General features: G+C 69.7%; 54 protein-coding genes, 2 tRNA genes and 1 pseudogene (2 of these 57 running past the window's edge). 17 read left to right on the top strand and 40 right to left on the bottom strand.

Annotated features, from left to right (window positions below; all coding sequences use genetic code 11):
- The 3 genes in view from AC5Y2S_RS05750 to AC5Y2S_RS05740 are tightly spaced (at most 2 nt apart) and all read right to left on the bottom strand, a layout consistent with a single transcriptional unit that may run on beyond the window.
- On the bottom strand, positions 1–25 hold the 5' end (the start) of the coding sequence (locus AC5Y2S_RS05750) for an HNH endonuclease family protein (RefSeq protein ID WP_499954550.1). 686 nt of this gene lie to the left of the window's left edge; the window shows 25 of its 711 coding nt (coding positions 1–25); its start codon is at positions 23–25; its stop codon lies beyond the left edge, outside the window.
- Positions 22–2244 carry an ATP-dependent DNA helicase RecG gene (gene recG / locus AC5Y2S_RS05745; protein ID WP_499954549.1) on the bottom strand — a complete coding sequence of 741 codons (2223 nt, stop codon included), beginning with the start codon at positions 2242–2244 and terminating at the stop codon, positions 22–24. The genes AC5Y2S_RS05750 and recG overlap by 4 nt, the downstream gene beginning before the upstream one ends.
- 2 nt (positions 2245–2246) lie before the next feature.
- Positions 2247–3926 carry a DAK2 domain-containing protein gene (locus tag AC5Y2S_RS05740; RefSeq protein WP_499901039.1) on the bottom strand — a complete coding sequence of 560 codons (1680 nt, stop codon included), beginning with the start codon at positions 3924–3926 and terminating at the stop codon, positions 2247–2249.
- A 248-nt stretch (positions 3927–4174) separates the two neighbouring features.
- Between AC5Y2S_RS05740 and rpmB the strand changes: the two genes are divergently transcribed.
- Positions 4175–4369: a 50S ribosomal protein L28 gene (gene rpmB / locus AC5Y2S_RS05735; RefSeq protein ID WP_066930307.1), complete on the top strand. Its 195-nt coding sequence runs from the start codon at positions 4175–4177 to the stop codon at positions 4367–4369.
- On the opposite strand, the gene AC5Y2S_RS05730 is transcribed toward rpmB, so the two are convergent.
- The 4 genes from AC5Y2S_RS05730 to AC5Y2S_RS05715 are packed head-to-tail and all read right to left on the bottom strand — an operon-like array spanning position 4366 to position 7246.
- Complete coding sequence (locus tag AC5Y2S_RS05730; RefSeq protein WP_499901811.1) at positions 4366–5298, bottom strand: NADP-dependent oxidoreductase; 933 nt, start codon at positions 5296–5298, stop codon at positions 4366–4368. The two genes, rpmB and AC5Y2S_RS05730, sit on opposite strands and share 4 nt — an antisense overlap.
- 5 nt (positions 5299–5303) lie before the next feature.
- On the bottom strand, positions 5304–5987 hold the full coding sequence (locus tag AC5Y2S_RS05725) for a uracil-DNA glycosylase (RefSeq protein WP_499901040.1): 684 nt from the start codon (positions 5985–5987) through the stop codon (positions 5304–5306).
- Positions 5984–6274 carry a DUF1330 domain-containing protein gene (locus tag AC5Y2S_RS05720; RefSeq protein ID WP_499954547.1) on the bottom strand — a complete coding sequence of 97 codons (291 nt, stop codon included), beginning with the start codon at positions 6272–6274 and terminating at the stop codon, positions 5984–5986. Before AC5Y2S_RS05720 ends, AC5Y2S_RS05725 begins: the two co-directional genes overlap by 4 nt.
- A 9-nt stretch (positions 6275–6283) precedes the next feature.
- On the bottom strand, positions 6284–7246 hold the full coding sequence (locus AC5Y2S_RS05715) for a thiamine-phosphate kinase (protein ID WP_499954545.1): 963 nt from the start codon (positions 7244–7246) through the stop codon (positions 6284–6286).
- 151 nt (positions 7247–7397) lie between these two features.
- Here AC5Y2S_RS05715 and AC5Y2S_RS05710 point away from each other — a divergent pair, with 151 nt between their 5' ends.
- Positions 7398–7913, top strand: coding sequence for a DUF3515 domain-containing protein (locus AC5Y2S_RS05710; RefSeq protein WP_499955654.1), 516 nt, complete (start codon positions 7398–7400; stop codon positions 7911–7913).
- Here AC5Y2S_RS05710 and AC5Y2S_RS05705 read toward each other — a convergent pair whose 3' ends face one another.
- Together AC5Y2S_RS05705 and AC5Y2S_RS05700 are read right to left on the bottom strand one after the other, a co-directional pair.
- Positions 7914–9023: a D-alanine--D-alanine ligase family protein gene (locus AC5Y2S_RS05705; RefSeq protein WP_499954544.1), complete on the bottom strand. Its 1110-nt coding sequence runs from the start codon at positions 9021–9023 to the stop codon at positions 7914–7916. It lies immediately after the preceding gene.
- 79 nt (positions 9024–9102) lie between these two features.
- Positions 9103–10134, bottom strand: coding sequence for an NAD(P)H-dependent glycerol-3-phosphate dehydrogenase (locus AC5Y2S_RS05700; protein WP_499954543.1), 1032 nt, complete (start codon positions 10132–10134; stop codon positions 9103–9105).
- An 84-nt stretch (positions 10135–10218) separates the two neighbouring features.
- Here AC5Y2S_RS05700 and cofC point away from each other — a divergent pair, with 84 nt between their 5' ends.
- The 3 genes from cofC (at position 10219) to mutT1 (ending at position 14185) form a co-directional block, all read left to right on the top strand.
- Positions 10219–10875: a 2-phospho-L-lactate guanylyltransferase gene (cofC, locus tag AC5Y2S_RS05695; protein ID WP_499954541.1), complete on the top strand. Its 657-nt coding sequence runs from the start codon at positions 10219–10221 to the stop codon at positions 10873–10875.
- Positions 10876–10980: 105 nt separating this feature from the next.
- Positions 10981–13170, top strand: a complete 2190-nt coding sequence (locus AC5Y2S_RS05690) for an RNA degradosome polyphosphate kinase (protein WP_499954540.1) — start codon at positions 10981–10983, stop codon at positions 13168–13170.
- Positions 13171–13234: 64 nt separating this feature from the next.
- Positions 13235–14185, top strand: a complete 951-nt coding sequence (gene mutT1 / locus AC5Y2S_RS05685; protein WP_499954538.1) for an 8-oxo-(d)GTP phosphatase MutT1 — start codon at positions 13235–13237, stop codon at positions 14183–14185.
- Positions 14186–14246: 61 nt separating this feature from the next.
- Here mutT1 and AC5Y2S_RS05680 read toward each other — a convergent pair whose 3' ends face one another.
- The 3 genes from AC5Y2S_RS05680 to leuC all read right to left on the bottom strand — a co-directional run bounded on the left by AC5Y2S_RS05680 (position 14247) and on the right by leuC (position 17151).
- Positions 14247–14885, bottom strand: a complete 639-nt coding sequence (locus AC5Y2S_RS05680) for an HU family DNA-binding protein (protein WP_499954536.1) — start codon at positions 14883–14885, stop codon at positions 14247–14249.
- Positions 14886–15099: 214 nt separating this feature from the next.
- Positions 15100–15696, bottom strand: a complete 597-nt coding sequence (leuD, locus tag AC5Y2S_RS05675; RefSeq protein WP_499954535.1) for a 3-isopropylmalate dehydratase small subunit — start codon at positions 15694–15696, stop codon at positions 15100–15102.
- Positions 15697–15714: 18 nt separating this feature from the next.
- Positions 15715–17151, bottom strand: a complete 1437-nt coding sequence (leuC, locus tag AC5Y2S_RS05670; RefSeq protein WP_499954534.1) for a 3-isopropylmalate dehydratase large subunit — start codon at positions 17149–17151, stop codon at positions 15715–15717.
- A 66-nt stretch (positions 17152–17217) separates the two neighbouring features.
- Between leuC and AC5Y2S_RS05665 the strand changes: the two genes are divergently transcribed.
- Together AC5Y2S_RS05665 and AC5Y2S_RS05660 are read left to right on the top strand one after the other, a co-directional pair.
- The gene (locus AC5Y2S_RS05665; protein ID WP_499954532.1) at positions 17218–17919 is read left to right on the top strand and encodes an IclR family transcriptional regulator; all 702 of its coding nucleotides are present in this window, start codon (positions 17218–17220) and stop codon (positions 17917–17919) included.
- A gap of 175 nt (positions 17920–18094) precedes the next feature.
- On the top strand, positions 18095–18607 hold the full coding sequence (locus AC5Y2S_RS05660) for a pyridoxamine 5'-phosphate oxidase family protein (protein WP_499954531.1): 513 nt from the start codon (positions 18095–18097) through the stop codon (positions 18605–18607).
- Between the two features lie 7 nt (positions 18608–18614).
- On the opposite strand, the gene AC5Y2S_RS05655 is transcribed toward AC5Y2S_RS05660, so the two are convergent.
- The 4 genes from AC5Y2S_RS05655 to AC5Y2S_RS05640 form a co-directional block, all read right to left on the bottom strand.
- Positions 18615–18687: transfer RNA gene (locus AC5Y2S_RS05655), tRNA-Glu, on the bottom strand.
- A 72-nt stretch (positions 18688–18759) separates the two neighbouring features.
- A tRNA-Gln gene (locus AC5Y2S_RS05650) sits at positions 18760–18831 on the bottom strand.
- Between the two features lie 104 nt (positions 18832–18935).
- On the bottom strand, positions 18936–20390 hold the full coding sequence (gene gltX / locus AC5Y2S_RS05645) for a glutamate--tRNA ligase (RefSeq protein ID WP_499954530.1): 1455 nt from the start codon (positions 20388–20390) through the stop codon (positions 18936–18938).
- Positions 20387–21187, bottom strand: a complete 801-nt coding sequence (locus AC5Y2S_RS05640; RefSeq protein ID WP_499954529.1) for a fumarylacetoacetate hydrolase family protein — start codon at positions 21185–21187, stop codon at positions 20387–20389. The genes gltX and AC5Y2S_RS05640 overlap by 4 nt, the downstream gene beginning before the upstream one ends.
- Before the next feature lie 69 nt (positions 21188–21256).
- On the opposite strand from AC5Y2S_RS05640, the pseudogene AC5Y2S_RS05635 reads away from it, so the two are divergent.
- Positions 21257–22321: pseudogene (locus tag AC5Y2S_RS05635) on the top strand (MFS transporter); the annotation flags it as partial.
- 133 nt (positions 22322–22454) lie between these two features.
- Here AC5Y2S_RS05635 and AC5Y2S_RS05630 read toward each other — a convergent pair.
- On the bottom strand, positions 22455–23465 hold the full coding sequence (locus AC5Y2S_RS05630) for a 3-isopropylmalate dehydrogenase (protein ID WP_499954527.1): 1011 nt from the start codon (positions 23463–23465) through the stop codon (positions 22455–22457).
- A gap of 53 nt (positions 23466–23518) precedes the next feature.
- On the opposite strand from AC5Y2S_RS05630, the gene AC5Y2S_RS05625 reads away from it, so the two are divergent.
- Positions 23519–24688 (top strand): RNA-guided endonuclease InsQ/TnpB family protein, encoded by a 1170-nt coding sequence (locus tag AC5Y2S_RS05625; RefSeq protein ID WP_499954526.1) that lies wholly within the window; start codon positions 23519–23521, stop codon positions 24686–24688.
- 13 nt (positions 24689–24701) lie between these two features.
- Here AC5Y2S_RS05625 and serA read toward each other — a convergent pair whose 3' ends face one another.
- Positions 24702–26288 (bottom strand): phosphoglycerate dehydrogenase, encoded by a 1587-nt coding sequence (gene serA / locus AC5Y2S_RS05620; protein WP_499954524.1) that lies wholly within the window; start codon positions 26286–26288, stop codon positions 24702–24704.
- 29 nt (positions 26289–26317) lie between these two features.
- Here serA and AC5Y2S_RS05615 point away from each other — a divergent pair, with 29 nt between their 5' ends.
- Together AC5Y2S_RS05615 and wrbA are read left to right on the top strand one after the other, a co-directional pair.
- Complete coding sequence (locus AC5Y2S_RS05615) at positions 26318–27748, top strand: phytoene desaturase family protein (RefSeq protein ID WP_499954523.1); 1431 nt, start codon at positions 26318–26320, stop codon at positions 27746–27748.
- Complete coding sequence (wrbA, locus tag AC5Y2S_RS05610; RefSeq protein ID WP_499954522.1) at positions 27745–28344, top strand: NAD(P)H:quinone oxidoreductase; 600 nt, start codon at positions 27745–27747, stop codon at positions 28342–28344. Before AC5Y2S_RS05615 ends, wrbA begins: the two co-directional genes overlap by 4 nt.
- A 68-nt stretch (positions 28345–28412) precedes the next feature.
- Here wrbA and ilvC read toward each other — a convergent pair whose 3' ends face one another.
- Genes ilvC through AC5Y2S_RS05595 form a run of 3 tightly spaced genes read right to left on the bottom strand, consistent with a single transcriptional unit; the run spans position 28413 to position 31816 of the window.
- Positions 28413–29414, bottom strand: coding sequence for a ketol-acid reductoisomerase (gene ilvC / locus AC5Y2S_RS05605; protein ID WP_499901813.1), 1002 nt, complete (start codon positions 29412–29414; stop codon positions 28413–28415).
- A gap of 33 nt (positions 29415–29447) precedes the next feature.
- A complete protein-coding gene (gene ilvN, locus AC5Y2S_RS05600; RefSeq protein WP_067009364.1) occupies positions 29448–29948 on the bottom strand; it encodes an acetolactate synthase small subunit in 501 nt (166 codons plus the stop codon).
- Positions 29948–31816 (bottom strand): acetolactate synthase large subunit, encoded by a 1869-nt coding sequence (locus AC5Y2S_RS05595; protein ID WP_499954521.1) that lies wholly within the window; start codon positions 31814–31816, stop codon positions 29948–29950. The genes ilvN and AC5Y2S_RS05595 overlap by 1 nt, the downstream gene beginning before the upstream one ends.
- 309 nt (positions 31817–32125) lie before the next feature.
- On the opposite strand from AC5Y2S_RS05595, the gene AC5Y2S_RS05590 reads away from it, so the two are divergent.
- On the top strand, positions 32126–32464 hold the full coding sequence (locus AC5Y2S_RS05590) for a PH domain-containing protein (RefSeq protein WP_499955652.1): 339 nt from the start codon (positions 32126–32128) through the stop codon (positions 32462–32464).
- A 3-nt stretch (positions 32465–32467) separates the two neighbouring features.
- Here the strand turns inward: AC5Y2S_RS05590 and AC5Y2S_RS05585 are convergent, their stop codons facing one another.
- A complete protein-coding gene (locus AC5Y2S_RS05585) occupies positions 32468–33325 on the bottom strand; it encodes a DoxX family protein (protein ID WP_499954520.1) in 858 nt (285 codons plus the stop codon).
- A 218-nt stretch (positions 33326–33543) separates the two neighbouring features.
- Between AC5Y2S_RS05585 and AC5Y2S_RS05580 the strand changes: the two genes are divergently transcribed.
- The gene (locus AC5Y2S_RS05580) at positions 33544–34665 is read left to right on the top strand and encodes a PQQ-dependent sugar dehydrogenase (protein ID WP_499954519.1); all 1122 of its coding nucleotides are present in this window, start codon (positions 33544–33546) and stop codon (positions 34663–34665) included.
- Here AC5Y2S_RS05580 and AC5Y2S_RS05575 read toward each other — a convergent pair.
- The 6 genes from AC5Y2S_RS05575 to gatC form a co-directional block, all read right to left on the bottom strand.
- A complete protein-coding gene (locus AC5Y2S_RS05575; RefSeq protein ID WP_499955650.1) occupies positions 34662–35201 on the bottom strand; it encodes a flavin reductase family protein in 540 nt (179 codons plus the stop codon). The genes AC5Y2S_RS05580 and AC5Y2S_RS05575 overlap by 4 nt on opposite strands.
- Before the next feature lie 32 nt (positions 35202–35233).
- The gene (gatB, locus tag AC5Y2S_RS05570; protein ID WP_499954518.1) at positions 35234–36745 is read right to left on the bottom strand and encodes an Asp-tRNA(Asn)/Glu-tRNA(Gln) amidotransferase subunit GatB; all 1512 of its coding nucleotides are present in this window, start codon (positions 36743–36745) and stop codon (positions 35234–35236) included.
- Positions 36746–36772: 27 nt separating this feature from the next.
- Positions 36773–37921 carry a MinD/ParA family ATP-binding protein gene (locus AC5Y2S_RS05565; RefSeq protein WP_499954517.1) on the bottom strand — a complete coding sequence of 383 codons (1149 nt, stop codon included), beginning with the start codon at positions 37919–37921 and terminating at the stop codon, positions 36773–36775.
- A 128-nt stretch (positions 37922–38049) separates the two neighbouring features.
- Positions 38050–39081: an ATP-dependent 6-phosphofructokinase gene (locus tag AC5Y2S_RS05560; protein WP_499901062.1), complete on the bottom strand. Its 1032-nt coding sequence runs from the start codon at positions 39079–39081 to the stop codon at positions 38050–38052.
- A 56-nt stretch (positions 39082–39137) separates the two neighbouring features.
- On the bottom strand, positions 39138–40625 hold the full coding sequence (gene gatA, locus AC5Y2S_RS05555; protein ID WP_499954515.1) for an Asp-tRNA(Asn)/Glu-tRNA(Gln) amidotransferase subunit GatA: 1488 nt from the start codon (positions 40623–40625) through the stop codon (positions 39138–39140).
- Complete coding sequence (gene gatC, locus AC5Y2S_RS05550) at positions 40622–40921, bottom strand: Asp-tRNA(Asn)/Glu-tRNA(Gln) amidotransferase subunit GatC (RefSeq protein ID WP_499901064.1); 300 nt, start codon at positions 40919–40921, stop codon at positions 40622–40624. The genes gatA and gatC overlap by 4 nt, the downstream gene beginning before the upstream one ends.
- Positions 40922–41012: 91 nt before the next feature.
- On the opposite strand from gatC, the gene AC5Y2S_RS05545 reads away from it, so the two are divergent.
- Complete coding sequence (locus AC5Y2S_RS05545; RefSeq protein ID WP_499954513.1) at positions 41013–41669, top strand: ACT domain-containing protein; 657 nt, start codon at positions 41013–41015, stop codon at positions 41667–41669.
- A gap of 10 nt (positions 41670–41679) precedes the next feature.
- Here AC5Y2S_RS05545 and AC5Y2S_RS05540 read toward each other — a convergent pair whose 3' ends face one another.
- The 5 genes from AC5Y2S_RS05540 to AC5Y2S_RS05520 all read right to left on the bottom strand — a co-directional run bounded on the left by AC5Y2S_RS05540 (position 41680) and on the right by AC5Y2S_RS05520 (position 46951).
- Positions 41680–42789, bottom strand: a complete 1110-nt coding sequence (locus AC5Y2S_RS05540; protein ID WP_499954512.1) for a cystathionine gamma-lyase — start codon at positions 42787–42789, stop codon at positions 41680–41682.
- Positions 42786–44864 carry an NAD-dependent DNA ligase LigA gene (gene ligA, locus AC5Y2S_RS05535; protein WP_499954510.1) on the bottom strand — a complete coding sequence of 693 codons (2079 nt, stop codon included), beginning with the start codon at positions 44862–44864 and terminating at the stop codon, positions 42786–42788. The genes AC5Y2S_RS05540 and ligA overlap by 4 nt, the downstream gene beginning before the upstream one ends.
- Before the next feature lie 194 nt (positions 44865–45058).
- Complete coding sequence (locus tag AC5Y2S_RS05530; protein WP_499954509.1) at positions 45059–45376, bottom strand: ArsR/SmtB family transcription factor; 318 nt, start codon at positions 45374–45376, stop codon at positions 45059–45061.
- Positions 45373–45858 (bottom strand): SRPBCC family protein, encoded by a 486-nt coding sequence (locus AC5Y2S_RS05525; RefSeq protein ID WP_499954507.1) that lies wholly within the window; start codon positions 45856–45858, stop codon positions 45373–45375. The genes AC5Y2S_RS05530 and AC5Y2S_RS05525 overlap by 4 nt, the downstream gene beginning before the upstream one ends.
- Before the next feature lie 67 nt (positions 45859–45925).
- Complete coding sequence (locus tag AC5Y2S_RS05520; RefSeq protein WP_499954505.1) at positions 45926–46951, bottom strand: uroporphyrinogen decarboxylase/cobalamine-independent methonine synthase family protein; 1026 nt, start codon at positions 46949–46951, stop codon at positions 45926–45928.
- A gap of 106 nt (positions 46952–47057) precedes the next feature.
- On the opposite strand from AC5Y2S_RS05520, the gene AC5Y2S_RS05515 reads away from it, so the two are divergent.
- Positions 47058–47690: a sensor domain-containing protein gene (locus AC5Y2S_RS05515; RefSeq protein WP_499955648.1), complete on the top strand. Its 633-nt coding sequence runs from the start codon at positions 47058–47060 to the stop codon at positions 47688–47690.
- A 5-nt stretch (positions 47691–47695) separates the two neighbouring features.
- Here AC5Y2S_RS05515 and AC5Y2S_RS05510 read toward each other — a convergent pair whose 3' ends face one another.
- From AC5Y2S_RS05510 to AC5Y2S_RS05480, 7 genes are all read right to left on the bottom strand, one after another.
- Positions 47696–47980, bottom strand: coding sequence for a DUF4190 domain-containing protein (locus tag AC5Y2S_RS05510; RefSeq protein ID WP_499901072.1), 285 nt, complete (start codon positions 47978–47980; stop codon positions 47696–47698).
- A gap of 75 nt (positions 47981–48055) precedes the next feature.
- Complete coding sequence (mnmA, locus tag AC5Y2S_RS05505) at positions 48056–49132, bottom strand: tRNA 2-thiouridine(34) synthase MnmA (protein WP_499954504.1); 1077 nt, start codon at positions 49130–49132, stop codon at positions 48056–48058.
- Positions 49133–50311, bottom strand: coding sequence for a cysteine desulfurase family protein (locus tag AC5Y2S_RS05500; RefSeq protein WP_499954502.1), 1179 nt, complete (start codon positions 50309–50311; stop codon positions 49133–49135).
- Between the two features lie 33 nt (positions 50312–50344).
- Positions 50345–51166, bottom strand: a complete 822-nt coding sequence (locus tag AC5Y2S_RS05495; protein ID WP_499954500.1) for a lysophospholipid acyltransferase family protein — start codon at positions 51164–51166, stop codon at positions 50345–50347.
- Complete coding sequence (locus AC5Y2S_RS05490; protein WP_499954498.1) at positions 51163–52011, bottom strand: GNAT family N-acetyltransferase; 849 nt, start codon at positions 52009–52011, stop codon at positions 51163–51165. The genes AC5Y2S_RS05495 and AC5Y2S_RS05490 overlap by 4 nt, the downstream gene beginning before the upstream one ends.
- A gap of 244 nt (positions 52012–52255) precedes the next feature.
- On the bottom strand, positions 52256–53212 hold the full coding sequence (locus AC5Y2S_RS05485; protein ID WP_499954496.1) for an electron transfer flavoprotein subunit alpha/FixB family protein: 957 nt from the start codon (positions 53210–53212) through the stop codon (positions 52256–52258).
- A 39-nt stretch (positions 53213–53251) separates the two neighbouring features.
- Complete coding sequence (locus AC5Y2S_RS05480; protein WP_499954494.1) at positions 53252–54052, bottom strand: electron transfer flavoprotein subunit beta/FixA family protein; 801 nt, start codon at positions 54050–54052, stop codon at positions 53252–53254.
- A 225-nt stretch (positions 54053–54277) separates the two neighbouring features.
- Here AC5Y2S_RS05480 and AC5Y2S_RS05475 point away from each other — a divergent pair, with 225 nt between their 5' ends.
- The gene (locus tag AC5Y2S_RS05475; RefSeq protein WP_499954492.1) at positions 54278–55096 is read left to right on the top strand and encodes a class I SAM-dependent methyltransferase; all 819 of its coding nucleotides are present in this window, start codon (positions 54278–54280) and stop codon (positions 55094–55096) included.
- Positions 55097–55116: 20 nt separating this feature from the next.
- Positions 55117–56375, top strand: the 5' portion of a protein-coding gene (locus AC5Y2S_RS05470) for a 1,4-alpha-glucan branching protein domain-containing protein (RefSeq protein ID WP_499955646.1). It continues 292 nt past the right edge of the window; only the first 1259 of its 1551 coding nucleotides appear in the window; it begins with the start codon at positions 55117–55119; the stop codon falls past the right edge of the window.

Below are 56375 nucleotides of genomic sequence, written 5' to 3'. Positions count from 1 at the left end.
ACCACATCAGCAGCTTCCGGTTCATGCTTTGTCCAGGTATTCGATCCGGTCGGTGTCGGTGAAACGCGCCGCCAGCAAACGCAATTCGGGGTTGGCGGGATCGCGCTCGTAGGTCCGCACGCAGAAGTCGCGGGCGGCTTCGATGTACGTCCCGTGGTCGGCCAACGACAGCAGCCGCAACGTGACGGCCCTGCCGGATTGGTTGCGGCCCAGCACGTCTCCCTCGCGCCGCTCCTTGAGGTCCAGGTCGGCGAGGGCGAAGCCGTCCATGGTCTCGGCCACGGCGCGCAGCCGCCGACCGGCCTGCGATTCCGGGGCGACCCAGCTGGCCAGCAGGCACAGGCTCGGATGCTCGCCCCGGCCGATGCGCCCGCGCAGCTGATGCAGCTGGCTGATGCCGAACCGGTCGGCGTCCATCACCAGCATGATCGTGGCGTTGGGGACGTCGACCCCCACCTCGATGACCGTGGTGCACACCAGCACATCGACGTCACCGGCGCGAAAGGCGGCCATCGCGGCGTCCTTCTCGTCGGCCGACAACCGCCCGTGCATCAGGGCCAGCCGCAGGTCCGCCAGCTCCCGGGAGCGCAATCGCTCGAACATCCCCACCGCGGTCGACGAGGGACGGCGGCCCGCCTCTTTTTCCTTTTCCGGGTCGTCGGTCTCGTCGATTCGGGGCGCCACCACATAAACCTGGCGCCCCGCGGAGACCTCCTCGATGATGCGGTGCCAGGCACGCTCGAGCCACGTGGGCTTGTCGTCGACGAAGATGACGTTGGTGCTGATCGGCTGGCGTCCGCGCGGAAGTTCGCGCAGCGTGGAGGTCTCCAGGTCGCCGTACACCGTGAGCGCGACGGTCCGCGGTATCGGCGTCGCGGTCATCACCAGCAGGTGCGGCGTGATGCCCGCGGGAGCCTTGGCGCGCAATTGATCTCGCTGCTCGACGCCGAACCGGTGCTGTTCGTCGACCACCACCATGCCCAGGTTGTGGAAGTTCACCGCGTCCTGCAGCAGCGCGTGGGTGCCGATGACGATGCCGGCGTGACCGCCGGCGACCTCGTCGCGAACCTGCTTCTTCTGCGCGGCCGTCATCGAGCCGGTGAGCAGCGCCACCCGGGTCGCGTTGTCCGCCCCGCCCAGCTGGCCCGCCATCGCCAACTCGCCGAGGACGTCGCGGATCGACCGGAGATGTTGTGCAGCAAGGACTTCCGTGGGCGCCAGCAGCGCACACTGGTAGCCCGCGTCCACCATCTGCAGCATCGCCAGCACCGAGACGATCGTCTTGCCGGAGCCGACCTCGCCCTGCAGCAGGCGGTTCATCGGGCGGTTCGCGGCCAGGCCCTCGGACAGCACGTCGAGCACCTCGCGCTGACCCGCCGTCAGCTCGAAGGGCAACCGCCGCAACAACTCCGCCGCCAGGCCGTCGTCTCGGCGCGGCGCAGCGGGCCCGGATTGCGACAGCTCGCCGTGCCGGCGGGCGACCAGCGCCCACTGCAGGCCGACGGCCTCGTCGAACGTCAATCGCTCACGCGCCCTTTGGCGTTCGCGCTCGTCTTCCGAGAGGTGGATCGCGCGCAGCGCCTCGTCCTCGGAGATCAAACCGAGTTGGGCGCGCAGGTCTTCCGGCAGCGGATCGGGCACCGGGTCGAGGACGTCCAGCACCTGGCGCACGGTCGCGAAGATGTCCCAGCTCTGCAATTTCGCGCTGGCGGGATAGATCGCGAAGAAGCGGCGTTCGTACGCATCCACGACCTCTTCGGCGGTGGAGGCTCGTGACGCGCCCGCGATTTTGGCCAGCGACTTGGTGCCGTGGGCCTTGCCGTCCGGTGAATCGAGGATGAGAAAGGCCGGGTGCGTGAACTGCATAGCGCCCTTGTAGTAACCGACTTCACCGGACAACATCACCTTGGTGTGTTTGGTCAGCTCCTTGCTGATCCAGCCCGCGTTGAAAAACGTCGCCGTCACCTTATTGCGTCCGCTGCCAACGGTGATGCGGCAGTATTTCTTCTTCGGGTCCTTGTTCATCGACTTCGTGAAGGCATCCGTGATGACGTCGACGATGGTGATGTGCTCGCCCTCCTCCGGCCGCTCGTCGCCGAAGCCCCACAGGCTCGCGCCTTCGGAGTAGCCACGCGGGTAATGGCGCAGCAAGTCGTCCACGGTCCGGATGCCGAATATCTCGTCGAGCAGCTTGACCGCCTTGCCGCCCACCACGAAGGTCAACCGGTCGGACAGCGACGCCACGGCTACTCGACCCCGACCAGCAGGACGTCGCCGCGGTGGCCGGTGCGGTAGGTCATCAGCTCGGTCCCCGGATGGTTGTCGTGCACGTGGTCCTGCAGGACCTCGCCGACGGTAAGGCCGTCGGCCTCCGTCATGCCGGCGCCGATCAGCACGGTCACCAGGTCGCCGCCGGATGCCAGCAGCAGGTCGAGCAGGCCGATCGCCGCCGCGGCCACGTCGGCGGCCACGATGAGCACCTCGTCGCCCGCGATGCCCAGGCCGTCGCCCGGCTGGCAGCGACCGGCCCACGTCAACGCGCTCTCGGTCGCGACACGCACCGACCCGTGCCGGGCCGCACCGGCGGCGCGGGCCATCGTGAAGCCGTCGTCGACCGCCTGCCGGTCCGTCTCGTGCACGGCCAGCGCGGCCAGCCCCTGCACCATCGACCCCGCGGGTATCGGCACCACGTCGATCCCCCACCCGATGGCCGCCGTGCAGCCGGCCACCAGCTCCTCGGCGGCCACATACCCGTTGGGCAGCACCATCACCTGGGCGGCGCCGGTGTCGACCACGGCCCGCACCAGCTGGTGGGCGCTGATGTCGCCGATGTCCGGATCGGGCCGCAGCACGCAGGCGCCCTCGCCGGAGAACAGCTCGGCGGCGCCGTCGCCGTCCACGACGGCCAGCACCGCGCGTTCGCGCGTCCAGCCGCCGGCGGGCATCCCGGTGGCACCGGAGGTCAGCGCCGAGATGACGATGCGGCTGAGGCGCCCGGCCGCCAGCCCGGCCTCGACGGCCGCCCCGGCGTCGTCGGTGTGCACGTGCACCGAGTAGCTGTCCAGCGTGGTGGCTTCCTGCGCGGCCGCCGCGGCGATGGCCACGGATTCCCCGAGGCCCTCGAGCCGATTCCGCAGCGCGTCCGCGGCCTCGGAATCGCAGCCGTCCAGCCGGTACATCACCTCGAACTGCGGTGCCGGCTGTTCGGTGGCCGTTTCGGGCCAGTGCGCGCGCGGCGACGGCGCGTACACCGCGCGGCGGGGCGCCTGACCCGTGACGGCGCAGCGCAGCGCGTCCAGCAGGACGAGCAGGCCGCGCCCGCCGGCGTCCACCGCGCCGGCGTGGGCGAGGACATCGAGCTGCTCGGGGGTCTTTTCCAGCGCGATCACCGCCGCATCGCCGGCGGCGGTGATCGCGGCGGGCAGCCCTTCGGCGGCGCACTCCCCGACGGCCTCGGCGGCGGCCCGCAACACCGAGACGATGGTCCCCGGGACTTCGGCGCCGCCCATCGACTCGATGACCAGCTCCACGCCGCGCCGCAACGCGTCCCCGAGGACGGCGGCGTCCATGTGGGCCAGCTCGCCGCCGGACTCAGCGGCCGCGGTCGCGGCGACATCGGCGATGCCACGCAGGATCTGCGACAGTATCACCCCGGAATTGCCGCGGGCGCCGTTCAGCGCACCGGTCGACAGGGCCGCGGCCACCCGGGCCACGCACCCGTCGCCGCCGGCCCCGCCCGCTCCTGCAGAGGCCTCCGCCAGCGCGGAACGCATGGTGAACAGCATGTTGGCGCCGGTGTCGGAATCGGCGACCGGGAAGACGTTGAGCCGATTGATCTCGTCGATGTGGGTGATCAGGTCGCTGACGGCGGTGTGGGCCCAGTGCCGCAGGGTCGCGGCGTCCAGTAGCGCCTCTGACGTGCCCAAGCGACCCACCTCCCTCGGAGCCTCTCAGCGGCCAGCCAGGACGGCGCGCCCACTGCCTGAGTGCGCCGACCCATCGAGCCTAGCCAGCGCGGGCGACAATGCCGGGTCTGCGTCGCCGGACGGGTGTTGATCGTTTTGGTGGTTGCCCATGTCAGTCGGTATCCTGGGCTGGCCCGAGTCATTGCGGGCTGTCCCGGCCCTTGCCAGACCGCCGAGCCGGACCCCTGAACATTTGAGGAGTTTGAACAATGGCCGCTGTGTGCGATATCTGCGGGAAAGGCCCCGGCTTCGGCAAGTCGGTGTCGCACTCCCACCGCCGCACCAGCCGCCGGTGGGACCCCAACGTTCAGACCGTGCACGTCGTGACCCGTCCGGGTGGCAACAAGAAGCGGCTGAACGTCTGCACGTCCTGCATCAAGGCCGGCAAGGTCGTCCGCGGCTAATCCCGCACGACGAGGACGGTCTTTCCCGCGCGCCTGCCGGGACGCTGACCGCTCTCGAACGCTTCGCGCCCCCTGTCGAGCGGGAAGGTCGCCGCGATTTCCACCTGCAGCCGGCCCGTGTCGACGAGGTCGGCTAGCTCGGCGAGCTGAACCCGATCGGGCGTCACGATAAAGAAGGTGGCGCTCACGCCGTAGTCGTCGGCCTTCCCCGCCGGCGGTGGTGCCGAGAGGGTGATCAGCCGTCCCCCCGGACGCAGCACTGCGAACGACCGGTCCAGCGTCTCGCCGCCGACGGTGTCGATGACGACGTCGTACGCGGGACCGTCGTCGTCGAACGCCTCGGTGCGCACATCGATGACCCGTTGCGCGCCGAAGCCGGCGACGAGCTCGCGCGCGTCGCTGCGGACGGTGGCGGTGACCCGCGCGCCGAGGATGGCGGCGAGCTGAACCGTCAACGCGCCGACCCCGCCCGCCCCGCCGTGCACCAGGACCTCTTCCCCCGGCCGGACGGCGGCATGGTCGACCAGGGCCTGCAGTGCGGTGAGCCCGGCGAGCGGCAGCGCGGCGGCGGCGACGTGCGACGCCGTCGACGGCTTGGCGGCCAGGTCGGCCGCCGGCACCGCGACATATTCGGCGGCAGCGCCGTCGCGGTCGAATTGGATCAGGCCGTACACCTCGTCGCCGGCAGCGAAAGCGGCCACGCCCGAACCGATTTCGGAGATCACGCCGGACACCTCGTGGGACGGGATCACCGGGGTCCGGTCGGCGCCGCCGCGGGTCCAGGTCTCCTCCCACGTCAGCTCGTCGAACGTGATGGCCGCCGCGTGCACCGCGATCAGCACTTCCCCGGGCGCCGGCACCGGGACGGGCGCGCGCTCGACGACCAACACCTCGGGGCCGCCCCGCCGATGTGCGCGCAGGGCGGTCATCTCGGTCACGGCAGCCGCCAATCGATCGGGTCGGCGCCCATCCCCGCCAGCAGCTCGTTGGCGCGGCTGAACGGGCGCGAGCCGAAAAAGCCGCGAGACGCCGACAGCGGCGACGGGTGCGGCGACTCGATCGCCACGCAATTGCCTTCGGCCAGCATGGGTTTCAGCGTCGACGCGTCGCGGCCCCACAGGATGGCCACCAGCGGCAGCGAGCGCTCGGCCAGCGCGCGTATCGCGCACTCGGTCACCGCCTCCCACCCCTTGCCCCGGTGCGACGCCGGGTTGTTGGGCCGCACGGTCAGCACCCTGTTCAGCAGCATCACGCCGCGCTGCGCCCAGGGCGTCAGGTCGCCGCACGCCGGCTGGGGGTGGCCCAGGTCGGCGGCGTACTCGTCGAAGATGTTGGCCAGGCTGCGGGGCAGCGGACGCACGTCGGGCGCCACCGAAAAACTCAGGCCCACGGCGTGCCCGGGCGTCGGATAGGGGTCCTGACCGACGATCAGCACCTTGACGTCGTCGAACGGATAGGTGAAGGCGCGCAACACGTTTGGCCCGGCCGGCAGGTACCGGCGACCCGCGGCGATCTCGGCCCGCAGAAACTCCCCCATCTGGGCGACCTGGTCGGTGACGGGCTTGAGCGCGGTGGCCCAGCCCGGTTCGACGAGCTCGCTCAGCGGGCGCGCGGTCATTGCAGCCCCTTGACGAGCAGCACCACCGTGTCGGCGCCGGCGCGCCGGTCCTTCGAGATCTCCTGATATTCCGGTGATTGCGCCCAACCGCGGAACGCGGCCTCGTCGGGAAATGACATCAGCACCAGCTTCTCGCGGTCCCAGTCGCCCTCGACGACCTCGGGCGACTCGTCGGCGGCGAGCAACGTTCCGGGATGACGACGGAAGACCTCCATGAACCTCCCCTGGTACCGGTCGTAGGCTGCCCGGTCGGTGAATCTCAGTTGGGCGATCGCGTAGACGGTCACCGCGTCACATTAATACGACTGCCAACCCGCGTAACCGCTCCACTCCGCGCCGTCGACGAGCACCCGGGCCGGGCCGTCGAGCACGCGGCCGATGACGCGCCAGCCGGCCGGCGCCGTGCCGGCGAAACAGGCCGCCAGGGCGTGGTCCTCACCGCCGGACAGCACCCACGCCATTGGGTCGGCCCCGACGACGTGACCGGCGGCGGCCAGCGCGTCCCGGTCCGCGCCCAGCGCCGCGGCGGACAAGTCGATGCCCACCCCGGACGCCTCGGCGACGTGCCGCAAGTCGGCGATCAGCCCGTCGGATACGTCGATCATCGCCTCCGCGCCCGCGGCCGCGGCGACGGCGCCCCGGCCATAGGGCGGTTCCGGCACCAGGTGGCGGCGCCGCAGCTCGTCGAAACCCTCAATCCCGTTCTGCCACAGGGAATATCCGGCGGCGGAGCGACCCAGTTCACCGGCGACGGCGATCACCGAGCCGGCCTTCGCCCCGGACCGCAGCACGGGGGCGCGGCCGTCGAGGTCGCCCAGCACCGTCACCGACAGCACCCATTGCGGGCAGCTGACCAGGTCGCCGCCGGCGATGCCGGCGCCAATCCGCACCGCCTCGTCCCACATCCCGTCGACCAGGGCGTCCACCTGCGCGGCCGGTGTGTCGCCGGGCGCCGCGAACCCGACGACGAAGGCCGTGGCACGCCCGCCCATCGCCTCGATGTCGGCGGCGTTCTGCGCGATCGCCTTGCGGCCGACGTCGTGGGGCGTCGACCAGTCCAGCCGAAAGTGCCGGTCCTGCACCAGCACATCGGTCGAGACCAGGGTGCGGCCGTCGCCCGCCGACACCAGCGCCGCGTCGTCGCCGGGCCCGACCAGTACCGCGTCGGGTTGCCGACGGCCGCGCACCGCCCGATCGATGACGGCGAACTCGCCGAGCCGCGCCAGCGTGGGGGACTCCCCGGGTGTGTCGTCGCGCACGCCACCTCCTCCGGCCCGCTGCGGTCGCCCGGACCTGCGGTAAGTTGGGTCTCTGCCCGATCGCGCCAGTGTAAGAGAAGGAGGTGCGCGGGCGGTGAACGCCGAACCCGATACCCGTTCCGCAACCGACACCGGACCACCGCGCGCCGTGATGATCGCGGCGATCACGCTGGCCGTCGTGACGATCGGGGTGATCCTGGCCATCGCGGCGACCCGCCAGGCGCCGCCACAGCCGGTTACCGTGGCGGCCTTCCCGGCGCCGCAGGCGACCAGCGCCGCCTGCCGGGCGCTGGCCGACGCGCTGCCGCAGCGGCTCGGCGATTACCAGCGCGCGCAGCTGGCGCAGCCGGCGCCCGACGGCGCGGCGGCCTGGCGGACCTCGCCCGACAGCCAGCCGGTGGTGTTGCGCTGCGGGCTCGACCGCCCCGCCGAATTCGTGGTGGGGTCCCCGATCCAGATCGTCGATCGGGTGCAGTGGTTCGAGGTGGCCGCCGGCCAGCAATCCGCGGGCGAGGCCGGCAGGGCCACGTGGTACACGGTCGACCGGCCGGTGTACGTGGCGCTCACGCTGCCCGCGGGATCGGGACCGACGCCCATCCAGCAGCTCTCCGACGCGATCGACCACACCATCGCGGCCGTGCCGATCGACCCGGCACCCGCACCGTAGTCAGCGCAGGCCCACGCCCCGCGCCAGGGCCGTCTCCACCATGATCGCGAGCAGGGCGGGATAGTCGACTCCGCTGGCCGCCCACATCCTCGGGTACATCGAGGTGGTCGTGAAGCCCGGCATCGTGTTGATTTCGTTGATGATCGGCCCGTTGTCGGTGAGGAAAAAGTCGACCCGGGCCAGGCCCTGGCAGTCGATGGCCTTGAATGCCCGGATCGCCAATTGGCGCACCGCGTCGGCGATGTCGTCCTCGACCTTCGCGGGCACGTCCAATTCGGCCGCGTCCTCGAGGTATTTCGTCGCGAAGTCGTAGAACGAGTCCTCGCGGCCCCGCACCCCGGCCACCCGGATCTCGCCAACGGTGCTGGCTTGCACTGTGCCGTCGGGCATTTCGAGGACGCCGCACTCCAGCTCGCGACCGTTGATCGCCGCCTCGACGATCACCTTCGGATCGTGCCGACGGGCGTTGGCGACCGCGGCGGGCAGCTCGTCCCAGCTTGCGGCCCGGCCCACGCCGATCGAGGAGCCGCCGCGCGCGGGCTTCACGAACACCGGCAGGCCCAGGCGCTCGCGCTCGTCGAGGCTCAGCTCCGCCAGCGGCGGGCGCAGCACCGTGTGCGGACCGACCGGAAGTCCCTCGGCGGCAAGGAGCTTCTTCATGAACTCCTTGTCCATGCCCGCGGCGCTGGCCAGCACCCCGGCGCCGACGTAGGGCACGCCGGCGAGCTCCAGCAGCCCCTGGATCGTGCCGTCCTCGCCGTAGGGGCCGTGCAGCACCGGGAACACCACGTCGACGGACGTCAAAACTTCACCGGCCCCGGGCGACAGCGAGACCAGCTCGCCGCCGCGCCGGGGATCCGCCGGCAGGGCCAGCTCGGTACCCGATTCGGCGGTCACCTCGGGCAACTGCCGATCGGTGATCGCCAGGGCATCCGGGTCGCCCTCGGTGAGCACCCACGAACCCTGCGGGGTGATGCCGATCGGGATCACCTCGAAACGCCGGGGGTCGAGGTTGCGCAGAATGCTGCCCGCCGACACGCACGAGATGGCGTGCTCGTTGCTGCGACCGCCGAAGACGACGGCGACGCGCACGCGGTGGCTGGCATTCACAACCTGGAGAGGCTACCGGTTGAGGGGCCCCGGGGTCGGGCACCGGACCGCCAGCTGGACTTTCGCCAGCGGAAGCGTCTCATTCGGGCTTGGTGCTGCGGCCCAGCAGCAACGCCATCGCCTCGTCCACCGACAGCCCCTTGTGACAGACCCGGTGCACGGCCTCGGTCAGCGGCATCTCGACGTCGTAGCTGGCCGCCAGCGCGAGCACGGCCTCGCACGACGTCACGCCCTCGACCACGTGCCCCTCCCCCGCCTGCGTGGCCGACTCCATGGTCCCGCCGCGGCCCAGGCATTCGCCGAACGACCGGTTGCGCGAATGCGGCGAGGTGCAGGTGGCCACCAGGTCTCCGACACCGGCCAGCCCGGCCAGCGTCGCCCCCTTGGCGCCGAGGGCTATGCCCAACCGCATGATCTCCGCGAGGCCCCGCGTGATGATCGCCGCGGCCGTGTTTTCGCCGAGCCCGACGCCGGCCGCCATTCCGCAGGCGAGCGCGATGACGTTCTTGCAAGCCCCGCCAACCTCGGTGCCGACCACGTCGCTATTGGTATAAGGACGGAAGTAGCCGCTGTTCAGCATGCGCTGCACGGCAACCGCCCGGCCGGAGTCGCTGCACGCGACGACCGTGGCGGTGGGCTGGCACTGCGCGATCTCACTGGCCAGGTTCGGCCCCGAGATCACCGCGACCTGAGTGGGGTCCACGCCGGTCACCGATATGATCACCTGACTCATCCGCATGAGCGTGCCCAGTTCGATGCCCTTGGCGAGGCTGACGAGGGTGGCGCCGTCGGCCACCAAGGGCGCCCACCGCTCGAGGTTGCCGCGCATCGTCTGCGCCGGCACCCCCAGCAGCACCGTCGTCGCGCCGGCCAGCGCCTCGCTCGCGTCGTCGGTGGCACGGATGCCCGGCGGCAACAGCGTGCCGGGCAGATAGGCGGGGTTGTAACGGGTGGCGTTGATCTGGTCGGCGACGTCGGAGCGCCGCGCCCACAGCGCGACTTCTACTTCCGGCCCTCCCGCGTCGGCCAGCACCTTGGCCAGCGCCGTCCCCCAGGCACCGGCACCCATCACCGCGACGGCGCCCTCCGAACCGGCAACCGTGCTGGCCATGTGATCCCCAATCTGTGACGCGACGGTGTTCCGTCACGCTACCGCGACGCCGGGCCGCGCCGATCGCGCTGGCAGGATGGCGGGATGAGCGGCACACGGGCCGACGGGGCGGACGACGGCGCGGGTGACGTCGCGTTGATCATCGCCGTCAAGCGGCTGGCCGCCGCCAAGACCCGCCTGGCCCCGGTCTTCTCGGCGCCCACGCGGGAGAAGGTGGTGCTGGCCATGTTGGTCGACACCCTGACCGCCGCGTCGGGCGTCGAGGCGCTGGGCTCGATCACCGTCGTCACGCCCGACGACGCCGCGGCGGCCGCGGCGGCCGAGCTCGGGGCCGGCGTGCTCGCCGACCCGACACCCGATGGCGACCGCGACCCACTGAACAGCGCGATCGCCGCCGCCGAACGAGCGGTAGCCCTGGCATTCACCAATATCGTTGTGCTGCAAGGCGATTTGCCCGCGCTGCAAACCCAGGAGTTGGCCGAGGCCATTACCGCCGCCCGCCAGCACCGGCGCAGCTTCGTCGCCGACCGGCTGGCCACGGGCACCGCCGCGCTCTGCGCGTTCGGCGCCCCGCTGGATCCGCAGTTCGGCCCGGATTCGTGCGCGCGGCACCGGCATTCGGGCGCGATCGAGCTCACCGGCGCCTGGCCCGGCCTGCGATGCGACGTCGACACCCCCGCGGACCTGGCGGCCGCGCGTCGCCTCGGGGTGGGGACGGCGACCGCCCGGGCCATCAAATAGCACGAGCGCAGCACTAACCGAACCGCGCAACAGCAAACTTGTACAGGCGATGAACGGCGCGCCAACTGCGAATGGATGTCCGCCGAGCGCTAGCAGCACCAGCGGGTGATGAGCAATGATCGCAGGGTGACCGAAACCGAAGCCGAGGCGCGGCCCGACGAGACCACATGGCATTCAGGCGAGGCCAACGTGGCGGCCCCACCCGCGGCCACCCCCGCCGCGATCTCCGACGAGCTGCCCGAGGACCGCTACCTCAACCGGGAACTGAGCTGGTTGGACTTCAACGCGCGCGTGCTGGCGCTCGCCGCCGACAACTCGCTGCCGCTCCTGGAGCGCGCGAAGTTTCTGGCGATCTTCGCGTCCAACCTCGACGAGTTCTACATGGTGCGGGTGGCCGGCCTCAAGCGCCGCGACGAGATGGGCCTGTCCGTCCGGTCGGCCGACGGCCTGACCCCGCGCGAGCAACTGGCCCGCATCGGCGAGCAGACCCAGCGAATCGCCACCCGGCACGCGCGGGTGTTTCTCGATTCGGTGCGACCGGCGCTCGCCGAGGAAGGCATCCACATCGTCACGTGGGCCGATCTCGATCAGGCGGAGCGCGACGAATTGTCGACCTATTTCACCGAACAAGTCTTTCCCGTCCTGACCCCGCTGGCGGTCGATCCCGCTCACCCGTTCCCGTTCGTCAGCGGGTTGAGCCTGAACCTGGCGGTCATGGTGCGCCAGCCCGAGGATGGTGGCCAGCACTTCGCCCGGGTCAAGGTGCCCAACAACGTCGATCGCTTCGTCGAGCTCGACGCCCGCGGTGTTTCCGACGACGGCCCGGGAATCGTCCGCTATCTACCGATGGAAGAACTGATCGCGGCCTTCCTGCCCGAGCTGTTCCCGGGTATGGAAATCGTTGAGCATCACGCCTTCCGCATCACCCGCAACGCGGACTACGAGGTTGAAGAGGACCGCGACGAGGATCTGCTGCAGGCGCTGGAACGCGAGCTGGCACGCCGGCGGTTCGGTTCGCCGGTGCGGCTCGAGATCGCCGACGACATGACCGAAAGCATGCTGGAACTGCTGCTGCGCGAACTCGACGTGCATCCCGGTGACGTCATCGAAGTGCCCGGACTCCTCGACCTTTCGTCGTTGTGGCAGATCTACGGGATCGAGCGGCCCGCGCTCAAGGATCCGACATTCGTTCCGGACACCCACCCCGCCTTCGCGGACCGCGAAACACCGCGCAGCATCTTCGCGACGCTGCGCGAAGGCGATGTGCTGCTTCATCATCCGTACGACTCGTTCTCGACCAGTGTGCAGCGATTCATCGAGCAGGCCGCCGCCGACCCCAACGTGCTGGCGATCAAGCAGACCTTGTACCGCACCTCCGGTGATTCACCGATCGTCCGGGCGCTGATCTCCGCGGCCGAAGCCGGAAAGCAAGTGGTGGCCATGGTGGAGATCAAGGCGCGCTTCGACGAGCAGGCCAACATCCGCTGGGCGCGCACACTTGAGCAGGCGGGCGTGCACGTCGTCTACGGGTACGTCGGGCTGAAGACACACTGCAAGACCTGCCTCGTGGTGCGCCGCGAGGGTTCGGCGATCCGTCGGTACTGCCACATCGGGACCGGCAATTACAACGGGAAGACGGCGCGACTGTACGAGGACGTCGGTCTGCTCACGGCGTCGCCCGAAATCGGCGCCGATCTGACCGATTTGTTCAATTCGCTTACCGGCTACTCGCGCAAGGTTTCGTATCGCAATCTCTTGGTCGCCCCGCACGGTATCCGCACGGGCATCATCGAACGCGTCGAGCGCGAGATCGCCGCGCACCGAGAACACGGTGGCGGCCGGATCCGGATGAAGATGAACGCTCTGGTCGACGAGCAGGTGATCGACGCGTTGTATCGCGCGTCGCGGGCCGGTGTGCGGGTCGAGGTGGTGGTCCGCGGCATCTGCGCGCTGCGCCCGGGCGCGGAGGGCTTCTCGGAGAACATCTCGGTCCGTTCGATCCTCGGCCGCTTCCTGGAGCACTCGCGGATCATGCATTTCAACCGCATCAACGAGTTCTGGATCGGCAGCGCCGACATGATGCACCGCAACCTCGACCGGCGGGTCGAGGCGCTGGTTCAGGTCAAGGATCCGCGGCTCACCGCATACCTGGACGACTTGTTCACCTCCGCGCTGGACCCGTCGACCCGGTGCTGGGAACTGGGTTCCGACGGGCAGTGGACCGCGTCGCCCCAGGATGGCCACAGCGTGCGCGACCATCAGGTGTCACTGATGGAGCGGCACCGCAGCCCCTGACGGCCGTGTGGTAGCTTCCTGGTCGCATCGACGACCGCGAGCGAATTGACCTGCAGGAGTTTAGGTGTCAAACGAGACCTCGTCGGCGGGTCGGCGGTCGGGAAGCCGGATCGTGTACGCCGCGGGCGCGGTGCTGTGGCGGACCGGCGGTGACGATCCGGCGGACGCGAGGCTCGAGGTCGCGGTGATCCACCGCCCCCGTTACGACGACTGGTCGCTGCCGAAGGGCAAGTTGGATCCCGGCGAGACAGTACCCGTGGCGGCGGTGCGGGAAGTATTCGAGGAGACGGGCCACCGCGCCATCCTCGGCCGACGGCTCGACATGGTGAGCTATCCGATCGAGCAGGGCGTCAAGAAGGTCTACTACTGGGCGGCGCGCGACACCGGCGGCGAATTCACGCCGGGACGCGAGGTCGACGAGTTGGTGTGGCTGCCGGTCGCCGAGGCGAAGGACAGACTGACCTACCCGCACGATCGAAAGATGTTGCGCCACTTCGCGAAACAGCCCGAAGACACGCGAACCGTGCTGGTGGTCCGGCACGGCACCGCGGGACGGAAATCCCGTTTCAAAGGCGACGACACCAAGCGCCCGCTCGACAAGCGGGGACGCGCGCAGGCGGAGGCACTGGTTCCCCAGCTGCTGGCATTCGGCGCCACCGAGGTGTACGCGGCGGACCGGCTCCGCTGTCACCAGACCGTTGAACCGCTCGCCGAGGAACTCGGTGTGACGATCCACAACGAGCCCGCCCTCACCGAGGAGTCGTACGCAAAGAGTCCCAAGCGGGCCCGCCACCGGATGCTGCGTATCGCCGAGGAGGCGGCCGGCACCCCCGTGATTTGCACGCAGGGCAAAGTGATTCCGGACCTCATCGCCTGGTGGTGCGAACGCGACGGGGTGCGCGCCGATAAGTCGCGCAACCACAAGGGCAGCACGTGGGTGCTGTCGCTGTCAGGCGGCCGTCTGGTGGCGGCCGACCACATCGGTGGGGCGCTGGCCGCCAACGTGCGGGCCTGACACGCGAATACCCTCCGGGTGGCATAGCGCCACCCCGAAGGGTATTCGCGTGTGGAACTTCCTACCGGCGACCGCGCCGCGCGGCGGCCTTCTTGGCAGGAGCCTTCCTGGCCGGAGCCTTGCTCGCCGCCTTCTTGGCCGGGGCCCTCTTCACCGCGGCCTTCTTGGCCGGAGCCTTCTTAACCGCGGCCTTCTTGGCGGGAGCCTTCTTCACGACCTTCTTGGCCGGAGCCTTGGTCGCGGCCTTCTTGGCCGGGGCCTTCTTAACGGCGGCCTTCTTGGCCGGGGCCTTCTTGGCCGCAGCCTTCTTGGCCGGAGCCTTGCTCGCCGCCTTCTTCACCGGAGCCTTCTTCGCCGCCTTCTTGGCTGCGCCGGCTGCTACCACACCACGTTTCACTGCAGGTCCTTCCGCCGGGAGGCGCTGTGCGCCAGACACAACCGCTTTGAATTGAGCACCGGGCCGGAACGCTGGGACCGATGTCGGCTTTACCTTTACCGTCTCGCCCGTGCGCGGATTGCGGGCCACCCGCGCCGCGCGCCGGCGCTGTTCGAAGACACCGAACCCGGTAATGGTCACACTGTCGCCCTTGTGCACCGCGCGCACAATGGTGTCGACAACATTCTCGACGGCGGCGGTTGCCTGCCGACGGTCCGAGCCCAATTTCTGTGTGAGCACATCTATGAGCTCTGCTTTGTTCATCCAAACCCTCCGAAGCCAGTGGTCCCATTTTTGGGAACCGACTCCGAACACGGTAAACCCTCACCCAGCAAATTTCCAAGAGCCACGCGCAATTTCAGGACCGAACGAACGAATTTTTCGCAATCCGGTTGCCGCCCTTGACCGGTGGCGCGGGGGCAAATTAAGACGGGCTACCTAAACCCTCGGTGGCGAAATCACCCTCCCGATCGACCCGTCAGGAGGCGGGCAGAGTGCGCGGTTTCCAGTCCGGACGCGTCCCCTCGAAGGCCTCGATCTTGTCGAGTTTCCGCAGCGTAAGGCCTATATCGTCGAGACCCTCGAGCAATCGCCAAGCGGTGTGGTCGTCAATCTTGAACGGCAGCACCGTCGTTCCGGCGGTGATATTTCGATCTTGAAGATTGGCAGTGATTTCCAAGCCCGGGCTGCCCTCGATGAGCTTCCAAAGCAGTTCCACGCCGTCTTGAGAAACTTCCGCCGCCAGCAGGCCCGCCTTGCCGGCGTTGCCCCGAAAAATGTCACCGAATCGAGACGAGATGACCACCCGGAACCCGTAGTCCATGAGCGCCCACACCGCATGCTCGCGCGACGAGCCGGTGCCGAAATCGGGCCCGGCCACCAGAACCGAGCCGCGGTCAAAGGGGCTGAGATTGAGCACGAATGACGGATCGGACCGCCACGTGGCGAACAACCCGTCCTCGAAACCGGTTCGGGTTACCCGCTTCAAGAACACCGCCGGAATGATCTGGTCGGTGTCGACATTCGACCGCCGCAGCGGCACACCGATGCCCGTGTGGGTGCGAAAGGCTTCCATTTCGTCCTCGATTCAAAATCAGTTGGAGTTCAAGTCGGCCGGCGCGGACAGCGTGCCCCGCACCGCCGTCGCCGCGGCGACCGCCGGGGATACCAAATGGGTGCGGCCGCCTTTGCCCTGCCGCCCTTCGAAGTTGCGGTTGGACGTCGCGGCGCACCGCTCCCCCGGGGACAGCTGATCGGGGTTCATGCCCAGGCACATCGAGCATCCCGCCTGGCGCCACTCGGCGCCCGCGGCGGTGAAAACCTCGCCCAGCCCTTCGGCTTCGGCCTGCGCGCGCACCCGCATGGAGCCCGGCACGACGAGCATCCGCACCCCCGGGGCGACCTTGCGTCCCCGCAACACGTCGGCCACCGCGCGCAGGTCTTCGATACGACCGTTGGTACAAGAGCCGACGAACACGGTGTCGACGCCGATCTCGCGCATCGGAGTGCCAGGTCGAAGGTCCATGTACGCCAAGGCTTTCTCGGCGGCCTGCCGCTCGGCGTCATCGGCCATCAGTTCGGGGTCCGGCACCGCCGCGCCCAGGGGGACCCCCTGGCCGGGGTTGGTTCCCCACGTGACGAACGGGCTCAGCGAGGCCGCGTCGAGGTGGACCTCGGTGTCGAAGACGGCGCCCGGGTCGGTGCGCAGCTGCTGCCAGTAGGCCACCGCGGCGTCCCACTGCGCGCCGGTCGGGGCGTGCGGCCGGCCACGCAAGAACTCATACGTGGTCTCGTCCGGCGCCACCATGCCCGCCCTGGCTCCCGCTTCGATGCTCATGTTGCAGACCGTCATCCGGCCTTCCATCGACAGCGATTCGAAGGCGCTGCCGCGGTATTCGATGACGTGACCCTGTCCGCCGCCGGTGCCGATCTTCGCGATCAGCGCGAGGATGATGTCCTTGGCGGTCACGCCGGCGGGCAACTGCCCGTCGACATTGACCGCCATCGTCTTGAATGGCCGCAGCGGCAGCGTCTGGGTGGCCAGCACGTGCTCCACCTCCGAGGTGCCAATCCCCATGGCCAGCGCCCCAAATGCGCCGTGCGTGGACGTGTGACTATCGCCACAGACGATCGTCATCCCCGGTTGGGTGAGGCCCAACTGCGGTCCGACGACGTGCACGATGCCCTGTTCGATGTCGCCCATCGGATAGAGCCGGACGCCGAATTCCGCGCAGTTGCGCCGCAACGTCTCGACCTGGGTGCGCGACACCGGGTCGGCGATCGGCTTGTCGATGTCGACGGTGGGCACGTTGTGGTCCTCGGTGGCCAGCGTCAGGTCGGGGCGCCGCACTGGCCGGCCGGCCAGGCGCAGGCCGTCGAACGCCTGCGGGCTGGTCACCTCGTGCACCAAATGCAGGTCGATGTAGATCAGGTCGGGGGCCCCGGCCTGTTCGGAACCGCCCCCGGGCGCCACAACATGGTCGTCCCAAACCTTTTCGGCCAGGGTGCGCGGCTTGGCTTCGGATCCCATATCGAATTAGCCCCTATCCGGTCTTTCGGCTGGTCATCTCAGAATGCGAGACGCTAGTATCTCCTTGTGAGACAGCATAGCGGCATCGGCGTCCTCGACAAAGCGGTGGGCGTGCTGCATACGATCGCGGAATCCCCGTGCGGACTGGCCGAACTGTGCGAGCGGACCGGGTTGCCGAGGGCCACCGCCTACCGGCTGGCGGCCGCCCTGGAAGTTCATCGGCTGCTGGCGCGCGACGACGAAGGGCGTTGGCGGCTGGGTCCGGCGGTCACCGAACTCGCCGCCCGCGTCAACGATCCGCTGCTGGCCGCGAGCGCGGCGGTGCTGCCCGGCCTGCGCGAGACCACCGGCGAAAGCGTCCAGTTGTATCGCCGCGAGGGCACCTCACGGGTCTGCGTGGCCGCCCTGGAACCGGCTGCGGGTCTTCGCGATACGGTCCCGGTCGGCGCGCGCCTGCCGATGACGGCGGGGTCGGGGGCCAAGGTGCTACTCGCCTACGCCGATCCCGCCACTCAGAAGGCCGTGCTGCCGACGGCGAAATTCACCGACCGGGCGCTGGCCGAAGTGCGCCGGCGCGGTTGGGCGCAAAGCGTGGCCGAGCGCGAGCCCGGGGTGGCGAGCGTGTCGGCGCCGGTGCGCGACGGTCGCGGTGTGGTCGTCGCCGCGATTTCGGTGTCCGGACCCGTCGATCGCATCGGGCGCCGCCCGGGGGCCCGCTGGGCCGCCGATCTGCTGTCCGCCGCGGAGGCCCTAGCCCGCCGGCTCTAGATCCGCGCCGAGCGAGCTCCCGTGTGAATCCACGGCTTTGACTGTGCGTCCTGGGCGGCAAAATCGCGAATTTCACGCCCTCATTTCACTCTCAAAGCCATGGATACACACTCGACCGGCCCTGTACCGGGCGCCCTGCACGCACACCGAAAAGCGACCTGACAAACTGACGGCCATGGGAACCAATCAGCGCGCGAGCATCGTCATGTCGGAGGACGAGATCGCCGATTTCGTCGTCAAGAGCCGCACCGGAACGCTCGCCACCGTCGGCCCCGACGGCCAACCGCACCTGACCGCAATGTGGTACGCCGTCGTCGACGGCGAGGTGTGGCTCGAGACCAAGGCCAAGTCGCAGAAGGCGGTGAACCTCACCCGCGACCCGCGGGTGAGCTTTCTGATCGAGGACGGCGACACCTACGACACACTGCGCGGGGTGTCGTTCGAGGGCGTCGCGGAGATCGTCGACGATCCCGACGTCTCGCACCGGGTGGGCGTCAGCGTGTTCGAGCGCTACACCGGCCCCTACACCGACGACATGAAGCCCTTCGTCGAGCAGATGATGAACAAGCGGGTGTGCGTGCGCATCGTGGCGCGTCGCGCGCGTTCGTGGGATCACCGCAAGCTGGGCTTGCCGGCCATGCCGGTGGGCGGGTCGACCGCACCGGCGGTACTGGGGACCGGCCAGTAGTTGTTTGTAGCCCCGATGGGATTCGAACCCACGCTACCGCCGTGAGAGGGCGGCGTCCTAGGCCGCTAGACGACGGGGCCTGAACCGATCCGAGCTGCCAGCATAGCTCACCGGAGAAGGGCGACCTAATCGCAAGCCGTGCTGCGATTTTGCTGGGGTACCAGGACTCGAACCTAGAATGGCTGAACCAGAATCAGCTGTGTTGCCAATTACACCATACCCCATTGGCTGCCTAAAACCGCTGGTCACAACGGTTCTGCGGTTTCCCGCGCCGCCATGGCCGGCCGTCGTCGGCCTTTGTCAAACCGCTGTGCAGACTACCAAAAAGTTAGACCGCCCCGTCGCGCGCGGCCCGCAACCGCTCCAGGCTGCGCTCGCGGCCCAGCAGCTCGAGTGATTCGAACAGCGGCGGGCTGATCGTTGTTCCGGTCGCGGCGACTCGGATAGGGCCGAACGCCTTGCGCGGTTTGAGGGCCAGCCCGTCGATGAGCGCGGACTTGAGCGCGCCCTCGATGCGCTCCGTTGTCCAGTCCGTCACAGCGTCCAGCGCGGCCAGCGCGGCCGCCAGGACCGCCATGCCGTCCGGGCCGAGCTCCTTGGCGGCGGCCCTCTCCTCGATCGCGTATTCGTCGTCGTTGAGGAACTTCAGCAGTTCCCACGCGTCGCTCAGCACCACGATGCGCGTCTGCACCAGCTCGGCGGCCTCGGCGAACCCGGCGTCATCCAGCCCGGTGTCGTGGCCGTGCGTGTCGAAGTAGTCGCGCAGCCGGGCGGTGAAGTCGGCGGCGTCCAGCATCCGGATGTGCTCGGCGTTGAGCGCGTCGGCCTTCCTCTGGTCGAATCGGGCCGGGTTGGAATTGACGTCGACGACGTCGAAGGCGGCCACCATTTCGTCCAGGCTGAACAGGTCGTGATCGTCGGCGATCGCCCAGCCCAGCAGCGCAAGGTAATTCAGCAGACCCTCGGGGATGAAGCCGCGGTCGCGGTGGGCAAACAGGTTCGACTGCGGGTCGCGCTTGGACAGTTTCTTGGTTCCCTCGCCCAACACGGTTGGCAGGTGCGCGAATTGCGGTGTGCGCTCCGCCACACCAATCCGCATCAGCGCCCGATACAGCGCCAGCTGGCGCGGGGTCGACGGCAGCAGGTCCTCGCCCCGCAGCACGTGGGTGATCTTCATCAGCGCGTCGTCGACCGGGTTGACCAAGGTGTACAACGGATCTCCGCTCGCGCGGGTCAGCGCGAAATCGGGCACGCTGCCTGCCGCGAAGGTGGTCGTGCCGCGCACCAGGTCGTCCCACGCGAGGTCGTCGTCGGGCATCCGCAACCGCACCACCGGCTGCCGGCCTTCGGTCAAGAACGCCGCGCGCTGCGAATCGGTCAGCTGCCGGTCGAAGTTGTCGTAGCCCAGCTTGGGGTTGCGGCCCGCGGCGATGTGCCGCGCCTCGACCTCCTCCGGCGTCGAGAAGGCGTAGTAGGCCTCGCCGGCCTCGAGCAGCTGCGCCACCACGTCGCGGTAGATCTCGCCGCGCTGCGACTGCCGGTACGGCCCATAGGGTCCGCCGACCTCCGGCCCCTCGTCCCAGTCCAGGCCGAGCCAGCGCAGCGCGTCGAGCAGGGCCAGATAGCTTTCCTCGGTGTCGCGCTGCGCGTCGGTGTCCTCGATGCGAAAGACGAAGGTGCCGCCGGTGTGTCGGGCATAGGCCCAGTTGAACAGCGCGGTGCGCACCATCCCGACGTGCGGGGTGCCGGTGGGCGACGGGCAGAACCGGACGCGAACGGTCACGACTTTCCTTTTCGGACAACGGGATTGACGAGGCTGCCGATGCCCTCGATGGTGATGGATACCGTGTCGCCGTCCTCGATCGGTCCGACGCCGGCCGGCGTGCCGGTCAGGATGAGATCGCCGGGCAGCAGCGTCATCACGGCCGAGATCCACTCGATGATGGCGCCGACGTCGTGGATCATCAGCGAGGTGCGGCTGTGTTGCTTCAGTTCGCCGTTGACCTCGGTGCGCAGTTCGAGATCCGCCGGGTCTACATCGGTGACGATCCAGGGCCCGACGGGGCAGAAGCTGTCGTGGCCCTTGGCGCGGGTCCATTGGCCGTCGGCCTTTTGTTGATCGCGCGCCGACACGTCGTTGGCGATGGTGTAGCCGAGGATGTTGTCGGCGGCCCGGGCGGCCGAAACGTCCTTGCACGGCCGGCCGATGACCGCCGCCAACTCGCCCTCGAAGTGCACAGGTGATGCGTTGGCGGGCAGTCGAATCGGCACGTTGGGCCCGATGATCGCGGTGTTGGGCTTGAGGAATATCACCGGGTCCGCCGGGGCCGGGCCGGTTTCGAAGCCGCCCATCTCCGCGATGTGGTCGGCGTAGTTCTTGCCGACGCAGACCACCTTGCCGGCCAGCATCGGCGCGAGCAGCCGGACGTCGGCCAGCGGCCACGACCGGCCGGTGAACGTCGGGGTGCCGAACGGGTGCTCGGCGATCTCGCGGGCGATCATCGCGGCGGGATCGTCGAGTTCGCCCTCGATGCTGACGAAGGCGACACCGTCCGGGCTGGCGATTCGACCGAGGCGCATTCGCCCGAGCCTAGTGATGGTCGCGAGCGGCTCCCGCAACCGGTGCCGTGCTTGTGCAAGCATGGACGGATGCCCGAGGGGCGCCCTGCCGCCGTCGGCGCCGGCAAGCGGTGGTCGATCATGATCGTGTCGCTGTTCGTGACGACCAGTTCTTTCCTATTCATCAACGGCGTCGCCTTCCTGATCCCGTCGCTGGAGGCCACGCGCGGCACCCCGCTGGCCGAGGCCGGCCTGCTGTCGTCGATGCCGAGCTGGGGCATGGTGGTCACGCTGATCGCGTGGGGCTATGTGCTCGATCGCGTCGGCGAGCGGCTGGTGTTGACGCTGGGCTCGGGGCTCACCGCGGCGGCCGCCTACGCCGCGGCGTCGGTGCACTCGATGGTGTGGGTCGCCGTCTACCTCTTTCTCGGGGGCATGGCGGCCGCGAGTTGCAACACCGCGGGCGGCCGGCTGGTGTCCGCGTGGTTTCCCCCGCAGCAGCGCGGCCTCGCGATGGGGATCCGGCAGACCGCGCAGCCGTTGGGGATCGCGGCGGGCGCGCTGGTCATGCCCGAGCTGGCCGAGCACGGCGTGCACGCGGGGCTGATGTTTCCCGCGCTGGTGTGCACGGCGGCCGCGGTGGCCAGCGCCCTCGGCATCGTCAACCCGGTGCGCAAGCCCCGGGAGACGGCAACCAAGGAGGAGCTGGCCAGCCCCTATCGCGGGTCCCCGGTGCTGTGGCGGATCCACGCCGTCGCGGGCCTGCTGATGATGCCGCAAACGGTGACCGTGACGTTCATGCTGGTCTGGCTGATGAACCACCACCACTGGTCGGTCGCGGCGGCCGGCGGCCTAATCACCCTGTCGCAGCTGCTCGGTGCGGTGGGCCGCGTCGCGGTGGGCCGCTGGTCCGATCGCATCGGCTCGCGCATGCAACCAGTCGCCGTCATCGCCGCCGCCGCCGCGCTGACCCTGTTTCTGCTGGCCCTTTCGGACCACCTCGATTCGCGGTTCGACATCCCGCTGATGGTCACCATCTCGGTGTTGGCCGTGCTCGACAACGGGCTGGAGGCGACCGCCATCACCGAATTCGCCGGGCCGTTCTGGAGCGGGCGCGCCCTGGGCATCCAGAACACCACCCAGCGCGTGATGGCGGCCGTCGGCCCCCCGCTGTTCGGTGTGCTGATCGGCGCGGCCCGATACCCGTCGGCGTGGCTGCTGTGCGGGTTGTTCCCGCTGGCCGCGGTGCCGTTGGTGCCGGTGCGGCTGCTGCCGCCCGGCCTCGAAACTACAGCGCGGCTGCGATCCGTTCGCCGACTTCGGTGGTGGCGCGCCGTTCGCTCCCACGGGTCGCCAGATAGGTCTCGACGGCCCCGTCCACCCGGGCCGCCGCAGCGTCCTCGCCGAGATGGGAAAGCAGCAGCGCCACCGACATGATCGCCGCGGTGGGGTCCGCGACGCCCTGACCGGCGATGTCGGGGGCGCTCCCGTGCACCGGCTCGAACATCGAGGGGTTGGCCCGGGTGGCGTCGATATTTCCGCTGGCGGCCAAGCCAATTCCGCCGCACACCGCGGCGGACAGGTCGGTGATGATGTCGCCGAACAGGTTGTCGGTGACGATCACGTCGAACCGTCCGGGGTCGGTGACCATGAAGATGGTGGCGGCGTCGACGTGTTGGTAGGCGACCTCGACGTCGGGATATTCCGCGCCGACCTCGGCGACGATCCGCGTCCACAGCTTCCCGGCGAACGTCAGCACGTTGTTCTTGTGCACCAGCGTCAGGTGGCTGCGGCGCAGCCGGGCGCGCTCGAACGCGTAGCGCACCACGCGCCGCACCCCGAACGCGGTGTTCACGCTGACCTCGGTCGCGACCTCGTTGGGCGTTCCGACGCGGATCGCGCCGCCGTTGCCCGTGTAGGGGCCCTCGGTGCCCTCGCGCACCACCACGAAGTCGATCTCGGGGTTTCCGGCGAGCGGACTGCTCACCCCTTTGTACAGCCGGCCCGGTCGCAGGTTGACGTGGTGGTCGAGCTCAAAGCGCAGGCGCAGCAACAGACCTCGCTCCAGGACGCCGCTGGGCACCGATGGGTCGCCGACCGCCCCGAGCAGGATGGCGTCGTGCTCGCGCAATTCGGCGAGCACCGAGTCCGGCAGCAGTTCGCCGGTGGCGTGGAAGCGCCGGGCGCCCAGGTCGTAACTGGTCTTTTCGACGTTCGGCACAACCGCGTCAAGGACTTTGACGGCCTCGGCCACCACCTCGGGTCCGATTCCGTCACCGCCGATCACCGCCAGCTTCACCGAAATACCGTCCAGGAAGCCCCGGTCTTCAGTCCGGGGAGGAATGGGCGGTGTTGTCGTACCGCGTCGATAGCGTTGGATGCGTGAATGTCGTGCGCTATCGATATCGGTTGCGTCCTGGCGCGAACGCGGTGGCGGCGTTGGGGGCCGAGTGGGACCGCTGCCGGTGGGTGTGGAACCGGGCAGTCGAACGACTCAACGAGACTGGCGAGTGGGTCCGCGATAACGCGTTGACCGAGTGGCGAGGCGAATATGACTGGCTGCGCGAGGGCTCGGTGGTGGCCCAACAGCAGATGCTGCGCAACTTCCGCGCCAAGCGCGCCACGGGCAAGGGGCGGCGGAAGTTCAAGTCCGCCAAACGCTGCCTGCCGAGCCTGAACTACACCAAACGGGGATTTGCCCTCAAGGATCACCGGTTGTGTCTTGCCGGTGGCCTGTCCATCCCGATCGTGTGGTCGCGGCAACTGCCCGGCGAGCCCAGCAGCGTCCGCGTCTACCGCGACAGCATTGGGCACTGGTACGCCAGCTTCGTGGTGCGACGCGACGGCCGGCCGCTGCCCGCCTGCGATCAGGCCATCGGCATCGACTGGGGAGTGCGCGCCGTGGCGATCACCACCGACGTCGAATACGACCTGCCGCACCCCGAGCACGGGATGCGCGCCGCCCAAGAGCTTGCTCGTCGGCAGCGCACGATGGCGCGGCGCAAACCCTCCCACGGCCACCGGGCGTCTCAGGGATATTTGGGGGCCAAACGCGCAGTCGCCAAGCTTTCCAAGAAAGTCGCCCGCCAGCGCCAGGACACGGCGCGTAAGTGGGCCACCAAAGTCGTTGCCAACCATGGAGTCTTGGCGGTTGAGGACTTCAAGCCGAAGTTTTTGGCGAAGTCCCGTATGGCGCGCAAATCTGCCGACGGCGCCATCGGCACCACGAAAGCGACGCTGATCGAGTATGCCCAGCGGGCGGGCCGAAGGGTGGTGCTGGTGCCGCCCGCCTACACAACAATGACGTGCAGCGGTTGCGGCGCGAGAGCCAAGTCCCGCCTGCTGCTGTCGCAACGGGTATTCGTTTGCGAGTTCTGCGGGGCAACCCGCGACCGCGACAGAAACGCTGCCAGAGTCATCCTGGACAGGGCTGGTCTCAACCCTGCCGGTGCTGAAGCCGTAAGACATTCGGATCTCCTCGAGGTTCGGGTGCTCGCCGAGCCGGGAATCCTCACCCTTTAGGGCGAGGAGGACGTCAAGACAGGTCAACCACTTCCAGCTTGTTGGCGCCCACGGCCGCCGAGATCGCCGCGCGCACGTCCTTGGGCACGTCCTGGTCGAGCCGCAGCAGCACCGTCGCGCCCGGGCCCTCCGCGTCCTCGGACAGCTGCGCCGCCTGGATGTTCACGCCGGCCGCGCCCAGCAGGGTGCCGATCTTGCCCAACGCCCCGGGCTGGTCGGCGTAGTTGATCACCAGGTTGGTGCCCTGGGCGCGCAGGTCGAAGTTGCGGCCGTTGATCTGGACGATCTTCTCCACCAGCTGCGGCCCGGACAGCGTGCCCGCGACGTTCACGCACGAACCGTCGTGCGCGACGGCCCGCACGTCGACGACGCTGCGGTGATTGGGGCTTTCCGAAGCGCTGGTGATCTCGGCGGAAACGCCCCGTTCGGCGGCCAGCGCGGGCGCGTTGACGAACGTCACCGGTTCGTCGATGACCGCCGAGAACAGGCCGCGCAGCGCCGAAAGCCGCAGCACCTCAACGTCTTCGGAGGCCAGCTCGCCGCGAACCTGCACCGACAGCGACACCGGCACCTCGCCCGACAGCGCGGCCGCCAGCAGCCCGAGCTTGCGCACCAGGTCCAGCCAGGGCGCCACCTCCTCGCTGACCACTCCCCCGCCGACGTTGACGGCGTCGGGAACGAACTCCCCCGCCAGCGCCAGCCGCACGCTCTCCGCGACGTCGGTGCCGGCCCGGTCCTGCGCCTCGGCGGTCGACGCCCCCAGGTGCGGCGTGACCACCACCTGCGGCAGCTCGAAAAGCGGGCTGTCGGTGCACGGTTCGGTGGAGAACACGTCGAGGCCGGCGGCGCGGACGTGCCCGCTGTTGATCGCGTCGGCCAGCGCCGCCTCGTCCACCAGGCCGCCGCGCGCGGCGTTGACGATGATGACGCCCGGCTTGGTCTTGGCCAGCGCCTCCTTGTCGATCAGGCCCGCCGTCTCCGGGGTCTTCGGCAGGTGCACGGAGATGAAGTCGGCGCGGGCCAGCAGGTCGTCCAGGGGAAGCAGTTCGATGCCGAGCTGCGCGGCACGGGCCGGCGCCAGGTACGGGTCATAGGCGACGACGTGGGTGCCGAAGGCCGCGATCCGTTGCGCGAACAACTGGCCGATCCGGCCCAGCCCGACGACACCGACGGTCTTGCCGAAGATTTCGGTGCCCGAGAACTTCGACCGCTTCCAGGTGTGCTCCCGCAGGGTGGCGTCGGCCGCCGCGATCTGGCGGGCCGCCGCCAGCAGCAGCGCCATCGCGTGTTCGGCGGCGCTGTGAATGTTCGACGTGGGGGCGTTGACCACGAGCACGCCGCGCGCGGTCGCGGCGTCCACGTCGACGTTGTCCAGGCCGACCCCGGCGCGGGCGACGATCTTCAGCTTGGGGGCCGCCGCCAGCACCTCGGCGTCGACGGTCGTGGCCGAGCGCACCAGCAGCGCGTCCGCCTCGGGGACGGCGGCCAGCAGCTTGGGCCGGTCCGGGCCATCCACCCAGCGCACCTCGACCTGGTCCCCCAGCGCGGCGACGGTTGATTCGGCGAGTTTGTCGGCAATAAGTACAACAGGCAGATTCACCCGGACAGCCTATCGGCTGTAATTGACGGGTGGACGTCACCGTCGTCGGCAGCGGACCCAACGGGCTCACCGCGGCCGTGATCTGCGCCCGCGCGGGGCTGAAAGTGCAGCTCATCGAGGCCCAGGCGACCTTCGGGGGCGGCGCCCGCTCGGCGCCCGACCCAGATTCTCCGGGAGTCTTACACGACGTGTGCTCGGCCGTTCACCCGTTGGCGCTGGCGTCGCCGTTCTTCGCGGCGTTCGACCTGCCCGAGCGCGGCGTGCGACTGGCGGTCCCGGAGATTTCCTACGCGAACCCGCTGCCGGGCCGGCCGGCGGTGATCGCCTACCGGGACCTCGAGCGCACCTGCGCGGAGCTGGAGCACGGCGCGTCGTGGCGGCGCCTGCTGGGCCCGTTCGTCGAGGATCCCGCCGCCGTGGTCGACTTCGTGTTGAGCGACAAGCGCTCCGTGCCTAGGCATCCCGTCACCGCCCTGGGAGTGGTGGTGCGGATGCTCGAACAGGGCACGCCGCTCTGGGGAATGCTGAGGGGCGAGGACGCCCGCGCGCTGCTCAGCGGCGTGGCCGCCCACGCGGTTGCGCCGATGCCGTCCGTAACCACCTCTGCGCTCGGCATGATGCTGGCAATCCTGGGCCACGCCGGCGGCTGGCCGGTCCCGGTCGGTGGCAGCCAGGCGATCGCTGACGCGCTGTTGCACGACTTCACCTCCCACGGTGGCGAATTGGTGCTCAGCGAGCCGGTCACAAGCCCCCCGCCAGGAGTGGTGATCTACGACACGCCGGCCAGGGCGTTGCTGGACATCTACCGCGATGCGCTGCCCCCGAGGTACGTAAAGTCGTTGCGACGCTTGCGAACCGGCGCCGGTGTGACCAAGGTCGACTTTGTGCTGTCCGACGAGATCCCGTGGACGGACGATCGCTTGCGCAGGACGGCGTCGTTCCATCTCGGCGGGACGCGCGGACAGATGGCGCTCGCCGAAGCCGAAGTCGCCGCGGGGCGGCACGCCGAATGGCCGATGGTCCTCGCGGCGACTCCGCACGTGGCGGACCCGAATCGCGTTGACGCACAGGGGCGTAGACCGTTCTGGACGTACGCGCACGTGCCTTACGACTCGCCGCGGGACCAGACCGAGACGGTGCTGGGGATCGTCGAGCGGTTCGCACCCGGGTTCCGCGACGTCGTGTCGGCTGCGCGGTGCGTTCCCGCTGCCAAGTTGGCCGAGCACAACGCCAATCTGGTCGGGGGCGACATCACCGGCGGCGGCAACAGCGCATGGCGCGCCCTGGCGGGGCCGACGCTGCGGTTGAACCCGTGGAGCACCCCGATCCCGAAGGCCTACCTGTGCTCGGCAGCGACCCCACCCAACGGCGGCGTGCACGGCATGTGCGGCTACTACGCCGCGCGCACGGTGCTACGCCGCGAGTTCGGCATCACCGAGATGCCTAAGCTGGCACCGTGACGAAACTCGCGATCATCTACTACTCGGCCACCGGTCACGGCACCGCGATGGCCAAGCGCGTCGCCACGACGGCCGAGTCGGCGGGTGCCGAAGTGCGCGTGCGGCACGTCGCCGAGACCCACGACCCGGAATCGTTCGCGCACAACCCGGCGTGGACCGCGAACTACCAAGCGACCAAGGACCGCCCCGCCGCCACCGGTGACGACATCGTGTGGGCCGACGCGGTGATCTTCGGCTCGCCGACCCGCTTCGGTTCCCCCGCAGCGCAATTGCGCGCGTTCCTGGACTCGCTGGGCGGACTGTGGGCAGAGGGCAAGCTCGCGGACAAGGTCTACGCGGCCTTCACGTCGTCCAACACCCTGCACGGTGGCCAGGAGACCACGCTCGTCGCGCTGTACTTCACGCTGATGCATTTCGGCGGCATCATCGTGCCGCCGGGCTACACCGATCCGTGCAAGTTCGTCGACGGCAACCCGTACGGGGTGAGCCTTGTGTCCACACACGACAACATCCACGAGTTCGACGAGGCCACCGGCAACGCGCTGGATCATTTGGCGCGCCGGGTGGTTGCCGTCGCCGACCGGCTCACCTCCTAGCGCGAACAGACGCAAAAGCCCCCGACACGCCGAAGAATTGGGTGCTTTTACGTCTGCTCGCGCAGAGGCTACGCGGTCTCGGTGATCGGGCGGTCGACCCAGCTCATCAGGTCGCGCAGCTTCTTGCCGGTGACCTCGATGGGGTGCTCGGCGTTCTCCTTGCGCAACTGCTCGAGCTGCTTGTTGCCGCCCTCGATGTTGGCGACGAGCTTCTTGACGAAGGTGCCGTCCTGAATCTCGCGCAGGATGTCCCGCATCCGGTCCCGCGTCCCGGCGTCGATGACGCGCGGCCCGGACAGGTAGCCACCGAACTCCGCGGTGTCGGACACCGAGTAGTTCATCCGGGCGATGCCGCCCTCGTACATCAGGTCGACAATCAGCTTGAGCTCGTGCAGCACCTCGAAGTAGGCCATCTCCGGCGGATAGCCCGCCTCGACCATGACGTCGAAGCCGGCCTTCACCAATTCCTCTGTGCCGCCGCACAACACGGCCTGCTCACCGAACAGGTCGGTCTCGGTCTCGTCCTTGAAGGTCGTCTTGATGACGCCCGCGCGGGTGCCGCCGATGGCCTTGGCGTACGACAGGGCCAGCGCCTCGCCCTGACCGGTCGGGTCCTGGTCGACGGCGATCAGGCACGGCACGCCCTTGCCGTCGACGAACTGGCGGCGCACCAGGTGGCCGGGCCCCTTGGGGGCGACCATCGCGACGGTGACGTCGGCGGGCGGCTTGATCAGGTCGAAATGGATGTTGAGCCCGTGACCGAAAAACAAAGCGTCGCCGGCCTTCAGGTTGGGCTCGATGTCGTTCTTGAAGATGTCGGCCTGAGCGGTGTCGGGGGCCAGCAGCATGATGACGTCTGCCCACTTGGCGACCTCGGCCGGGGTGTCGACGTCCAGGCCCTGCTCGGAAACCTTGGCCCGGGACTTCGACCCCTCCTTGAGCCCGACGCGCACCTGCACGCCCGAGTCGCGCAGGCTCAACGAGTGCGCGTGCCCCTGGCTGCCGTATCCGATGACGCCGACCTTGCGGCCCTGGACGATCGTCAGGTCTGCGTCGTCGTCGTAGAACATCTCTAGTGCCACGGTGAACTTTCTCCTTGTTTGCTATTTGGCTGTGCCGATACCGCGCGGACCGCGGGATAGCGACACCATTCCGGATTGAGCGATTTCGCGGATGCCGAACGGCTCCAGCACGCGCAGGAATGCCTCGATCTTGCCGCGGTCACCGGTCGCCTCGATGGTCAGCGATTCCGGTGACACGTCAATCACCTTGGCGCGGAACAGGTTCACCGCCTCGATGACCTGGCTGCGGGTGCCGGCGTCGGCCCGCACCTTGATCAGCGACAACTCCCGGGACACCGAGTTGTCGTCGTCCTGCTCGATGATCTTGATCACGTTGATCAGCTTGTTGAGCTGCTTGGTGATCTGCTCGAGCGGGGTCTCCTCGGCGGAGACCACGATGGTCATCCGCGACATGTCCTTCTGCTCGGTGGCGCCGACGGCCAGCGACTCGATGTTGAAACCGCGCCGCGAGAACAGCGCCGCCACACGGGCGAGCACACCGGGTTTGTCCTCCACCAGCACCGAGAGCGTGTGCGTGTGCATCAGGCGTGCCCTTCGCTTTCGTCGTCGAACAGCGGGCGGATCCCGCGGGCGGCCTGGATCTCGTCGTTGCTGGTGCCGGCGGCAACCATCGGCCACACTTGCGCGTCGGCGCCGACGATGAAGTCGATCACCACCGGGCGGTCGTTGATCGCCCGCGCCTGGTTGATCACGTCGACGACGTCTTCCTGACGCTCGCAACGCAATCCGACGCAGCCCAGCGCCTCGGCCAGCTTCACGAAGTCCGGGATCCGGTGCGAGTGCGTGGCCAGGTCGGTCTGCGAGTAGCGCTCCTGATAGAACAGCGTCTGCCACTGGCGCACCATGCCCAGGTTGCCGTTGTTGATCAGCGCCACCTTGATCGGCGCGCCCTCGATCGCGCAGGTGGCCAGCTCCTGGTTGGTCATCTGGAAACACCCGTCGCCGTCGATGGCCCAGACCTCCGCGTCCGGGCGGGCGATCTTGGCGCCCATAGCCGCCGGGATGGCGAAGCCCATGGTGCCCAGCCCGCCGGAATTGAGCCAGGTGCGCGGCTTTTCGTAGGAGATGAACTGCGCGGCCCACATCTGGTGCTGGCCGACGCCGGCGACGTACACCGCGTCGGGGCCGGCGATCTCGCCCAGCTTCTCGATCACGTATTCCGGGCTCAGGCTGCCGTCGCTCTGCGGTCCGTAGCTCAGCGGGTAGGTCGACTGGACGCTGCGCAGGTAGGCCCACCAGTCGGTCATCTCGATGTTGCCGGGGATGTCGTGGTGCGCCAGCATCGCGATGAGGTCGGTGATGACGGCCTTCACGTCGCCGACGATCGGCACGTCGGCGTGGCGGTTCTTGCCGATTTCGGCCGGGTCGATGTCGGCGTGGATGACCTTCGCCTCGGGAGCGAAGGAGTCGAGCTTGCCGGTCACCCGGTCGTCGAAGCGGGTGCCCAGCGCGATCAGCAGGTCGCTGCGCTGCAGCGCCGCCACCGCTGCCACGGTGCCGTGCATGCCGGGCATGCCCAGGTTCTGCGGGTGGCTGTCCGGGAACGCGCCGCGCGCCATCAGCGTGGTGACCAGCGGGATACCGGTCAGCTCCGCCAACTCGCGCAGCTGCTCGGTCGCCTCGCCGCGGATGACGCCGCCGCCCACGTACAGCACCGGTTTGCGCGCGGCCGCGATCAGCTTGGCGGCCTCGCGAACCTGCCGGTTGTGCGGCTTGGTGTTCGGCTTGTAGCCGGGCAGATCCATCCGCGGCGGCCAGCTGAACGTGCACTGACCCTGCAGCACGTCCTTGGGGATGTCGACCAGCACCGCGCCCGGACGTCCCGAGCGGGCGATGTGGAAGGCCTCGGCCAGCACTCGGGGAATGTCGTCGCCGGAGCGGACCAGGAAATTGTGCTTGGTGATCGGCATCGTGATGCCCGAGATGTCGGCCTCCTGGAAGGCGTCGGTGCCGATCAACCCGCGCCCGACCTGCCCGGTGATGGCGACGACGGGGATCGAGTCCATCTGCGCGTCGGCCAGCGGGGTGACCAGGTTGGTGGCGCCGGGACCCGAGGTCGCCATCATCACACCGACCTTGCCGGTGGCGTGCGCGTAGCCGCTGGCGGCGTGGCCGGCGCCCTGCTCGTGGCGAACCAGCACGTGCCGCAGCTTTTTCGAGTCGAACAGCGGGTCGTAGACCGGCAGCACGGCGCCGCCGGGAATCCCGAAGATGACCTCGACGTCGAGTTCCTCCAGCGACCGGATCACCGACTGTGCACCGGTAACTTGTTCCGGGGCAACGCGTTTCGGTTGCGCGGCGGGGGTTTTCGCGGCGGGTTTCACGGCGTCGGTGGCGACGCTGGCCGCATCCTGCGCCTGCGTGGCGGGTGGCCTGGTGGGAGCGCTCACTGTCCTTGGGTCCTATTCACTCTTGAAAAGTTTCGTTGCTGCGCAAGAAAAAACCCCCGTCAGCTCATCGGCTGAACGAGGGTTGCGCGTTGGTGCTGGATCGCTTCAAATGCTGAAGGGCTCAGTCACGCACCAACGCGCTGACTAAGTACTACGAGCATCCCGGGCTTTCCGGCGGTTTCCATAACGTCCGACGGTAGCCTTCGCACAGCTCAACAGTCAAATCCGGTCGCGCCGTGGACCGGCGCGGGGCGATGCGATGATGCCAGGGTGGTTACCGATTCGCCCGTCGTGATCAAAGTGTCCCCGATGGCCCACTTCGCCGTCGGGTTCTTCGCCCTCGGCCTGCTGATACCGGTGCTGGCCTGGCCGGTGAGCGCGCCGCTGCTGGTCATCCCGGTGGTGTTGTCCGCGTTGATCATCCGGCTGCGCACGGTCGCCGACGAGAATGGCGTGACCGTTCGGACGCTGCTGGGCAGCCGGACGGTGCGCTGGGAAGAGATCGACGGGCTGCGCTTCAACCGCGGTTCCTGGGCGCGGGCCCGCCTGAAAAGCGGCGCCGAACTGCGGCTGCCCGCGGTCACTTTCGCCACGCTGCCGCAGCTGACCGAGGCCAGCGCGGGGCGGGTCCCCAACCCCTACCGGTGAGGGTCAGGCGATCGGGTTGACCCCGTTGAGCATGACCCAGACCGCGACTCCGGCGGCGATGCCGGCCAGCAGGGCCACGAACGACCCGATGAAGGGGCGGTGGGCCCAGCCCCGGCCGGCGTCCAGGCCGTAGCGGCCCGGTCCGCACAGGATGACCGCCACGGCCATCACGATCAGGGTGATCTGGTATTCGTGCCCGTCGGGCAGGAAGTACGCGAAGGTGTTCGAATGCGGCCGGGCGGAGATGGTCGCGAGCAGGCCGTTGATCAGGAACGCCAGCGCGCCCGCCGCGGCGATCGGGGTGAACAGCCCCAGCACCAGCAGCACGGCGGCCACGGTCTCGCCCCCGGCGCTCACGTAGGCCAGCACGTCGGCGTGGTGGTAGCCGACGTCGGACAGCGAGTTCTTGAAACCCGTCACCCCCGAGCCGCCCCACCAGCCGAACAGCTTCTGCAGGCCGTGGGCCCCCAGCACCACGCCCAGCCCAATCCGCAGCACCAGCAAACCCAGGTGCTGCGTGCCGCGCTTGCCGACCTCGCGGTGCCGCTCGTCGTCGTCGTCGCCGTCGATCTGGGCCGGCTCTGTGGCGTTGATCGGTGTCGGCTGCGCCACCGACGCCGGCTGCACGTACGGAAGCGGCTCCTGCTGGTCGAGCAGGTGATATCCGCCGGCCCCCGGGGCGCCCGAGGCGGCGGCGTCGACGTACGGGATGACGGTGGTGTTTCCGAAGTCGCCCGGGTACCCGACGGGCGTCAGGTCATCCTCGGGGTCGACCAAGCGCGCCGAGGCGGGGCGCCCCGCGACCGGCTCCGCGGATTCGCCGGACCGGCTCCAATGTGCGTCATTCGATTGACTGGTCACGGGTGTCAGGGTAAGGGCAAAAGCGCCCGAATCGGGGATTTGAGCGGCGCTTTCGCCGGTTAGTCCGCCAAAACGCCCCGGATTCGCCCCAAATCGCCGTTTCCGCCCCTCCCGGAGGCCCAAAAGCGTGAAATCGGCGCCCGACCGGCGGGGCTTCCGCGGACGGACCCGGGCAGGCGTGTGGCGGCGGTGCCCGGACAGTCCGTAGCCTGTCGGTCATGCGGATACGGGGCTCGGTTCGCGGCGCGCTCGCCGCCCTCTCCGCGGTGGTACTGGTCGCCGGCGGGTGCGCGCGATTCAACGATGCCCAATCCCAGCCCTTCACGACCGCCCCCGAACTCAAGCCCCAGCCCAGCTCGACGCCTCCCCCGCCGCCGCCGCTGCCGCCCACACCCTTCCCCAAGGTCTGCCCGGCGCCGGGCGTCATGCAGGGCTGCCTGGAGAGCACCAGCGGTCTGATCATGGGCCCGGACAGCAAAACCGCGTTGGTGGCCGAGCGCACCACCGGCGCCGTCAAGGACATCTCGGTCAGCGCCGAGCCGAAGGTCAAGATGGTCATCCCGGTCGACCCGTCCGGCGACGGCGGGCTGATGGACATCGTGCTGTCGCCCACCTATCAGCAGGACCGCCTGATGTACGCCTACATCAGCACGCCCACCGACAACCGGGTGATCCGCGTGGCCGACGGCGACATCCCGAAGGACATCCTGACCGGGATCCCCAAGGGCGCCACCGGCAACACCGGGGCGTTGATCTTCACCAGCCCGACCACGCTGGTCGTGATGACCGGCGACGCGGGCAACCCGGCGATGGCCGCCGACCCCAAGTCCCTGGCGGGCAAGGTGCTGCGCATCGAGCAGCCGACCACCATCGGTCAGGCGCCGCCGACGACCGCGCTGTCCGGCGTGGGCTCCGGTGGCGGCATGTGCATCGACCCCGTCGACGGCTCGCTGTACGTCGCCGACCGCACCCCCACCGCGGACCGCCTGCAGCGCATCACCAAGACCTCCGAGGTCTCCACGGTGTGGACGTGGCCGGACAAGCCCGGCGTGGCCGGGTGCGCGGCGATGGACGGGACCGTGCTGGTGAACCTGATCAACACCAAGCTGACGGTCGCGGTGCGGCTCGCGCCGAAGACGGGCGCGGTCACCGGCGAACCCGACGTGGTGCGCAAGGACACCCACGCCCACGCCTGGGCGCTGCGGATGTCGCCGGACGGAAACGTCTGGGGCGCAACGGTTAACAAGACGGCCGGGGACGCCGAGAAGCTCGACGACGTGGTGTTCCCGCTGTTCCCGCAGGGCGGCGGCTTCCCGCGCAACAACGACGACAAGACCTAGACGGGTCCCTCGAGGGTGAACCTCAGGCCGTATTTGCGCGGCTCGGCGGCCGGTTTGTGCAGGACGAACCGCTCCGGGGCCTCGGTGCCGGGTTCGATCTCGTCGAGATCGGACAGGTAGAGCACGTCGTCGTAGGAGTCCGGAACCCATCCGGCGACGGGCTCCACGATGTAGGCGACGTGATCCCCGATGTCGATCCAATGCGCGGTCCTGCCGACGAACCAGGCGATCGCCTCATCGAGGATCGGCATCCCGTGCGGGCCGACCCGCCACGAGCAGCGGCCGAATTTGTCGGCCTCGTCGTCCGTTTCGCCGCCGAACAGCTCGGCCAGCGCGACGTGGCGTTGCGACAGGACATGCACCGCCAGGTGCTCGGATTGGCGGGCCGCTTCGCAGGTGGCGCTGCTGCGGGGCACCACGACCATGAAACTCGGCGGCGCCACGCTGGTTTGGGTGGCGAAACTGATCAGACAACCCGACGGTTGAGCATCGGTCTGGGTGGTCACGACGAAGACCGGGCTGTCCAGCATGGCCATCAAGTCGTCGAACACGGCGTGGCGGCCCGCGGTCAGCCCTGACCGCAGGCGGCCAGTACGAGTTCGCGGACCCTGGCCGCGTCCGCCTGCCCGCGGGTGGCCTTCATCACCGCGCCGACGATCGCGCCGGCCGCGGCCACTTTGCCACCCCGAATCTTCTCGGCGACATCCGGATTGGCGGCCAGCGCCTCGTCGACGGCGGCCTGCGTCACCGAGTCGTCGCGCACCAGCGCCAGGCCGCGGGCGGTCATCACCTGTGCGGGTTCACCCTCCCCGGCCAGCACGCCCTCCACCACCTGGCGGGCCAGTTTGTTGGACAGCTTGCCCTCGTCGACCAGAGCGATCACCGCGGCGACCTGAGCGGGAGTGATGGCCAGCTCGTCCAATTCGATGTTGGCCTCGTTGGCCTTCTGCACCAAGAAGTTTCCCCACCAGGCGCGGGCCTGTTCGCTCGCCGCGCCGTGCTTGACTGTCTCGGTGACCAATTCGACGGCCCCGGCGTTGACCAGATCCCGCATCACCTCGTCGGAGACGCCCCACTCCTCCTGAATTCGCTTGCGGCTCAACCACGGTAGCTCGGGGATGGTTTGGCGCAGCCGCTCGACCAACTCGCGGCTGGGCGCGACCGGCTCGAGGTCGGGCTCGGGGAAGTAGCGGTAGTCCTCGGCGGTCTCCTTGGTGCGGCCGGGGCTGGTGTAGCCGGACTCGTGAAAGTGCCTGGTTTCCTGGGTGATCCGCCCGCCGGACGACAGCACGGCGGCCTGGCGCTGCATTTCGTAGCGCACCGCGACCTCGACGCTCTTGAGCGAGTTGACGTTCTTGGTCTCGGTGCGCGTCCCGAACTCGGTTGTCCCGGTCGGCATCAGCGACACGTTGGCGTCACAGCGCATCGAGCCCTGATCCATCCGGACGTCGGATACACCCAGGGCGCGCAACAGGTCCCGCAGCGCGGTGACGTACGCCCGGGCGATCTGCGGGGCCCGCTCGCCGGCCCCCACGATCGGTTTGGTGACGATTTCGATCAGCGGCACGCCGGCCCGGTTGTAGTCGATCAGCGACGTCGTGGCGCCGTGGATGCGGCCGGTCTCGCTGCCCAGGTGGGTGAGCTTGCCGGTGTCCTCTTCCATGTGCGCCCGCTCGATCTCCACCCGCCAGGTGGAGCCGTCTTCCAGCGGCGCGTCCAGGTAGCCGTTGATGGCGATCGGCTCGTCGTACTGCGAAATCTGGTAGTTCTTGGGCATGTCCGGGTAGAAGTAGTTCTTCCGGGCGAACCGGCACCACGGCACGATCTCGCAATTCAGCGCCAGCCCGATCCGAATCGCCGACTCGACCGCGGCCTGGTTGAGCACCGGCAGCGAGCCCGGCAGCCCGAGGCACACCGGGCACACCTGGGTGTTGGGTTCGGCGCCGAATGTGGTGGAGCAGCCGCAGAACATCTTCGTCGCGGTGGACAGCTCGACGTGCACCTCGAGGCCGAGGACGGGGTCGAAACGCGCGATGACCTCGTCGTAATCCAGCAGCTCGGACCCGGTGGCAATACTCATGCCGTCGATCCTAACGAGGGCCGCGGGTCAGGGTCCCCGCGGCGGTCGGCGGTCCCCGAGCCGGAGCTCCCGCTCCATGCCCGCGCCGGGAAACATGTCGGCCAGCGCGGCCGCCATCTCCAGATAGCTGCGCCGACTCTCCTTGCCCAGCCGGTCCAGGCCGATCTCCTTGCCGTCATGCACGTGCCGATCGAACGGCAGCACGACGGTGGCGCCGACCCGAGCCGACAACTGGTCGAGCTCCTTGGCGGCGACGACGGCGACCTTGCCCGCCTCGACGTGGTTGATCGCCAGCACGGTCCGCTTCATCAGGCGCTGATATCCCTTGTTGCGCAACAGGTCCAGGGTGGTCCTGGTCTTGCGTATCGCATCGATGGAGGTGCTGGTGACCACGACCAGGGCGCGTGACTCAGGCAGGACGGCGTCCATCACGGCCGAATTGACCGCCTTCACACAGTCCACCAACACCACCGAATAGTGTTTGCGCAGAATCGAAAATGCCCTGACGACGTCGTGCCGCTCCAGCCGCCAGTCTGTCCGCGCGTAGTCCGGCAGTCCGAGCACCTCCAGCCCGAAGCTGTTCATGTAGGTGTGCGCCCGCACATCCGAATAGTGGGTGGCCGCGCCGTCGCGCAACAGGTCGGCGATGCTCAGGGGATTGCGGCGGCCGTGGCGCTCGGCCAGGTCGCCCGCGTCGGTGTCCACGGCGATCACCCGGTCGTCGCGGACGGCGGCGAAGGTCGAGCCGAGCGCCTCGACCACGACGGTCTTGCCGACGCCGCCCTTGAGGTTGAGGACCGCGATGGGGAACGCGCCGCCGATGGGCGTGCGGATGCGGTCGCGTAGCTCCTGCTCGTACGCCGAGCCTTTGCCCGGGCCGAGGTCGATTCCGGTGAGGCGCCGGACCAGGTCTCGCCAGCCGAACCCGGCCGAGTCCTCGACGTCCTGCGGCTCGAGGCTGTCGAGGGCCGTCCCGCCGACGGTCAGCTCCGGGCGGGACCGCGGGGGAACCCGTCGCGCCGGTGCGGGCGCGGTGGGTGGGGGCTGCGGCGGGCGGGGCACAGTGGCGGATGTCCAATTGGGGTCGTCGCGCCCGCGCGGCGGCGGCCGCTGACGGTCCCGTGGGCCCGACCCCGGCTGGTGAACGACTCCGCGAATTGACCCGCGGTTGCTCATAGGGGTGGGTATAACCGATTCGAGCTGGCAGAAAACCACCAATTTCGAGGCGACCTCGCCTGAGCTGCCGGCGGAGGCGGCAAATTCAGCCGGTGGTCAGGTCGGTGCCACCGGCTGTTCTCCACCGCTTAGCCGAAGAAAGCCGCCGCGTCGTCGTAGCGGCTTTCGGGCACCAGCTTGAGGTGGCGCGTGGCGTCCGCCAGCGACACCCGGCCGATGTCCTGGCCGCGCAGCGAGACCATCTGGCCGTACTCGCCCGCGTGCGCGGCGTCGGCGGCGTTGACGCCGAAGCGGGTCGCCAGCACCCGGTCGTAGGCCGTCGGGGTGCCGCCGCGCTGGACGTGGCCCAGCACGGTCACCCGGACCTCCTTGTTGATCCGCTTTTCGACCTCGGCGCCGAGTTGCTGGGCGACGCCGGTGAACCGCTCGTGACCGAACTCGTCAATCCCTCCCTCGCGCAACGTGATTGAGTCGGCGATCGGTTTGGCGCCCTCGGCGACCACGCAGATGAAGTGCGAATCCCCGCGCTGGAAGCGCCGTTTGACGAGCCGGCACACGTCCTCGACGTCGAACGGCTGCTCGGGGATCAGCGTCATGTGCGCTCCGGACGCCAGCCCGGCGTTCAGCGCGATCCATCCGGCGTGGCGGCCCATCACCTCCACCAGCATCACGCGTTGGTGGGATTCGGCCGTGGAATGCAACCGGTCGATGGCGTCGGTGGCCACCGTCAGCGCGGTGTCATGCCCGAAGGTCACGTCGGTGCAATCGATGTCGTTGTCGATGGTCTTCGGCACGCCGACGACGGGAACGTTCTCCTCGGACAGCCAGTGCGCGGCCGTCAGCGTGCCCTCGCCGCCGATGGGGATCAGCACGTCGATGCCGTTGTCGTCCAGGGTCTGTTTGATCTGGTTCAGCCCCGCCCGAAGTTTGTCGGGATGCACGCGGGCGGTGCCCAGCATCGTTCCGCCCTTGGCGAGCAGCCGGTCGTTGCGGTCGTCGTTTTGCAGCTGGATGCGCCGGTTCTCCAGCAGCCCGCGCCACCCGTCCTGGAATCCGACCACCGACGAGCCGTACCGCGAGTCGCAGGTACGCACCACCGCCCGGATGACGGCGTTGAGCCCGGGACAGTCGCCGCCCCCGGTGAGAATTCCGATCCGCATCTGTTTATCTTGCCCGCACGGGGCACGAATGGCGCGACCTGGCGCAAATTCGCGCGCTAAACGGTGGCCGCGCTCGGCAGCGGCCCGCGGGCCGCCTCGTAGGCGGCGCCGACCCGATACAGGCGGTCGTCGGCCAGCGCGGGGGCCATGATCTGCAGCCCGACCGGCAGGCCGTCGTCGGGGGACAGCCCGGACGGCACCGACATGCCGCAGTGGCCGGCCAGGTTCAGCGGCAGCGTGCACAGGTCGAACAGGTACATGGCCAGCGGGTCGTCGACCTTCTCCCCCAGCGGGAACGCCGTGGTCGGGGTCGCCGGCGACACCACCACGTCGACGGATTCGTAGGCCCGGTCGAGGTCGCGCGCGATCAGCGTGCGGACCTTCTGCGCCTGGTTGTAGTAGGCGTCGTAATAGCCCGCGGACAGCGCGTAGGTGCCGATCATGATGCGCCGCTTGACCTCCGGGCCGAAGCCGGCGGCGCGGGTCATGGCCATGACTTCCTCGGCGCTGTGGGTGCCGTCGTCGCCGACCCGCAGCCCGTAGCGCATCGCGTCGAAGCGGGCCAGGTTGCTGGACACCTCGGACGGCAGGATCAGGTAGTAGGCGGCCAGCGCGTGATCGAAATGCGGGCAGTCGACCTCGCTGACCTCGGCGCCCAACTCGGTCAACTGCTCGACGGCGGCCTGGAACGACGCCAGCACCCCGGGCTGGTAACCCTCGCCGCGCAGCTGGGAAACCACGCCGACGCGTACGCCGCGCAGATCGCCGCCCGCGCCCGCCCTGGCGGCACCGACCACGTCGGGCACCGCGGCGTCGACGGACGTCGAGTCGCGCACGTCGTGCCCGGCGATCACCTGGTGCAGCAGGGCGGTGTCCAGCACGGTGCGCGCGCACGGGCCGCCCTGATCCAGCGACGACGCGCAGGCGATCAGCCCGTAGCGAGACACCGTGCCGTAGGTGGGTTTGACGCCGACGGTCGCGGTCAGTGCGGCCGGCTGGCGGATGGAACCGCCGGTGTCGGAGCCGATGGCCAGCGGGGCCTGGAACGCGGCCAGCGCCGCCGCGCTGCCGCCGCCGGAGCCGCCGGGCACCCGGTCGAGGTTCCACGGGTTGCGGGTGGGGCCGTAGGCGGAGTTCTCCGTCGAGCTGCCCATCGCGAACTCGTCCATGTTGGTCTTGCCCAGGATCGGGATGCCGGCCGCGCGCAGGCGGGCGGTGACCGTGGCGTCGTAGGGGGAACGCCAGCCCTCGAGGATCTTGGAGCCGCAGGTGGTGGGCATGTCGAGGGTGGTGAACACGTCCTTGAGCGCCAGCGGGACCCCGGCCAGCGCCGACGGCAGCGGCTCGCCGGCGGCCACCGCGTCGTCGACGGCGGCCGCGGCCGCCAGCGCCTCGTCGGCCGCCACGTGCAAAAACGCGTGGTAGCGGTCGTCGGTCGCCTCGATCTGGTCCAGGCAGGCCCGGGTGATTTCCGTGGACGACAGCTCCCCGGCGGCGACCTGGGCGGCCAGCGTCGCCGCGTCGGCTCGGACGATGTCGCTCACTCGGCGTCCCCCAGGATCTGCGGCACGGCGAAGCGGCCGTCGACGGCCTCGGGCGCCGCGGCCAGCGCCTCGGCCTGTGTCAGGCACGGTGTCATCTCGTCCGGGCGGGTGACATTGACGTCTTTCAGCGGGTTGTCGGTCGGTTCGACGCCGGTGACGTCGACCGATTGGACCTGGCTGACGTGGGTGAGGATGGCGTCGAGTTGGCCGGCAAAGCTGTCCAGCTCGGCATCCGTCAGCGCCAGCCGGGCCAGCCTGGCGAGGTGCGCCACGTCGTCGCGGGAGATCTGGGACACGACTGGAAAGCCTAATAGGGCGGCCAAGACCGTTCGGCACTCAGGGCTCGCCGAAATGCTGTGGATACATCGCTGTGTAAAAGTGTTGGCCGTGCCGTCGTATCTGTTGCGCATCGAGCTGGCCGACCGCCCGGGCAGCCTGGGCTCGCTGGCCGTGGCGCTCGGTTCGGCGGGCGCCGACATCCTGTCGCTCGACGTGGTGGAGCGCAGCTCGGGTTTTGCCATCGACGACCTGGTCATCGAGCTGCCGCCGGGGGCGATGCCGGACAGGCTGATCACGGCCGCGGAGTCACTGCCCGACGTCCGCGTCGACAGCGTGCGCCCGCACACCGGGCTGCTGGAGGCGCACCGCGAGCTGGAACTTCTCGACCACGTCGCCGCCGCCGGCGACAACGACTCGCGGCTGAAAGTCCTGGTCAACGGGGCGCCCAAGGTGCTGCGCGTCGGCTGGTGCGCGGTGCTGCGCAGTTCGGAGGGGCAGCTGGAGCGCCTCGCCGGCAGCCCGGGGTGTCCGGAAACCCGGGCGGATTCGGCGCCGTGGCTGCCGATCGAGCGCGCGACGGCGCTGGACCACACCGGCGAGTGGGTGCCGCAGGCGTGGCGCGACATGGACACCACGATGGTCGCGGCACCGCTGGGCGACCCGCACACGGCGGTGGTCCTGGGTCGCCCCGGCCCGGAGTTCCGGCCGTCGGAGGTCGCCCGGCTGGGGTATCTGGCCGGGATCGTGGCGACGATGCTGCGCTGACGCGTTCAGGTCAGGTCGACGTGAGGGCGCGCTCGATGTCTGCGGCCAGGTCGTCGGTGTCCTCGATGCCCAGTGAGAGGCGCGCGAATCCGTCGGAGACGGGGTCACCCCAGCGCGCCCGGCGGTCCACCGAGGTGTGGATGCCACCGAAGCTGGTGGACGCGATGAGCAGCTCACTGCGCTCGACGAGCGCGTGCACCGCGGCGGCGTCGGCCAACTCGAACGAGACGAGGGCTCCGAATCGGCGCATCTGCGCTGCGGCCACGGGATGCGCCGGGTCGTCAGGCAAGCCCGGGTAACGCACCGTTCGTACTGCGGGATGGCGGGCCAGCATCGTCGCTATGGCCTGAGCATTCTGGCATTGACGTTCGAATCGCAACCCGGCGCTTCCCAGGCTGCGCAGCAGCAGCCATGCCTCGAATCCGCCCAGGATCGCACCGCCGAGCAGCCGATGGCGTTCGACGGCGCCGATCAACTCGGGATGGTTGGTCGCCACGTAACCGGCCAGGAGGTCGCTGTGACCGGAGAGTCCCTTGGTGGCACTGGCCACCACCACGTCGGCCCCCAACGCCAGGGGGCACTGACCGAACGGGGTAGCCACGGTGTTGTCGACGACCAACCGCGCCCCGCGAGACCGGCAGATGGTGGCCAACCGCTGGAGGTCGATCACATCCAGCGCGGGGTTGGTGGGGGTTTCGGCCAGTACCACGTCGGCGCCGGCCGCCGCGTCATAGATTTGCGGACTCGACGCCTCGATGACCGAAACACCAGCGGGCGCAAGGTGTTCCGCCGCATATTGGCGCACCTGGTAGTAACCGTCGGACGGTACCACCAAGCCCGACCCGGGCCCGGTCAGCGCGCACAGTGCGGCACTGACGGCCGCCATGCCCGAGCTGAAGACCACCGCGCCGGTCGCTCCCTCCAGCGCGGCGACCGCCGATTCCACTTGCCGCCAGTTCGCATTGGAGCTGCGGCCGTAGGTATCAACATCAGAGGTTTCGTCGGCCGGCAGGTGATACGTGGAGGCCAGCACCGCCGGCGGGGCCACCGGCCGACCGGGGACGGCCGGGGAACTTACGGCCTTGACGCTACACGTCGAATCACCGTACCGACCGCTCACTCGTCGGCCTCGGAAGGCCCGTCGGTCAACAGCTTTCGGAACCCGTCTTCGTCGAGGATCGGCACGCCGAGTTCCACCGCCTTGTCGTACTTGGAGCCCGGCGCGTCGCCGGCGACGACATAATCGGTCTTCTTCGACACCGATCCCGCGGCCTTGCCGCCGCGCGACACGATCGCCTCCTTGGCGTCGTCGCGCGAAAACCCCGTCAGCGAACCGGTGACCACGATGGTCAGCCCCTCCAGCGTGCGCGGCACGCTGGCGTCGCGTTCGTCGGCCATCCGCACCCCGGCCGCCCGCCACTTGTCGACGATCGCGCGGTGCCAGTCCACGGTGAACCATTCGGTGACCGCGGCGGCGATCGTCGGGCCGACGCCCTCGACCGCGGCCAGCTGCTCGGTGGAGGCGTCCTCGATCGCGCGCAGGTCGCCGAATTCCGTGGCCAGCGCGCGGGCGGCCGTCGGGCCCACGTGCCGGATCGACAACGCCACCAGCACCCGCCACAGCGGCTGTGACTTGGCCTTGTCGAGGTTGGCCAGCAGCCGCCTGCCGTTGGCCGACACCGCGCCGCTCTTGGTGGTGAACAGCTCGGTGCGCAACAGGTCGTCCTCGGTGATCGAGAACAGGTCTCCCTCGTCGGAGATCACCCCGGCCTGCAGCAGCGCGATAGCCGCCTCGTAGCCCAGCGCCTCGATGTCGAACGCGCCGCGGCCGGCGACGTGAAACACCCGCTCCCGCAACTGCGCCGGGCAGGACCGGGCGTTGGGGCAGCGGATGTCGGCGTCGCCCTCCTTGGCGGGGGCGAGCGGGGTACCGCATTCGGGACACGTTGTGGGCATGACGAATTCGCGCTCCGAGCCGTCGCGCAAGTCGACGATCGGGCCGAGCACCTCGGGGATGACGTCGCCGGCCTTGCGGATCACCACGGTGTCGCCGATCAACACGCCCTTGCGCTTGACCTCGGCGGCGTTGTGCAGGGTGGCCAGCCCCACCGTCGAGCCGGCAACCTTGACCGGTGTCATGAACGCGAACGGCGTGACGCGCCCGGTCCGCCCGACGTTGACGCGGATGTCCAGGAGCTCGGTCTGCACCTCCTGGGGCGGGTACTTGTACGCTATCGCCCAGCGCGGCGCCCGCGAGGTCGAGCCCAGCCGGCGCTGCAGCGCCACATCGTCGACTTTGACCACCACACCGTCGATTTCGTGATCGACGTCGTGGCGGTGCTCGCCCCAGTAGGTGATGCGATCGAGCGCGCCGGTCACGTTTTCCACCCGGGTGGTGTGCTCGGAGACGGGCAGGCCCCACGCGCCCAGCGCCAGGTAGGCGTCGTGCAGGGTGGCCGGCCGGAAGCCCTCGGTGTGTCCCACCCCGTGGCAGATCATCCGCAGCCTGCGGCGCGCGGTGACCGCCGGGTCCTTTTGGCGAAGCGATCCCGCGGCGCTGTTGCGGGGGTTGGCGAAGGGCGTCTTGCCGTCCTCGACCAGCGCGGCGTTGAGCGCCTCGAAGTCGGCGAGCCGGAAGAACACCTCGCCGCGCACCTCGAGCACCTTCGGTACGGGGTGGTCCTCGCCGGCCGTCAGCCGTTCGGGGACGTCGTCGATGGTTCGGGCGTTCAGCGTGACGTCCTCGCCGGTGCGGCCGTCCCCCCGCGTCGCCGCCCGGACCAGCCGGCCGTCGCGATACACCAGCGACAGGGCGACGCCGTCGATCTTGAGCTCGCAGAGGTAGGGCACGTCGTCGCCGACCTCGGCGCGCACCCGCGCGGCCCACAGCTCGAACTCCTCGGCGCTGAAGACGTTGTCCAGGGACAACATTCGCTCGAGGTGCTCGGCCTCGGTGAAATCGGTGGCGAAACCGGCCCCGCCGACGAGCTGGGTCGGAGAATCGGGCGTGCGCAGCTCGGGGTGCTGCTCCTCGAGTGCTTCGAGCCGGTTTAGGAGCTGGTCGAACTCCGCGTCGGAGATGATCGGCGCGTCACGCACGTAGTAACGGAACTGGTGTTCGCGCACCTCGTCGGCCAGTTCCCGCCATTGCCGCCGAACGTCGGGCGCAACGGGGTCAGCTTCGGCTGAAGTCACCTTCGCAGGTTATCGAAGGGGGCCGACGCCGGCCTGCGGCGCGTCGGTCACATGTGCCACACCTGCCTCTCCGAGAGCCGGCACCCCTTGTGCCCCCCTCATAGCGACAATTCGCGAGCCCGACGCCGGCCGAGTCAGGTGTCGCTGTGAGGCGGGCGCTACGGCACATCCCTCCGGGCCGTGACCGCAGTGACTCACCCGTCTTCCACGAATGCGCGCAACCGTTCCACCGCCGCGTCCCAGCGCCGCGACAGCTGGTCGAGGTAGTCGCTGGCCTGGGCCAGCGGTTCGGTCCGCACCGTCCAGACGCGCTCGCGCCCGCGCCGCGCGCTGGTGACCAGTCCCGCGGATTCGAGCAGCGTCAGGTGCTTGCTGGCCGCCTGCCGGGTGACCGGAATGGCCTGGGTGACTTGCGATGTCGAGCACGGCCCGGCGTCGCAGAGCCGGACGATGATCCGCAGCCGATTCGCGTCCCCGAGCGCGTCGAAGAGCGGCGCGCCGACGGCGCTCATACCCGGGTGCCCTCCAGATACCGGCGCACGAGGCCGGTCTGGATGGCCCAGCCCTCGGAGTTGGCCTCGAACGAGGACGCGCGACGCGCCGCGGGGATGGCGTCGAAACCGGATTCGGTGATCGTGAGCAGCACACCGTCGGGCGTCTCGGCGAGCGTGAACTCGACCAGCGTGGTCGGCTCATCGTCCGCATCCGGCTCGCCCGCGCACGGCTGCCAGCGGTAGGCGAACCGCCGCTTGGGCTCGATCGCGACGATCTGCCAGGTGCTCTGCACGCCGGCGTGCGGTTCCTGCCGCTTGGCGACCTCCTCGTCGACGGTGGTCGGTGTGATGGTCGCGGCGACGGGCTTACCGGCGACGAACGGTCCGTCGAAGCGGACGCCGAACCAGCGCCCGAACTCCTCGGCGTCCGTGATCGCCCGCCACACCCGGTCCAGCGGCGCGCGCAACACGACTTGTTTCTGAATGCGATCAGTGCTCATATGCAACCTCCTGGTTGCCTTTCAGTTCACCACACCATCCGGCAAAACGCAACCAAACGGTTGCCTATTAAATGGCGTCCGGGTCCTCGGCGAACGCCTCTGCGGCCTTGCGGGCGAGCTCGATCGCGGTCCGCGCCCACGCCGGCGTGGCACCCGCCAAGCCGCACGCCGGCGTCACGCCGATGCGATCGCGCAGCGCCGAGCGGCCGAATCCAAGCCGATCGGTCACCGCGACGACGGCGGTGGCCACCTCTTCGGCCGACGGCCGCTTGGGCGGCGCGGCCGCGGGGACCACTCCCAGCGCGACGGTGCGACCGGATTCGACGAAGGCCGCGATGCCGTCCAGGTCCTCGGCGCGCAGCGTGCTGGCGTCCACAGATATGGCGCCAATCCCACTGCGCTGCAAGAGATCCCACGGCAACTCCGAAGCGCAGCTGTGGACCAACACGTCGGCGCCTACGGTCGCGGCGCACGCGTCGAGCAGTCCCAGGGCGACCGCCTCGTCGAGCGCGGCGACCGGGCTCAGCGCCGTCACCCCGCTCAGTTGCCCGCCCAACGCCGCCGGCAACGACGGCTCGTCGAACTGCACCACCACCGGCGTATCGAGGCGGCGGGCGAGCGAAGCACGGTGCGCCGCAACGCCTTCCGCCAGCGACGCGGCCAGGTCGCGCACGGCGCCGGGGTCGGTGACGGCCCGGTGGCCGTTGGCGAGCTCGAGCCCGGCGGCCAACGTGATCGGCCCGGGGGCCTGCACCTTGACCACCCGCCCGGCGCCGCGCAGCCCCGCCGTCTCCCAGGCCTCCTCCAGCGCGTCCATATCCTCGTCGAGGAGGCTGACGGCGCGGCGTGTTACCGCCCCGGGCCGGGCGGCGATGCGGTAGCCGCGCGGCACCGTGTCGATGGCCACGTCGACCAGCAGCGCGCCGGCCCGGCCGAACAGGTCGGCGCCCACTCCCCGGGCGGGCAGCTCGACGATGTGGGCCAGCGCGCCCGCCAGCTCGCCGACCACCACCTCGGCGGCCGCGCGCGGCGCGGTGCCGGGCCACGATCCGACGCCGCTGGCCCTCGCGAACGGATGCGCGAAAACAGTCACCGGCCAACCGTATTCGACGCCGCGATCGGCTCCGGTCGCCAGGGGTGTTCCGGGCGGGGTAGGTTCATGCCGAGAAGGGTGCAAAACGGTGGGGCACAGGGCGAGACTGGCACGGACACGGCCGTTGTTGTTGATTGCCGCGGTGGTGCTGACGGCGGCGTGCACCCGGGTGGTGGGCGGCACCCCCCTGGCGGGGTTCGGGCCCGCCGCCAAGGGCGTTCAGGGCGTCAACGTCGACACCATTCTGCTGGACCAGTCACGGATGCGCGCCATCACCGGCGCCGGTGAGCACCTCACGATCATCCCGTCGATGGACGGCACCCGCCCGGTGGACATCGACGCCCTCGCCGAGGCCACGCCGGCCGAATGCCGGTTCCTCTACGCCGAGACGGCGACCTTCGGCCCCGACATCGAGGAATTTCACAAGACCACCTTCCAGGACCCGCCCGACGGGGCGCTGATCTCCGAGGGCGCCGCGGCCTATCAGGACGTCGACACCGCGCGCCGGGCATTCAGTGCCCTGGTGGGCGCCGTGGGCGGCTGCGCGGGCGGCTCGGCGGGCCAGTCGCTGGTGGGCGAGTGGAACGCGAACGCCAACTCGCTGCACCTGGGGCCCGGCGGGTGCGGGCGCGACTACCGGGTGCTGAAGGTGGCCATGGTGGAAGTCACGTTCTGCGGCTTCGCGCAGTCGGTGTCCGACATCGTGATGACGAACATCGCCGCCAACATTCCGGGCTAGCCCGATCACCAGTGCGCCGTCGCCAGCAGCTCGAAGTTCGGGTGGCCGTATTTGACCCACATCGCCACGTGTAGGGCGGTCATGGCTGCCGAGACCGCCAGGGCCGCGATCGCCAGGCCGAAGCCGTTCTCCCCACGCCGCCTGACCTGGTGCAGCGCGACGACGGCGAAGATGGTGCTCAGCAGCGGGCTGCCGTACATGCCCATCAGGCTGAGCACGAAGGCCGCGATGGCCCAGGCGTTGGTCTGAACGGTCCGCACCTCACGGGCCGCGGCTTGCTGGGTGGTCATGTCGGCTCCTTTCCTGCTGTCAGGGAAAGGATCGGAAACCGCCCTTGGCGGATCCTCAAGGAATTCTTGGCGCGCTCAGCGCGAGGTGGCGGCGATGGTGGCGCTGCCGAGCACCTCGTCGCCGTCGGGGTCCGGGCGGTACAGCACCAGCGTCTGCCCGGGCGACACGCCGCGCAGCGGGTTGCGCAGCCGAACGACGAGCTGGTCGCCGACCAGTTCGGCCACCGCGCCCACCGTCTCGCCGTGCGCCCGCACCTGGACGGCGCACTCGACGGGGCCCTGCGGCGGGGCTCCGGCGGTGAAGACCGGGGACCGCCCGACCAGGCCGTGCACGTCGAGGTCCGCCGACTCCCCCACCTCGACCGTCCCCGTCTCGGCGTCGATCGACGTCACGTAGCGCGGACGGCCAGTTGGTCCCGGGCCACCGATGCCCAGCCCCTTGCGTTGCCCGATCGTGAACCCGTGCACCCCGTCGTGGGTGGCCAGCACGGCGCCGTCGGTGGTGACGACGGCGCCGCGGCGCACCCCGATGCGCTCCCCCAGGAAGGCCCGGGTGTCGCCGGACGGGATGAAGCAGATGTCGTGGCTGTCCGGCTTGTCGGCGACGGCCAGGCCGCGGCGGGCCGCCTCGGCCCGGATGTCGGGCTTCGGGGTGTCCCCGATCGGGAACGCCGCGTGCCGCAACTGCCCGGCGGTCAGCACGGCCAGCACGTAGGACTGGTCCTTGTTCCGGTCGACGGCGCGGCGCAGCCGCCCACCGGACAACCGGGCGTAATGGCCGGTGGCCACCGTGTCGAAGCCCAGCGCAACGGCTTTCGCCGACAGCGCCGAGAACTTGATTCGCTGGTTGCACCGCACGCAGGGGTTCGGGGTCTCGCCGCGGGCGTAGGACTCGACGAAGTCGTCGATCACGTCCGCCTTGAACCTCTCCGCGAAATCCCATACGTAGAACGGGATTCCGAGCACGTCGGCGACGCGGCGCGCGTCGGACGCATCCTCTTTGGAACAGCAACCCCGCGAGCCGGTGCGCAACGTGCCCGGCGCCGACGACAGCGCCAGGTGCACCCCGACCACGTCGTGCCCGGCGTCGACCATGCGGGCCGCGGCGACGGACGAATCGACGCCGCCGCTCATCGCGGCGAGGACCTTCACTTACGGCGCCCCCGCGGCGGCCAGCGCGGCCCGCCGGGCGCGGTCCACGGCCGCCGGCAGCACCCGCAGCACGGCATCCACGTCGGCGTCAACACTGGTGTGCCCCAACGAGAGCCGCAACGACCCGCGGGCGCTGGCCGGGTCGGCGCCCATCGCCACCAGCACGTGCGACGGCTGCGCCACGCCGGCGGTGCAGGCCGAGCCGGTCGAGCACTCGATCCCGTTGGCGTCCAACAGCATCAGCAGCGCATCGCCCTCGCAGCCGCGGAACGTGAAGTGGGCGTTGCCCGGCAGCCGCCGGGGGTCGCGGGCGCCGTTGAGGCTGACGTCGTCGATGCCGGCCAGGACGCCCTCGACCAGCCGATCGCGCAACACCCGCAGCCGCGCGCTGTTCGACTCGAGCCCGTCCACCGCGATCCGGGCCGCCGCCGCCATTGCGACGGCGCCGGCGACATCCGGTGTGCCGGAACGGATATCGCGCTCCTGGCCGCCGCCGTGCGACAGCGGCACGCAGGCGACGTCGCGGCGCAGCAGCAGCGCCCCCACGGCGGGCGGACCGCCGAACTTGTGCGCGGTCACGCTCATCGCCGACAGGCCGCTGGCCGCGAAGTCAACCGGCAACTGCCCCACCGCCTGAACGGCGTCGCTGTGCATCGGGACGCCGAATTCGGTGGCGACGGCCGCGAGTTCGGCGACCGGCATCACGGTGCCTACCTCGTTGTTGGCCCACATCACCGAGACCAGCGCGACGTCGTCATGGGTCTTCAGCGCCTCGCGCAGCGCGGCCGCCGACACCGAGCCGTCGGCGGCGGTGGGCAGCCAAGTCACCTCGGCGCCTTCGTGTTCGACGAGCCAGTTCACCGAGTCCAGCACGGCGTGGTGCTCGACCTCACTGGCGACGATGCGCCGGCGCGACGGGTCGGCGCCGCGGCGGGCCCAGTAGATGCCCTTGACGGCGAGGTTGTCGCTCTCGGTGCCGCCCGCGGTGAAGATGACCTCCGACGGGCGCGCGCCGAGTTTGTCGGCGATGAGCTCGCGGGATTCCTCGATGCGCCGCCGCGCCGCGCGCCCGCTGGTGTGCAGCGAGGACGCGTTGCCGACGGCGCCCAGCGCGGCCGTCATCGCCTCGATGGCGGCGGGGTGCATCGGGGTGGTGGCGGCGTGGTCGAGGTAAACCATGACGGGCCCCACGATACCTGCGGGTCCGGCTGGCTAACCCACCAGCACGTGGCGCCGGCCTCGGCGCTGCGGCACCCCCACGCCCACCGCGGACTCGCAACGGCGGGCCAGCGCCCGCCGGTCGGTGCCCGGCAGCTGCAGGGATTCCACGTGAACGTGCGCCACGGTGCGGCGCACGGCCAGCAACCTGCGCATCGACCGCCACAGGGTGTCGTCGCCGACGAAGGCCGGAGCGGTCGATACGCCGCCGTCGACGTGGTGGTAGGTCAACCGCAGTGGCTGCACCGGGCGGCCGGCGTCAATCGCGGCCTGGAACATCGCCGGATAGAACGACCCGCAGGCCAGCCCGCACCAGGTGGTGCCCTCCGGGAATGCCACCACGGTCTGACCCGCGCGCAGCCGGTGGGCGACGGTCTCGACCACCCAGGGCAGCCGCCGCAGGTTGGCCCGCTCGATGGGAATGATCTTGAACAGGCGCACCGAGAGAGCACCGAACAGGTCGGCGCGGGCCACGAACGACCCGGGCAGCACCGAACCGATGGCGAACACGTCCAGCCAGGACATGTGGGGACTGACCACCAGGACGCCACGCAGGTTCCGGATCGGGCTGCCCGACACGCTGATCCGCACGCCGAAGCAGCGCAGCACCACCCGGCAGTAGAACCGTTGCACCCGCATCTGTCCCGGCAGCGGCACCAGCGCCAGCGGCACCGCCGGCACCAACAGCAGCGCCAGCATGACGCGAAGCGTCACCCGCAGCACCACCCGCCACCGTGTCGAGGCGGGACCGACCCGCACGCAGCTGCTGTCGCACGTCGCGCGTGGCAGCCAGGCGTGGGCGCCGGGAGCGTTCACCGCGCGCCGCCCACCAATTCCGAAGCGGCCGAGACCGACCGCAGCCTCTTGAGATATCGGGTATCGGCGCGCCGTTTGTCCAGCAACACGCAGAAGTCGCCCACACCGAAGTCCGGGTCGTGCGCGGGCTCGCCGCAGACCTGGGCGCCCAGCCGCAGGTAGCCGCGCATCAGCGGCGGGACCGTGGGCCGCGCCGGAGCGGGGATGTCGTCGAGCGCCCGCCCCGCCACCCGGACGGGGCGGTGGGGGCGCACCCGGTACTGCGGCGGGGCGGCGTGGCGGTTGAGGATGAAGTCGCGCACGCCGCGCAGCTGGCTGCCCGGCGTGTCCCCGTCGGATTCGTCGCCGATGGGCACCGACACGCAGCCGGTCACGTAGTCGTAGTCGTAGCGGTCCAGGTAGGCCAGGATTCCCGCCCACATCAGCAGCACGACCCCACCGTTGCGGTGACCGTCGCGGACCACCGCGCGCCCCATCTCGACCAACGAGGGCCGCAGCGGGTCGAAAGCGCGAACATCGAATTCCGTTGCGGTATAAAGGCCCCCGGCCGCGATGGCGCCGGCCGGCGCCAGCATCCGATAACAACCCACCAGCTCGCCGGTGTCGTCGTCGCGGACCAGTAGGTGGTCGCAGAATTCGTCGAACCTGTCGACGTCGAGGCGCTGCGCGCCGGCGGTCGGCAGGGCGAATCCGGGTGTGCTGGTGAATACGTCGTACCGGAGCCGCTGCGCCGCCTCGATCAAGCTGGGATCGGTGGACAGCAACAGCGAATAGTGCGGCCCGGCCGAGCCCGTCGCCGCGCCCTCCGGCTTGTCGCTGGCGATCAGGACAGAAGCAATGCTCATGGGAACAACGTGGCGTAACCGATGAGCTAATCGGCATCGACGCTATGACGTGTCGGTGCACGCCAGATGACGAAATATCGCGAAAATTCGCGCTAATTGACCGTGCGGTTAACGGACGCAGGACCGCCGGTGCTGCGGACGGCGGCGAATTTAGGTGAACCGCAACCGAAGCGGCGGCAGGCCTCGCGAGAACGCTTGCCGCGCTTCGGCACTCGGGCCGGCGGTGGCCAGACCCGCGCGAAACTCAGCCCTTGCGGGCCTTGATCGCGTCGGTCAGCTGCGGGGCGACCTTGAACAGGTCGCCGACCACGCCGTAGTCGGCGATCTCGAAGATCGGCGCCTCTTCGTCCTTGTTGACCGCGACGATGGTCTTCGAGGTCTGCATGCCCGCCCGGTGCTGGATCGCCCCGGAGATGCCCAGCGCGATGTAGAGCTGCGGCGACACCGTCTTGCCGGTCTGGCCGACCTGGAACTGGCCCGGGTAGTAGCCGGAGTCGACCGCGGCGCGCGACGCACCGACGGCCGCACCCAGCGAATCGGCCAGCGCCTCGACCACGCTGAAGTTCTCCGCGCTGCCCACGCCGCGACCACCGGAGACCACGATGGTGGCCTCCGTCAGCTCCGGGCGGTCACCGGCGACCGCGGGCTCGCGGGCGGTGACCTTGGTGGCGTTCTCGGCGGCGGCCGGGACCTCCACGCTGACCTGCTCCCCGGCGCCGGCGGCCGGCTCGGCCTCGACGGCACCGGCGCGGACCGTGATCACCGGGGTGTCGCCGTTGGCCTGCGCCTCGACGGTGAACGCGCCACCGAAGATGGAGTGGATGCCCTTGTTGCCCTCTTTGACCTCGACCACGTCGACCAACAGGCCCGAGCCGAGCCGCGCCGCAAGCCGGCCCGCGATCTCCTTGCCGTCGGCGCTGGCGGCCAGCAGCACGGCGGCGGGCGAACTGGATTCGGCCAGCGACGCCAGCACGTCGACGACCGGGGTGATCAGGTAGGAGTCCACGTCGTCGGACTCGGCGACATAGATCTTGGCGGCGCCGGCCTCCTTCAGCCCGTCGACCAGCGGCGCGGCCGTGCCGGGCGCGCCGACGACGACGGCGGACGGCTCGCCCAGCGCCCGGGCGGCGGTGATCAGTTCGGAGGTGACCTTCTTCAGCGCGCCTTCGGCGTGCTCGACCAACACCAGTACTTCAGCCATGGGTTATTTCGCTCTTCTCGTCTGTGGTTTCGTGCTCGTTCAGATGATCTTCTGGGCGACCAGGTACTGCGCGACCTGGTTGCCGCCCTCGCCTTCGTCGGTGACCTTCTCGCCCGCGGTCTTGGGCGGCTTCGGCGTCGAAGACAGCACGGTGGAGCCGGCGTTGGCGAGCCCGACCTCGTCGGCCTCGACCCCGATCTCGGCCAGGGTCAGCACCGTGACCTCTTTCTTCTTGGCGGCCATGATGCCCTTGAACGACGGGAAGCGCGGTTCGTTGATCTTCTCGGTGACGCTGACCACCGCGGGCAGGGTGGCTTCGAGCTTGAACACGCCGTCGTCCGTCTCCCGCTCGCCGGTGACCTTGCCGCCCTCGAGGGACAGCTTGCGCAGGTGGGTCAGCTGCGGCAGGCCCAGGTACTCGGCGATGATCGCCGGCACCGCACCGCCGACGCCGTCGGTGGCCTCGTTGCCGGCGATGACCAGCTCGGTGCCCTCGATGGTGCCCAGCGCGCGCGCCAGGGCCCACGCGGTCTGGATCACGTCCGAGCCGTGCATGCCGTCGTCCTTGAGGTGGACGGCCTTGTCGGCGCCCATCGACAGGGCCTTGCGGATCGCCTCGGTGGCCCGCTCGGGGCCGGCGGTCAGCACGGTCACCGACCCGTCGACGCCGTCGGCGGCTTCCTTCTCCCTGATCTGCAGGGCCTCTTCCACGGCGCGCTCGTTGATCTCGTCCAAGACCGCGTCGGCAGCCTCGCGGTCGAGCGTCCAGTCACCGTCTTTCAGCTTGCGCTCCGACCAGGTGTCTGGGACCTGCTTGATCAGGACCACGATGTTCGTCATGAGTCTGGTTCGTCCTCCTCGAAGGGGTCGCGCAGCGGTCGCTTGCGGACCTCGGTCACGCACTTTAAGACTGCACGGCGTGTTACTAGCGGGTAACTTTGTGCGGTCTGCTCTCACACCATAGCGGGTAGTACTGCAGGTTCTTTCGCCCTGTCTGCCCCTCCCGGCAGGGGTGCCCCGCTCGCGGTTCGCGAATCGGACACTTCGCGTTAGCCTGCCTATTCAATGAGCGCATTCCTCCCCGAGATCCCCTCGGACGTGCCGAGCCCCCAGCCGTCGGACCCGCCGGGGGTCGACGCGGTGTTGACGCTGACGGGCGAGCGCACCATCCCGGACCTGGACATCGAGAACTACTGGTTTCGCCGCCATCAGGTCGTTTACCAGCGGCTTGCGCCGCGCTGCGCGGGCCGCGAGGTCCTCGAGGCCGGCTGCGGCGAGGGTTACGGCGCCGACTTGATCGCGGGCGTCGCGCGCCGCGTCGTCGCGGTGGACTACGACGCGGCCGCGGTGGCCCACGTCCGAAACCGCTACCCCCGGGTCGAGGTCATGCAGGCCAACCTCGCGCAGCTGCCGCTGCCCGAGGCGTCGATGGACGTTGTGGTGAACTTCCAGGTCATCGAGCACCTGTGGGATCAGCCACAATTCGTCGCCGAGTGCGCCCGGGTGCTGCGGCCCTCGGGCCTGCTGATGGTGTCCACCCCGAACCGGATCACCTTCTCACCCGGCCGCGACACCCCGGTCAACCCGTTCCACACCCGCGAACTCAACGCCGACGAGCTGACCGAGCTGCTGGTCGACGCCGGCTTTTCCGACGTGACCGTGTGCGGGCTGTTTCACGGCCCGCGTCTGCGCGAGATGGACGCCCGCCACGGCGGGTCCATCATCGACGCCCAGATCGTGCGGGCGGTCGCGGATGCGCCGTGGCCGTCCGAACTGGCCGCCGACGTCGCTGCGGTCACGTGTGACGACTTCGACCTGGTCGACGCCGGCGGCCGTGACATAGATGAAAGCCTGGATCTGATCGCAATCGCGGTGCGGCCGTGAGCACCCCGCACGTTCCCGGCATGTTCACCCTGGTGCTGCACACCCACCTGCCGTGGCTGGCCCACCACGGCCGCTGGCCGGTCGGCGAGGAATGGCTGTATCAGTCCTGGGCGGCGGCGTACCTGCCGCTGTTGCGGGTGCTGCGCACGCTGGCCGACGAGGATCGGCACCGCCTCGTCACGCTGGGCGTCACTCCGGTGGTCAACGCCCAGCTCGACGACCCGTACTGCCTCGACGGCTTGCATCACTGGCTGGCCAACTGGCGGCTGCGGGCCACCGAAGCGGCCAGCGTGCGCTCGGCCCGCGGCTCGAAGTCGGCGGACTACCAGTCCTGCACACCGGAAGCGTTGCGGGCCTTCGGAATTCGTGAATGCGCCGAAGCCGACCAGGCGCTCGACGACTACGCCACCCTGTGGCGGCACGGCGGCAGCCCGCTGCTGCGCGCCCTGATCGACGCGGGAACGGTGGAGCTGCTGGGCGGCCCCCTGGCCCACCCATTCCAGCCGCTGCTGAACCCGCGGCTGCGCGAGTTCGCGCTGCGCGAGGGCCTGGCCGACGCGCAGCAGCGGCTGGCACACCGCCCCACCGGGATCTGGGCGCCCGAATGTGCTTACGCCCCAGGCATGGAACACGACTACGCCGGCGCCGGGGTCACGCACTTCATGGTCGACGGCCCGTCGCTGCACGGCGACACCGCCCTGGGCCGGCCCGTCGGCGACACCGAGGTGGTCGCGTTCGGGCGCGACCTGCAGGTCAGCTACCGGGTGTGGTCGCCGAAATCCGGCTACCCCGGCCACGCCGCCTACCGCGACTTCCACACCTACGACCACCTGACCGGCCTCAAGCCGGCCCGCGTGACCGGGCGCAACGTGTCCTCGGAGGGCAAGGCGCCCTACGATCCCGAGCGCGCCGACCGCGCGGTCGACGCCCACGTCGCCGACTTCGTCGACGTGGTTCGCGGCCGGTTGACGAGCGAGTCGGAGCGCATCGGGCGCCCCGCCCATGTCGTGGCCGCGTTCGACACGGAGCTGTTCGGCCACTGGTGGTACGAGGGCCCGACGTGGCTGCAGCGGGTGCTGCGCGCCCTGCCCGAAGCCGGCGTGCGCGTCGGCACGCTGCGCGACGCGATCGACGGCGGATTTGTCGGCGACGCGGTCGCGCTGCCGCCCAGCTCGTGGGGCTCCGGCAAGGACTGGCAGGTGTGGGCCGGCGAGCAGGTGGCCGACCTGGTCCAGCTCAACACCGAGGTGGTCGACACGGCGCTGAGCACGGTCGACAA

It is taken from the genome of Mycobacterium sp. NGS69 (assembly GCF_059812165.1).
Note: the sequence above shows the minus strand (reverse complement) of the source record. Positions and strands in the feature narration are given on the sequence as shown.

Coding starts and splice junctions, on each gene's coding strand:
- rpmB (WP_066930307.1), top strand. CDS start 4,175: ATGGCCGCTGTGTGCGATATCTGCGGGAAAGGCCCCGGCTTCGGCAAG.
- AC5Y2S_RS05730 (WP_499901811.1), bottom strand. CDS start 5,298: ATGACCGCCCTGCGCGCACATCGGCGGGGCGGCCCCGAGGTGTTGGTC.
- AC5Y2S_RS05725 (WP_499901040.1), bottom strand. CDS start 5,987: ATGACCGCGCGCCCGCTGAGCGAGCTCGTCGAACCGGGCTGGGCCACC.
- AC5Y2S_RS05710 (WP_499955654.1), top strand. CDS start 7,398: ATGATCGCGGCGATCACGCTGGCCGTCGTGACGATCGGGGTGATCCTG.
- AC5Y2S_RS05700 (WP_499954543.1), bottom strand. CDS start 10,134: ATGGCCAGCACGGTTGCCGGTTCGGAGGGCGCCGTCGCGGTGATGGGT.
- cofC (WP_499954541.1), top strand. CDS start 10,219: ATGAGCGGCACACGGGCCGACGGGGCGGACGACGGCGCGGGTGACGTC.
- AC5Y2S_RS05680 (WP_499954536.1), bottom strand. CDS start 14,885: ATGAACAAAGCAGAGCTCATAGATGTGCTCACACAGAAATTGGGCTCG.
- leuD (WP_499954535.1), bottom strand. CDS start 15,696: ATGGAAGCCTTTCGCACCCACACGGGCATCGGTGTGCCGCTGCGGCGG.
- leuC (WP_499954534.1), bottom strand. CDS start 17,151: ATGGGATCCGAAGCCAAGCCGCGCACCCTGGCCGAAAAGGTTTGGGAC.
- AC5Y2S_RS05660 (WP_499954531.1), top strand. CDS start 18,095: ATGGGAACCAATCAGCGCGCGAGCATCGTCATGTCGGAGGACGAGATC.
- AC5Y2S_RS05640 (WP_499954529.1), bottom strand. CDS start 21,187: ATGCGCCTCGGTCGAATCGCCAGCCCGGACGGTGTCGCCTTCGTCAGC.
- ilvC (WP_499901813.1), bottom strand. CDS start 29,414: ATGTTCTACGACGACGACGCAGACCTGACGATCGTCCAGGGCCGCAAG.
- ilvN (WP_067009364.1), bottom strand. CDS start 29,948: ATGCACACGCACACGCTCTCGGTGCTGGTGGAGGACAAACCCGGTGTG.
- AC5Y2S_RS05590 (WP_499955652.1), top strand. CDS start 32,126: ATGGCCCACTTCGCCGTCGGGTTCTTCGCCCTCGGCCTGCTGATACCG.
- AC5Y2S_RS05580 (WP_499954519.1), top strand. CDS start 33,544: ATGCGGATACGGGGCTCGGTTCGCGGCGCGCTCGCCGCCCTCTCCGCG.
- AC5Y2S_RS05575 (WP_499955650.1), bottom strand. CDS start 35,201: ATGGCCATGCTGGACAGCCCGGTCTTCGTCGTGACCACCCAGACCGAT.
- gatB (WP_499954518.1), bottom strand. CDS start 36,745: ATGAGTATTGCCACCGGGTCCGAGCTGCTGGATTACGACGAGGTCATC.
- AC5Y2S_RS05565 (WP_499954517.1), bottom strand. CDS start 37,921: ATGAGCAACCGCGGGTCAATTCGCGGAGTCGTTCACCAGCCGGGGTCG.
- AC5Y2S_RS05560 (WP_499901062.1), bottom strand. CDS start 39,081: ATGCGGATCGGAATTCTCACCGGGGGCGGCGACTGTCCCGGGCTCAAC.
- AC5Y2S_RS05530 (WP_499954509.1), bottom strand. CDS start 45,376: ATGAGCGCCGTCGGCGCGCCGCTCTTCGACGCGCTCGGGGACGCGAAT.
- AC5Y2S_RS05525 (WP_499954507.1), bottom strand. CDS start 45,858: ATGAGCACTGATCGCATTCAGAAACAAGTCGTGTTGCGCGCGCCGCTG.
- AC5Y2S_RS05510 (WP_499901072.1), bottom strand. CDS start 47,980: ATGACCACCCAGCAAGCCGCGGCCCGTGAGGTGCGGACCGTTCAGACC.
- AC5Y2S_RS05500 (WP_499954502.1), bottom strand. CDS start 50,311: ATGGTTTACCTCGACCACGCCGCCACCACCCCGATGCACCCCGCCGCC.
- AC5Y2S_RS05490 (WP_499954498.1), bottom strand. CDS start 52,011: ATGAGCATTGCTTCTGTCCTGATCGCCAGCGACAAGCCGGAGGGCGCG.
- AC5Y2S_RS05485 (WP_499954496.1), bottom strand. CDS start 53,212: ATGGCTGAAGTACTGGTGTTGGTCGAGCACGCCGAAGGCGCGCTGAAG.
- AC5Y2S_RS05480 (WP_499954494.1), bottom strand. CDS start 54,052: ATGACGAACATCGTGGTCCTGATCAAGCAGGTCCCAGACACCTGGTCG.
- AC5Y2S_RS05475 (WP_499954492.1), top strand. CDS start 54,278: ATGAGCGCATTCCTCCCCGAGATCCCCTCGGACGTGCCGAGCCCCCAG.